Genomic DNA, 57671 nt, shown 5'->3' with positions numbered 1-57671 from the left:
AGTGCCGCAATGGCGGCAATGTTAACCATTATGGAAGGTAATGGCGTTACATTTATTGTTGTTATGTCGGTGTGTTTAACTGCATCCTTTGTGGCTGCAATGGTTGCTGCATTTATTGCATCACGCCAAGGTTGTGAATTGGAAGATGATGAAGTTTATTTAGACCGCTTACAAAAAGGGTTAGTCCATAAATACGAAGAGAAAAAAGGCGAAAGTACTACCCGTGAGAAATTTTCAGTTGTCGTTTTTCTTATTGCAACCGTTGCGATTGTGATATTGGCAGCTTTCCCTCAATTACGCCCAGGTTTTGATATCGGCAAACCGATGGGTACCCGTGATATCATCATCATCTGTATGCTTAGTGCAGCCTGCTTGATGGTTATTTTCTGTAAAACATCACCAAACTCTATCGTTTTAGCACCAACGTTCCGTTCAGGGATGAGCTCCCTTGCTGTCATACTGGGAATTGTGACATTAGGCACCACTTTTGTTGATGCCCACATGGATCAAATCAAAGCTATCGCAGGGGATGTATTATCTGCCTACCCTATATTGTTAGCTGTCGTGCTGTTTTTTACCTGTGCATTGCTCTACTCTCAAGGGGCAACAACACCACTAATCATTCCACTGGCGATTGCTTTGGATGTACCAACATGGGCTATTTTAGCGTCGTTCGTTGCTGTCACTGGCGTGTTTGTTTTACCCACTTACCCAACGTCATTAGCGGCAATCGAATTTGACTCCACAGGTTCAACTCGTGTCGGAAAATATATTCTTAACCATCCCTTCATGTTACCAGGGTTAGGTGGAATTATTGCAGGGGTTGCCTTTGGGTTTATTATCGCACCGATGATTGTTTAACTTAAGGAGTGAGGGGCTAATCCCTCACTCCTTACTATAAATAAAAACACCTATTTCCTTACAAAATGAAGTTATTAATTGGTACTTTTTGGCTTTATTCTTAGTTGAATTTATTAAATACAATACAGAATAGAGCCTTTTTTCTTTCAAATCTTATTTATTCATACTCAATCTTGATAAAAATTTAATTTTCAGCACTTATTGCTTTCAGGTCTAATCATAAAATATTTTTTAACAAATAAAATATCGATTGACCTTCACCTTCAAATCACTTTATTTAATGAAAATTAAATTAACTTTCATATAAAAATGTGAGCTGAAATGTTTTTGCATGAATTATCCACTTCTGAAAACAGTTAAAATAATTATACTCGGCTTCATATTCATTTCTTAATAAGCCTAGCACGAGGAATGAATTTTATTTTATTAGTTATTTTTCATCGTGTTAGATACCTATGAATGACGTTTTCCACCCCTTTGACGGTGCTCTGAAAGCAATAAAAAATTAAGAGTTAAATCACAAATCTTAGTTTTTCTTCCCTGCACCTTCAAAAATGACGACGTCGTCATATTAAAAATAAATTATTTTATCTATAACATTAAAGAACCATTTTTCTTACATTCGTATCCAAATTTATCGTTAAGCGTAAAAATTAAAGCAATTTAGAGATAAAAAAACGCTTAATGTTGACGTCAACATTAGGGCTAACAACTAGAAAGAGGTTTTAGAACATGAGTAACCTACCTGAGAAAATGAAAGCCGTTGTTTGTCATGGTCCCCATGACTATCGCTTTGAAAATATTAGAAGACCTACAGCTGGCTTTCGAGAAGTTGTCATTAAAGTCGATGGCTGTGGGATCTGTGCGGGTGACTGCAAAGCCAATGATGGTGCACAAATGTTCTGGGGTGATGACCCATGGATCAAAGCCCCTGTCATACCTGGTCACGAATTCTATGGCAGAGTCGCAGAATTGGGTGAAGGATCTGCTGAAAAATACAAATTAAAAGTGGGTGATCGTATCCTCGCAGAACAAATCGTCCCCTGCTGGGAATGCCGTTTCTGTAAATCAGGTAAATATTGGATGTGTGAAACCCATGATATCTACGGTTTCCAAAAAGAAGTTGCCGATGGTGGGATGGCTGAATATATGCGTTTTTCTGAGCGCGCTATCATTCACAAAATTCCAGATGAACTTTCAGATAAAGACGCCGCATTAATTGAACCTATGGCCTGTGCCATCCACACCGTTCGCCGTGGTGATATCGATTTAAATGACGTCGTCGTCATTGCAGGTGCTGGCCCGCTTGGTCTGTGTATGATCCAAGTTGCAAAACTCAAAACACCAAAAAAATTAGTCGTGATCGATGCTATCGACGAACGCCTTGAATTAGCGAAAAAATTTGGTGCTGACGTGGTGATCAACCCACTAAAAGAAGATGCCATCAAGTTAGTCAAAGAGATGACTGAAGGTTACGGCTGCGACGTTTATATCGAAGCGACGGGTGCCCCTGTTGGCGTAACTCAAGGTTTAGAAATGATCCGTAAACTTGGCCGTTTCGTTGAATTTAGCGTGTTTGGTAAAGAAACCACGGTTGACTGGTCAATTATTGGTGACCGTAAAGAACTTGATATCCGCGGTGCGCACTTAGGCCCATATAGCTATGAGGTTGCTATCGATCTCTTTAGCCGTGGCTTAGTTAATGCTGATGATATCGTTACCCACTTCTACTCCATCGATGATTGGGAAGAAGCCTTTGTCATGGCGAAATCTGCCGACTCAATTAAAGTCGTCATCAAGCCATAGACATGCACTAACTGTTTGTAATAATTAATAATTTAAATAAACACTAGACGAGTAAGACCCTACATATAATTAAACGCTCTTTAGGAGAACATCTTATGTTGAGTAAATTCAAAAAGTTAGCTGTAGCAGCAAGTGTCCTGACATTAGGTATGGCGTTCAACGCTACGGCAAAACCTGTTTCAGTTGGCATGTCGTTTCAAGAATTAAACAACGAATATTTCGTCACAATGAAAGAAGCTCTGGAGAGCGCAACTGGCGATATGGGTGCTCAGCTGTATATTTCCGATGCGGCGCATGATGTATCGAAACAAACCAGTGATATCGAAGATATGTTACAGAAAAAAATCGATATCCTGTTAATCAACCCAGCGGATAGTGTTGGTGCAGAAACGGCAGTACTGGCAGCGAAAAAAGCAGGTGTTGTGGTTATCGCTATCGACGCACAAGCTAATGGCCCAATTGACTCTTTCGTCGGTTCTAAAAACTACGATGCCGGATTAATGGCAGGTAAACGCTTAGGTGAAGCGCTGGGTGGAAAAGGTGAAGTCGCCATTTTAGATGGTATTCCAGTTGTGCCAATCCTCGAGCGTGTTCGTGGCTTTGAAGCTGCAATGAAAGAATATCCAAATATTAAAATTGTTACCAAGCTGAATGGTAAGCAAGAGCGTGATACTGCGATGAATGTCACAGAAAACATGCTGCAAGCTAACCCAACTTTGAATGGTATTTTCAGCGTTAACGATGTGGGCTCACTTGGTGCATTAGCGGCTATCGAATCTTCAGGCCGTGATGTAAAACTTGTCAGTGTTGATGGTTCGCCTGAAGCCGTTGCTGAAATTGCGAAAGGCAACTCACCGTTTATCGCAACTTCTGCACAGTTCCCACGTGACCAAGTTCGTATCGGCTTAGCAATGGGTTTGGCAAAATATTGGGGTGCTAACGTACCAAAAGAAGTCCCGATTGATGTTAAATTAATCGACAAAACAAATGCAAAAGATTTCCACTGGTAATCGAATATTGACTCATTAATTGTATTGCACCTGTACCTTATGTATTAGGTGCAATACCTTCTCATAACAATTAATAATTAAATGCATATTGGAATCACTTTATTCCAGATGACTTTGTTACCCATTTTTAAGCGGTTAAGAAATATAGGGAAGCAATATGATGCAATTATTAGCATTACAAGATGTCAGCAAAACTTTCCCTGGAGTTAAGGCGTTGGATAATATTAATCTCTCCCTTGAAAAGGGTGAGGTTCACGCGTTATTAGGTGAAAATGGCGCAGGTAAATCTACGCTAATGAAAGTTTTATGTGGAATACATAAGCCTGATAGTGGAAAAATTTTGATAGAAGGCAAAGAACATATTTTTCATAACTACAGAGATGCTATCAAAGCTGGTGTAGGTATTATTTTCCAAGAATTCTCTCTAATTCCTTATTTAAATGCGTTTGAAAATATCTTTTTAAATCGTGAACTAAAAAATAAATTTGGTTTATTAGATAGAAAACTTATGCGCCAAAAATCTCAAGCTTTACTCACAGAGCTTGGTGTTAATATTGATATTGATGAACCCATTAGCCATTTAAGTATTGCAGAGCAACAATTTGTTGAAATTGCCAAAGCACTTTCTTTAGATGCTAAAATTTTGGTATTAGATGAGCCGACCGCAACATTAACACCTAATGAAGCGAATCATTTGTTCGATGTTATGCGCGATCTAAAAGCTAAAGGTGTTGGCATGTTTTTTATTTCTCATCACTTAGAAGAGATTTATGAAATATGCGATACCATCAGCGTGTTACGTGACGGGCAATATATTGGGTCACGTAAAGTCGATGAAACAGACTTAGATGTCATTATTGAAATGATGGTTGGCCGGGAAGTGGAAAATATTTATCCACATAAGCGCGAATTCTCCCAACAGGAAATTATTCTTGATGCTGAAATTCAACGTTTCCCAAATAGCCCTGTTAACCATCTTCAATTGAAAAAAGGTGAAATCTTAGGGTTAGCGGGCCTTGTTGGTTCAGGAAGAACCGAAACAATCCTAGCCATGATTGGCGCAGATAAAGCCTATAAGAAAAAAGTCATTTTAGAAGGTCAAGAAGTCAAAATTAAATCTGCGGCGGCGGCACTGCAATTAGGTATCGGCTTATTACCTGAAAGTCGTAAAACCCAAGGTTTAGTTTTACCTTTCTCAGTCAATGAAAATATTTGGTTAAATAACCATGCGCAAAAATTGTTTTTAATCCAAAATAAAAAAGAACTCACTTTATCTATTGATTTAATTTCTCAAGTAAAAGTTAAAACACCAGAGCCTCACACTGCGGTTTCCACATTAAGTGGTGGTAATCAGCAAAAAGTTGTTATTGCTCGCTGGCTAAATAAACAAGCCAAAATTCTTATTTTCGATGAGCCTACTCGAGGTATTGATGTTGGGGCAAAATCAGAAATTTATCAGCTAATGCGCTCACTCACTGAAAAAGGGATCTCCATTATTATGATCTCCTCTGAATTACCCGAAGTTATTGGTGTAAGTGATAGAGTTTTGGTCTTTCGTGATGGTGAAATTGCCGCTGAGTTAAGTGGAGAAGAAATTAACTCGACTCAGATTATGGTACATGCAGCTGGCAATATTATATAGGATAATGACTATGTCTAATCAAAGTGCAATTCCACTAACTAAAACTAAATTTAGTTTTTCTAAATTAACAAAAATACCTGCATTCTTACCACTTGTTGGTTTAATTCTTTTATTTACCTGCATGTCCATTTTTAATGAGCATTTTTTAACGGTAAATAACCTTTCTACCATTGCACGACAAGTTTCAATTAATGCCATTATTGCTATTGGTATGACGTTTGCCATTTTAACTGGCGGAATTGATTTATCTGTTGGTGCTGTTATGGCTTTATCGGGCACCTTGATGGCTGGCCTAATGAAATATTATGGTATGGACCCATATGCAGCCATTGCTCTGGGCTTATTATCAGGGATTGCATTTGGTTTTATTAATGGAATTTTAGCCGCTTATGGTAAAATGCCGCCAATTATCGTCACATTAGGCGCGATGATTATTGCGAAAGGCTTAGCGTTAATTTATACCGGTGGCTATCCAATATCAGGATTACCCAAAGAATTTGCCTTCTGGGGCCGTGAAGAGTTAATGGGCATTCAAGTGCCAATTTTATTAATGCTTGGCCTTTATCTTATTTTTTACGTCGTCTTAAACCACGTCTCATTTGGTCGTTATATTTATGCTATTGGCGGTAATGAAGAAGCCGCTCGCTTAAGTGGTATTCGCGTTGAACGCTACAAAATGTTGGTATATGTGATAAGTGGTTTTACTGCTGCATTTGCGGGGCTAATTTTTACATCTCGCGTCATGAGTGGGCAACCTAATGCAGGTGTCGGTTTTGAACTAGATGCGATTGCCGCAGTGGTCTTAGGTGGCGCTTCTATTGCGGGTGGACGTGGCATGATCATCGGTACATTAATTGGAGCCATGATCCTCGGCGTATTAAATAATGGATTGAATTTATTAGGTATTTCCCCTTATGTTCAATACATTGTGAAAGGCTTAATTATCTGGGGTGCAACATTTATTAGCTCAATGAAGCGCTAAATTTTTCATAATTCAACCTTATCGGTTAATTGCCTGTAGATTGTGACTGTCAATTAACCGATTTTTTTAATTACAAATCAAAGTGAAATATAAAATAGTCAAAGTATTATGAAGGGGAGATAATCGGATAAAATAGCCCCTTAACGAGGCATTTTTTATTATTAATAAATAACAAGCTTACCATCAACAAAAATTTGTTTCGTCTCATGGCCTTTATTTGTATCACGTTCTATTTCTGTAAATAATAACTCTGTGGTTAATTCCCCAAGGTAAACGGAATCATGATGAACGCCAGAAATAGATAAATGATAGGTATCTGCATAAGGCGGTAAATCGACGGAAAAATAACGGCAAGATAACCCTAATTCTGCAATGATTTTATACATTCCCGCAGTAATAATTCCATTTAGCCCAACAATATACATGCCTGGAGTATAAAGTTCTTGAACTTTTTGTCTTAAATACGCTTCATCTTTTTTATTAAACATATAACTACTATATAAGACATTAAGGTTTTTTCTATTTGGAAAGCTTGCATATATTCCAGACAAACGGGACAAACTGATTTCTGAATTTTTAGGGCCAGAAATAATTAATGTATTTTCGCTATTTTGTTCATTAAGGAATTTTCCCGTCAATGCACCAATTTCAAAGTTCTTCAAAAATAACCCAGAATATTTTTTCTCATAGCCATAAATCGCACGGTCGACAAATACTAACGGAACATTATGTTGGTCGATTAATGAAAGATAACTAGGCTGGTAGTCTTTATCATCACGCACTGGCGATAGTAAAATGCCACTCGCTTTATAGCTAACGAGTGTTTCAATTGCCGTTTTCTCTGCTTTTTCATCACTATCTGAATCAAAAATCATCACTTGATACCCTTTCTCTTTTGCTAAACGAGAAACGGTTTGAATGAGAACAACATAGAAAGGGTTAAATGTACTGTCAGTAACCACACCAATTATGCGGCTATTTTTATTTTTCAGATTTCGTGCAAAAAGATTGGGAACATAGTTGAGTTCTTGAGCAATTGCTAATATTTTATCCCTTGTTTCTTTCTTTACCATTTCGGGATGATTAAATGCACGTGAAACGGTAATATCAGTAACATTTGCACGTTTAGCTATATCAATTATTGTTGTTGAGCTATCTTGTTTTGTCATAATTATATTAGTCAACCTTTAGTGCCCCCCTGATTGATATAATCAAAATCCTTTTAAGCTATTATCAGAGAGGATGAAATGCGATTGTTCATTATACCGTATTGAAGATGAAGATAAATCGTTTTATTCACTAATAATACAATAATCCGTCAATATGAAAATCGTGTTATACACGATAGAATATAAAAACAGTCTAATTGCTAGTTGAATAATCTAATTTATTAACATTTACCTTTAAAGCACAAGTTCATAAAATATTTAACTCATCTAAGACTGAATAGATTAAGCTAAAAGAAACAATAATAATTAGGCTTGCAAATATATTTTTAACTAATTTTATTGGAATATAATTTATGATGACTCTCCCTATTAGTAAACCAATGACACAGGATGTGACAAATATCAAACTAATTTCCCTAGGGTATTGAAATCCATTTAAAATATTGATTAAAATACTCACGCTACCGATACAAAAAATCACCATTAATGATGTTGCAATAATACTTTTTATATTTAAATTTGATACTTTTCGTAACGCAGGAACAATCACAAAACCACCACCAACACCTAGTAATCCTGTTAAAAGCCCTGCAATAATTCCGATACCACCTAATATCGACGCTGTTTTTATATTCCAAATAAACTTCCCCGTCTCTTGGCTAATTTGGCACGGCGCATCATTTAATTCAGTCAGCTGAGTAAAAAAAGTACGATATGCAACATAAAGCATCACTAAACTAAAGGCTAACGTCAGCCAAACAGGCGTAATTATTTGAGCAAAAAAAATACCATATTTAGCAAAAGGAATACTGACTATCGCTATCCATATGGCGGCTTTATATCGTATTGTTTTATTAATAAGCCCTTGAATAACACCAATAAAAGCAGCTAATGTTATTGCTAGAAGTCCAACAGGTGCAGCAAGCGCTACCGTCCAATTTTGGCTTGCCATCAACGCAGGAACCGCTAAAATACCACCGCCTGCCCCTGTTAACCCAAGCAAACATCCAATCAGTAAACCTTCAAGAATCAATAGCAGCATAACGATGAGCTTATTATTGTTATAAAGAGGGAAAAGATACTTTAAACCGAACGCCTAATTAACACAAAATATTTGGTTTAACGTTGCTATGGCTTGAGTTAGAGAAATCTCCCCCGCAATCACTTTTATCAATCGAGACTCTTTAAAAATAGCGATTGTTGGGACAGATTTAATTCCATATTTAGGTGCTAATATGGGGGACTGAGCGATGTCAACCATACCGAATTTAACTGCACTTTTTTCAAAATGATTCGCCAATTGTTCAAAAACAGGCTTCATCTTTTTGCAAGGAATACACCATGACGCTGAAAAATAGACAATAACAACGGGTGAGTCTTGCTCTTGCGGGTTATACAAGGTGCGTGAGAAATTTTCGCTATCTAACAATAAAATATTAGACATCTAAACCGCCTAGGTTAGTATTGGAATCCCATTAATTGCTTAAACTGTATCATAGGTAGCAGCATGATTAACCACTTAAAAGGCCATTCAATGCAATCTTATTATGTTGTTCATTATTCTATTTTTTACAGATAAACTGCACATAATACGTTCTATTAAAGTGAGGAAGGCGATGCTACACCAACATTCCAACTCTGAGTTTGAACTCAATCTGGATTCAAGCTGTCGAGAAGAGATTGATACGCTTATTCTAGCGCCTTTTGATTACCGCTTGGTAAGCGCCTATAACAATAATCTCAGTGCATTTCCCTATAGAATAACTCACTGTGAAAACCTAAAAGTACTTAATCTTTCTTGTAATCAAATTCAATCGATCCCCGCAGAAATAACAAAGTTAACGCGGCTCAAAATGTTAGATTTAGGGCATAACCATATTGTTGAAGTGTCCGATGAAATAGGTAACCTGCATCAATTACAATTCCTTTATTTAAGCGATAATGGCATTCGTTCTTTGCCAAATTCATTATCTCAATTAAACAATCTCGTGTATTTCAATGCAACGGATAACTTGTTAACGCAGGTACCCTCTTGGTTTTCTCAGTTAAAAAATCTTAAGGAACTGCGGCTGTATAATAACCAAATAGAGAGTTTTTCCAACTCACTTTCTCAATTATCCAATGTGCATGAAATACACTTGATGAATAACTGTATTTCAGAACTTACGGATAATATTTCGGGCCTATCTTCTCTTCGTATTCTGGATCTGAATCAAAATAAAATTCACGCTATTTCCCCTGCAATATCTACGCTTAAGAAATTGCATACTTTAAATTTAAGATTTAATCAGTTAACTCACCTTCCTGAGTCGATAGGTGAAATGGCATCCATCCAATACTTGGATTTACGTGCCAATAAACTTAAAACATTACCCGACAGTTTAATAAATTTAACTAACCTCATTAAACTCGATTTACGGTGGAATAGCTTTACTGAGGAACCAAAAGTGATTAAAGCGCTAAGAAATAAAGGCTGTACTATTTTTATTTAATTGTGCCTTTAAGCGTGCCGTAGTCAAAACGCTACGGCACCACTGAGACTTATTTTTTGAGTTGATTCACAAGCTCACTCACATTACCACCCGCTTGCTCTAATTGCTTAATCACTTCTTTAATTAACCACACATTCATGGTTGCAGTATCACTTGTATCGCCTTGGTAGCCTAGCTCCACAGCAAGATTTTTCCGTGCAGTTAAGCTATTATCCAAACCTAATAATGTTAATAAATCAACAATCGACACTTTCCAATTAAGTTTTTGCGGATAGTTTTTTGCTAAGCCTTCTAGTACAGCCATAGCATCAATTTTATTATCTGAAATAGCATCATTACTGATATTAATATTGGCTCTAATCGCTTCGGTCATCGCAGCAACAGGGTCTGCACTATTTTCTATTTTGGCATCGGCAGGTTTAAAAACCTTAGTTAAAATCTCTTGGAAAAAGCTCATGAGTGCCCCTCTCGTATTGTGCTAAAGGATAATATTCTTCACATAAACTATAGCAGCCTACGCTGAGAAATCTATTTTCTGGTTATATGCTAGCGGTGAATTTTTTAGATAATCATAATTCTATATCATTATTAATGGCAGACCAGGCAGGTCAAAATAAATGATGTTTATAGTAACTTATCGTAACGCTGCTTAATTCTTAGCATTGATTTTTCAACTGATATTTTACCCGTTTTCTTATCCACCGATTGATAATCACTGTGCATCTCGGTTTTATTCACATTCACCGATGCCGTGGTATTCAACCCTGTGCCAATGCTGCCCGACAGGCTACCGCCTTTTTGCTTCGAGTCGTATTTGTCGGTAGTTTGTTAGGTGTTTTTAAACAAAAAAGAAAGGAAAATAACACGATAGGCTTGGAATATTTGGATGGGTGATTAAAAAAGAAGTGCTTAAAAACAGACGATATTCAGTGGGTTACTTACCGAACCGAGGGGAACCCAACCCCAGCCCACAACTGACATTTATAAGTAATTGCTTGAATGATTTGAGATTTGCTATTATCAGCCAGCTTATACTCGCACACCGAACAGGGTAGTTGAGGGAAATAACAAAAGTATAAGCTTTTTGCTAAAACAAACTAATTATTATCCCTCTGACATTATTCAATTTTCAGGAGTATAATTTTTAATTGCAATACTCCCATACTCTGTATCATCAAAATAACTAATAAACCCATCAAAATTTAATAAACTAGACTTTATCCCATTAAAATTATTCTTATCCACCCATCTTTTTTTTGTTTCTACAAACAAATCAAGTGCATTGTTAAATATATTCACACTTACAGGATCAATAAAATATTTATAGTTAATTGATTCAATTAATATGTCTGTTTCATCAAATTCAATTGTTACTGTACCATTAAAAATCAGCATTATATTGACCATCGAATTTACATAATCAGAACTATAACCAACAAGCCATATACATTTATCACCTATAGAAAACTCATTATCCTCTGAATGATAATAGTCTCTTGCTCCTGATTTAACCTGAATATATGTACTTTTTATACCACTTATATTTAGTGTTGCTTTTTTCAACATTAAAGTAAGTATATCTAATTCTTCATTTTCTATACTTTTTAAAGCTTTTGCTACAATACCATCACTATTTTTAGTGATTACAGGGTTATACCATTCTTTGTCATCAATATTAACTATTATGTTACTCATTGATATTGATGACGAAATTGAATTACCAATAAGATCTGAAATCGAAAAATATGATTTCAGATCTATATTGTTATCTAAGCAAATCATTTTCGGATAACTACGAGTTATGTCTATATTATATTTCATATTTCACCCGGTTACTCTCTTTCAAATTTATATTCTTTAACTGTTGGGTTATTTATAGGCTTACCATTTGAATTTTTGAAACCTTCTCTTGAAATTACTTTCACTTCTACTAATTTAAATCCATTTTTCTTGGCTTCTTTTTCAATATTTTTTATTGCAGGATTGTTCCAAGAGCCGGTAATTACCATGGTTCCATTTTTATCCAATACTCTCAATACCTCATTATTGAACGACTTAAATCCATATGGGTTTTCCATGACAATTACTTTTTGGGAACCAGTCGCAACATTTGATAAATCATTAGCATTACCAGCATGAACACCTAATCCTCGAGGATAATCTGGGTGTGAAATGTTATATGCATTTTCAATCGGCTTTTTACCTGCACCAACATTTAATGTTCCACCTTGCTGAGGTTTATTGTAGTAACCTTTTTCCCATGGTATTAACGTATTATTTGCCGCTTTAGCTCCATAAACCATTGCAACGGCTTTCTCAATTTCCATCCAGCCTTTCGCCCAGCCTGGCATCTCATCCATTGCTTTCTGATATGTTGCAGCCATCCGACTATCAGTCTGAATTTTATCCATCGCTTGTTCAAGAGTATATCCTTTGTACATCAAGGCGCTAACTTCGCGAGAATATTCGTCTACAAGAGCATCAAATTGTCTTTTTTCATCTGGATGGTCTTTTAATGCATCATAAAATGCTTGATACTCACCTTCTAATTGATAGGTTTTTTCTGCACTCATCGCCTGTTTTTTATCACTTATACAGGCTTCTGACATACCACCTTGGCAAGCGGTAATTAATGATTCATTGCGCTCATCACTTTTTTCTTTAAGCGCATTTAGCTCTGATTGCTCAGCAGGCGTAATATTGCCTTGCTTTAATTTATTTTCGAGGGTTTTCTCTCTTTGCTTTTCATCAAAGCTCAAATAGTTATTCTCAACCGTAGTCTTCCCTGCTTCGCCTGCATTTGCCGCACTCGACGTATCCCCGCCAACTAGCCCTCCCGCTATACCCGCGGCCAGACTCGCAAACGCACTCACCGTCGATTTTTCATCTTCCGTTAGCTGACTGACATCTTTCTTATACAGCTCTTGCGACAGCATTCCCACCGCTTCTGCCGTCATCGCACCTAACGATTGCGCACCTGCATTTTCACCTTTTGCCAGTGCTAATGCAACATTCGCAATACCGTGTGCCGCTATGCGACCCTCTTTATTTTCGGATGGAATGTGTTGCGCTATTTGATTCGCGATATATGGCGCACTCGCATTCGCCACCGCTTTATTTACATCCCCATTCACTAAGCCTTGGATTAACGCTGTGCCCGACTCCACTATGCGACGTTTATCGCCTCCCACGCCCCAACCTGACTCATTCACTTTCGCCTGAATAACTTGCTCGTGAATATAGTTATCAATTGCCTCATCGCTGACCACTTTCCCTTGTACTTCAAGCGCTTTTTTCGCTGCATCACGCTCTTGCTGTGTCGGGATGTTCTTGCTCTCGTTCGCCTCCTTCGTCGCTTTTATGGTCGCATCCGTTACCGCGATATCCGTAATCTGCTTGCCTAACTCGCCGACTAGCTGCGTTTTCTCTATCCGTTTTTGCTCTTTCTCTTTGTCAAAAATCGTATTGAGCTTCTCGTGGGCATTCTCCACATCACGGCTTAATTCGTTAACATCCTGTTTCTGATTATCCTTATCGCGGATAACAATTTCACCCCCCGACACCGCTGCATGCGTAGTATTGCTCTCTTTCCCTTTGTTATTCACATTGGTCAATAACGAGCCTGCCGCATTACCCGCTAACTGGTCTTCAAATGGCGAGCCTCCCGTGCTAAACCCGCCACTTTGGCTATCCACTTTGTACTCAGCTTTGTTTTTGATATCCCCAAAGCCCAATGTGCCCGTGTCGAGTTTGTTTTTATCGGCCTCTGCCGTGCTGCCAATCACCGCACCATCAAGTTGCGTATGATTGCCCACCGTGATATCAAAACCGCCTTTGCCTGCATGGATACCCGTTTGTTTATCCACCGATTGATAATCACTGTGCATCTCGGTTTTATTCACATTCACCGATGCCGTGGTATTCAACCCTGTGCCAATACTGCCCGACAGGCTACCGCCTTTTTGCTTCGAGTCGTATTTGTCGGTGGTTTGTTAGGTGTTTTTGAACAAAAAAAGAAAGGAAAATAACACGATAGGCTTGGAATATTTGGATGGGTGATTAAAAAAGAAATGGTCAAAAACAGACGATATTCAGTGGGTTACTTACCGAACAACGGTAAACCTAACCCCAGCCCACAACTGACCATTAGCGGTAAATGGCTGAAGGAGTTAGGGTTTGAGGTGGGTACGCACTACACCCCTCACTCGCCAAGCCGGACAGTTGATTATCCGGTTGGCTGAGGAGTGAGGTATAAATAGATCCCAGTACGGGCTGGGATCTATTTTAAATTAGATCTTCACCATTATGTAAAACAATTACGTTATTTTTACCTAATTCACCTTTAACTAAACTAGCAATCTCATTAGTGCATATTTCAAGTAGCTTATTCGATACACTAATATAAAAATAAGATTCGGGATCTAAACCAAATTCATTTGAAATTTCTTTATCAAATGGACCTAATTCTTTTGCTCTATATAAAATATAATGTTTAGGAAATATCTCTGGGTGTTTAGCTACAAACACATCCAGTTTTTGCTGTAATTCAGTAACAGACAATGTTGTATAACATCTTAAATCTATAGACATATTCCCCTCACTTAACTCGAATAGCATTTCCAGTTTTATCAATGATAATAACTTTGTCCAATCCCATTATTGGCCACTTAGTAAGTTGTTGCTGTAATTCAGGAACCGAGACTTTTGTATCCGACATATTAATAACAACATTATTAGTTTGTCCCTTATCGATTTTTCCTTTTACCTCTGACCATATATTTCGAACACTACCCGACTTAGGAGCATAATTATCAAATATTTCACCATTTATACGATAGTCTGGATCTTTATTTCCTGAAACGATCGGATTTTGTTCTACATGAAAACCTGATTTAGATAATATTTGTGCGCTCTCATTTTCACGATTAAGCGATCGAATATTTTCCTTTGTCATTTGTGGAGTGACTTTTGTGACATGTCCAGTCAATGAACCATCAGATTTAGTTATGACATTGCCGATTGCATCTGTTTGCCATACATTACTTTCAGGAGATACAATTCCACCGTTCGGCTTACCTGTAGTAACTTTATTTCCTAGATAACCACCTGATACCGCCAATCCACCAAGACCAACATTGATTAAGCCGTCAGCTATTTTCCCGTCTGTAATTTGACCAATCCCTGTTCCAGCCTGGTATGAGCCCCCCGAAATCAAAGCCAGTCTCATTAATTGACTCGCTCGCCCCGGCCCTGCCAATAATGCATCTGTGCCAATCATCGCTTGCCATGCATGTCTTTCTTCCGTGCTGAGTTGCCCTAATGCTTTATTGTATTCCGCTGATAAATCAGGTGTCGCACTGCTCGGATATTTCAATATCTGCTCTACAGCCTTGAGTGCATCCGCTTCACTCACACCTCTTAACTGCAACTGTGTAGCATATGCATTAAGGTATTCAGTCAATGCGGCTTCACCTGCTTTATCTAAAGTACCTTGACCATATTGATAGAGTAACTTGTCAGTATAATTATCTTTATCTGTCAGATAGATAATATTTTGAGAGGCTTCTTTGAGGTTTTTACCTACCTTTTGATCTTCGAGTGCCTTGTCTCTTTTGGATAGATCCTCTGGACTTAAGAAGTTATTCTCAACCGTGGTCTTCCCTGCTTCGGCTGCATTTGCTGCACTCGACGTATCCCCGCCAACTAGCCCTCCCGCTATACCCGCGGCCAGACTCGCAAACGCACTCACCGTCGATTTTTCATCTTCCGTTAGCTGACTGACATCTTTCTTATACAGCTCTTGCGACAGCATTCCCACCGCTTCTGCCGTCATCGCACCTAACGATTGCGCCCCTGCATTTTCTCCTTTTGCCAGTGCTAATGCAACATTCGCAATACCGTGTGCAGCGACTTTCGCTTTATCATCTTCGATGTGTTGACCTATATAGTTCGCGATATACGGTGCACTCGCATTCGCCACCGCTTTATTTACATCCCCATTCACCAAGCCTTGGATTAACGCTGTGCCCGACTCCACTATGCGACGTTTATCGCCCCCCACGCCCCATTCAGATTTGTTAACTTGAGCTTGAATAGCCTCTTCTCTTTCCTTGCCACTCAACTCTGGGTGCTCTCTATCTACATCCTTCGTCGCTTTTATGGTCGCATCCGTTACCGCGATATCCGTAATCTGCTTGCCTAACTCGCCGACTAGCTGCGTTTTCTCTATCCGTTTTTGCTCTTTCTCTTTGTCAAAAATCGTATTGAGCTTCTCGTGGGCATTCTCCACATCACGGCTTAATTCGTTAACATCCTGTTTCTGATTATCCTTATCGCGGATAACAATTTCACCCTCCGACACCGCTGCATGCGTGGTATTGCTGTCTTTCCCTTTGTTATTCACATTGGTCAATAACGAGCCTGCCGCATTACCCGCTAACTGGTCTTCAAATGGCGAGCCACCCGTGCTAAACCCACCACTTTGGCTATCCACTTTGTACTCGGCTTTGTTTTTGATATCCCCAAAGCCCAATGTGCCCGTGTCGAGTTTGTTTTTATCGGCCTCTGCCGTGCTGCCAATCACCGCACCATCAAGTTGCGTATGATTGCCCACCGTGATATCAAAACCGCCTTTGCCTGCATGGATACCCGTTTGTTTATCCACCGATTGATAATCACTGTGCATTTCGGTTTTATTCACATTCACCGATGCCGTGGTATTCAACCCTGTGCCAATGCTGCCCGACAGGCTACCGCCTTTTTGCTTCGAGTCGTATTTGTCGGTGGTTTGCTGGCTTGATAAGGTTAGATCGCCGCCAACATTGGCTTTCACCGTTTCGCCACTAACCTGCGCACCCGTTAATGTGGTATCTTTGCCGCTGTTCAAGGCCAGTTGTTTACCTGCATCCACTTGTGTATCAGTGTAAAACTCACTATTGCCTTTTTCGAAACCGCTGCCTTTATTGACGCTGGCATTGACGTTCCAACCGCCTGAGCTGATACCCGCACCAATGGAACTACCTGAGCTTGAGTTCTTGCCATCCACCGTTTGCGTATTGCTAGCGCTGGTGAGATCAATATCATTTTTTGCCGTTAAAGTGATATTTTTATCTGCGGTTAACTGGCTGCCTTGTACTGCCAAGTTGCCTTGACTACCCTCTTTTTTGCCCGTGGCTGTAAGGTTAATATTATCCCCAGCGCTCAAGCTACTACCAGATGCCGTATTTTGCTGCGTTTTCGTCGTGGATTTTGATGAACTACTGCCATAAGACACATTCACACCAAAGGCATCTGTTACACTACCGCCTTTTTTCAGCCCAGCCAACTCACCGGCTTGTTCTGCTTGAACACCTTGCAGGCCAGCTTTCATACCTTTGAGGGCGGCTAACTGGCCATCGTCTTCGTGTTTCGCCGATTTTGCTGTTTGCGCCATACCATCTAACATGCTACCAGCAGTACCACCTAATGATACCGTGAGACCACTGGATTTGGTTTCGACGGTGGTGATATCTGTACGGCTATTTTCAGCGGCCGTAATATTCACATCACTGCCTGTGATATTAATATCTTTCGCAGCGATCACATCACTGCCATGGATGTTCGCTGAACCACCAGCCTCCAGTGTCACATCACCTGCGGAGCTACCGATTACGCTGCCTTTTTTCAAGTTACTGTCACTATCAGTCGTGACTTTTTGAGACGTTGACCCGACAGTTAAGCCCAAGCCACCTGTACTCATCAGCCCTGATTTCTTCGTCTTCGACATGTGCGTTTCATGTAACGCCTCATCAGACGTGGTGACATTCAGCTGATTACCAGCATTGACGGTAACATCGTTAGTTCCCAGAACATTGCTGCCCTGAATATTCACGTCATTACCTGCGGTCACTTTGATGCTATCGCCACTTAATGTACTGCTGATCGCTGTACGCTCGTTGACTTCATCATGGGTTTCTTTTGTTGTGCTCGATAGAAAACCTTTGTCCGTGTGTTTGGTGTGCTTAGCATAGTCACTGCTTTCCACGCCAGAGGTCAGGTTAATATCACGCCCCACATTCACGGCTAATTCGCCACCGCTGGTGACATTCGCTGCACGAGCAGACAAATCTTGCCCTGCAGATAAGGTTAAATCCCCTTTAGTTTGGATTTGCGTGCCCACTTCTGTGCTATTAGCGCCACGATAGTAATTGCTTGAATTATGTGTGTAATCAAACGCTGAGCTAACATCGCGCGTTTCTAAACTAATATCCCGACCCGCAATAATGGAGGTTTTACCATCAACGCCTAAATTGCCAACATCTGTAGCGATCAGGTTGATATCTTGCACGGCTTTTAAGGTAAGCTGACCGTTATCTCCCGTGACATAAATGCTTGCAGGGCGGTCGAGCCATTGTGATTGTCCATCTCCACGCTGCGCGGTTTCGCTGAGAATATCGCGCCCCGCTGAGAGTGACACGCTATCTAAACCACGGATTTCACCGCCCACATTTTTTATATCTTTCAATGCATTGAGCTGAACATCCTTCCCTTGAATACGCCCGCTATTTTCAATATTTTCTGCACGTAAATCTGTTAATTCGCGGCTGTTAATTTCACCACTATTTAGCAAATCACCCGTAATATTGGCAGACACATTGCGCCCTGCAAGTAGTGCACCATTACCGTTTAGATCGCCTTGGCGTGCACGAACATACACCTGCGGCACACTTACCATCTCAACACGCCCATCTGGCAAGGTGACTTCTTTATTTACCATCCATACAATATCGGTTGTTAAGTTCGCCATTTGTTCTGGTGATAATGCAATACCCGGAGTCAGGTTAAATTGATTACCAAACGCAACACCATTCGTCAGCAGCGCACGGTATTGTTCTTCATCACTATTGTAGTTGCCTAATAAGCGCTGCCCTGTAGTTTCAATCAATTGTTCGCGAACTAAGCGTTGCTCATAATAGCCATCACCTAAGCGCTTATGTAGCTGCTCATTAGTGACAATATCAATGCTGGATAACCACTTTTTGTAATTAGTGAAGCGAGAGTCCGTTTCAATTAAGAACTGGCTATCTGTGCCTGGTATTACGTTAAACAAGCTGTTATCTGGCAATTGGGTGTTTGGCCCAACGGTTCTGATCACGGTATCGAGGTTGTCTTTACCTTGGGGCGCTTTTTCTGCCGTGATATTTTGCCCTTTTCCTGCATCGGTTTGGCCTTGAATATCAGCACCATTCCCCACATTGGCATCACCAGTCTGCGCTGTCGCGCCAACAGTTTTATCATCGTTCACATCAGCTTTCGCCGAAACCGAAGGTAATTGCGTTACTTCAGCCTGTTGGCCTGCTGTAAGCTCAAGAGGCGTATTTTGACTGTCTTTTAATGCGGCTTCCGCCAGCAAAGCCCCTTGGTTATCCGTTATCGTCGACTCAGACACGGTATCCGCAGCACCATCGAGCAGGTTGACTTTCACGCCATCCAAGTGAGTTTTATTAATTCCCCCCGCTTGCTCTTTTACTTCCAATAAATGCAGCGGTAAATCTTCTTCACTATTAATACCTTGGTATTTTGATGTACTGGTGCGCGTTTTCCATTTCTTACCGCCTTTATAACGATAAATAGTGTCGCCATCTTCAACAATACGACGGATACCTTGCGCCTCTTCGTTATTTAAGCCATAACCCGTTAAAATCAGGTTTTGGCCGGCCACGATACGTGAATTTTCATTATTCAGTTGTTGCCCATCAATCGTTAAGTGTTTACCACTAGTGATTAATGCCGTATCGCGTTTAATCACCTGCGTTTCATACACAACACGGTCATAATCGTATTCATAAAAATATTTAGTCCAATTATCATACTCAAACATCCGCCAGCGATTGGATTTTTCATAGTGAATACCCACTTCCTTATTGAGCGTGCCATCGTCATTAATCGCATAACGGGTTTGGTTACCATTACGTGGCTGAATTTTATAGCGCTTACCATTACCGTTATCATACCAATCAAAGTGCTCGCGGCTAACTTCAACTGGTTTTTCAGTCAGCTCTAAGTGAATATCTTTGTTTTCAAGTAGAGAAGTTTTGAGAGTAAGATTGCCATCCGCTTCAATATTTGCACTGTGGTTTTTCACACTTTTAGCATGGCCTGTGGCTTGTAGCTTGTCATTGAGCACATTGCCGATGGATAAATCGCCGTCACTGTAAATTAAAGCGTGGTCGCGGTTTACCAGCTCAGAAACTGCGAGATTAACCTCTTTACGCCCTGCAATAACTGCCGATTTATCCCCTTGTTTATCATTCAATAAGGCATTGGCTGCTATTGATAAGAAATCGCCATAAATACGCCCAGTGCCTACGTTATCTAGATTTTTTGCAACTATGTGGGTCAAGGTACCATCAATTAGCCCAGTATTGAGGATGTTGCCACTGGCCTTGATTCGCGTATTTTGCCCACTAATTTCCCCAGATAGCTGATTAATGACAGCTGTCGTGCTTAAAGCAAGCTCACCAAGGCTAGATATTAGCCCATAATTTGTGAAACCTTGGGCAAAATTAGCGGTTAAGCGTTCGCCCGCCTGAATACGCCCATGATTTTCAAATGCTTGATTAATAACGAATGTCAGTGCTTTTTGGGCAATAAGTTTCCCTTCGCCTGTTAATGTGTTCGCTGATACACTCGCAGAACCATTGCTAACGATGACCCCTTGCTGGTTTGTCAGCGTTAAGGCTTTTCCTTTCACATTATCCGTAATGGTCAAATCTGACCCTGCGGATACCATGCCTTGGTTATTATTTAAGGATTGAGCGATATTTGCCTGAATAGCTTGCCCTGCACGTACTGCGCCACGTTGGTTATTCAATTCTGTCGCTTTTAGCGTGACATTTTGCCCTTCAATACCTTGGCCTGCTTGGGCTGTATTTTGGTTATCAATATCCTTTGCGGTGATATTCAGGTTACTATTAGCTTTAATCCAGCCTTGTTGGTTATCAAGCTGTTGTGCTAAAACCAATTCAACGTTATTTAACCCTTGAAGAGTGCCTTTGGTGTTATTCAGGTATTGGCTAGCAACCTGTAAATCTGCCCCTGATAAAATTTGCCCTTGTTGGTTATCAAGACCTTGCATAATCGTCAGGTGGCTATTTCCCTGTGATTGCAATGTTCCTTCACGGTTATTCAGGGAAGAGGCCGTAATTTTCGCTGAAGATTGGCTTAAGAGTGTGCCTTTTTGGTTATCGATATGATTAACATCAACATTTAAGCCTTCTTTACCTTGCACGAACCCTTGTTGATTCTTCAGATCATTGGCTGTTAGGGTGAGTTTTCCTTCACTCGCCAACACACCGCCTTGATTCAATACATCGTTTTTCTGAGTATTGATACCCAATAAGTCACCTGAATAAATTCGTCCTTGCTGATTATCCAAGGCCTGAGTGGTTAATACACTTTTCCCAGCACTTTGGATTTGCCCTTGCTGGTTCGTTAATTTGCCACTGTTGAGAGTGAGGCCTCCACCGCTTAGCAACCCACCACTTTTTTGAGTGTTATTATTGTTAAGAAGCTGCCCATGAGTATCTAAGGCTAGCAGCAAGCCGGCTTGAACCCGCCCTTGCTGGTTATCAAACTCCCCACTGTTCAGGCTTAACACATGGCTAGCTAAAATTTCCCCTTGGGAGTTATCGACACGGTTTTTCTGTGTGTCTATCTTGATATCACCCGCTTGAATATGACCTTGTTGGTTAATCAGCTCGCCAACCGTTAATGCGAGTTTTTGACTAGCAAAAATCCCTTGCTCATCTGTTTTTGCGGTGTTGGTTAAACGTTGGCCTTGGGTATCAAGGTCGATAGATTGCCCCTTAATCGTACCTTCAGAGTTATCCAACTGTTGAGTTTTCATCGAGATAGCAGATTGACTGCCAATCAAACCTTGCTGGTTAATTAACGCTTGGCTATTAAGCGCTAACTCGCCTTTTGCCACAATACGGCCTTTTTCGTTATCGAGCTCCCCTGTGGTTAACGCTAGCCCGCCCTGGGCATAAATACCTTTATTATCATCACTTTGTGTATTGTGTAATTGCTCACCATGGGTATCAATCAGCATGTCACTGCCTGACTGAATGGTGCCTTGCTGGTTTTCAATTTTACCGCTGTTTAATGTGAGTTTTTGTTGCGCTAACAATACCCCTTGTGTGTTATCAAATAACTGGTTTTGGGTATTGATATTGATGCTATTGGCCTGAATGTACCCTTGCTGGTTTTGCAGTGCTTGGTTACGCATCTGCAATACTTGCTCTGCCGCAATGAGTCCCGCTTGGTTATTGATATGACCCACAATATCTAAGGTGCTATTCCCATGGCGGGCGACAACCTTACCCTGCTGGTTATTCAATTCACTCGCTGTGATTTTCAGGCCATTTTCACCGACCAAAGCACCATTTTGGTTAACTAACTCATTTTTTACATCAATAGATAAGTGACCATTATTTGCTGTTAAAATCTGGCCATCTTGGTTATCAAGGGAATCCGCTGCGATCGCAAAATTGCCATTACTGCCAATTTCACCTGCTTGGTTGTTTAACCGCCCTTGCAGCGTGATTTTCCCTGCTTTATCACCTGTTTGTAATAATTTGCCATTTTGGTGCTCAAGGGTATTTGCCGTGAGAAAAACCTGATCTGCCTGAGTAATCCCTTGGTTTAATGACAGCTTTTCACCTTGAATATTCAAGGTATTTGCAGCTAGTAGCTCGCCTTTATCACCATCAAGAGATTGGCTGTTTAAGGTAATATCCCCCATGCTAGCAATCACTTTACCTGTGCGGTTAATCAGCGCTTGAGCATCAACAAATATCCCTTGGCGTCCTGTTAAGGTGCCGCTTGTATTATCCAGTACCTGTTGAATTTGTAGGTTTAACGCCCCCATTCTTGCGCTGAATATTTTGCCTTGTTGGTTTCCTAACGTATTTGCCGTTATCTGCCAAGAGCCATTACCACTGATGTTACCCGCTTGGTTATTTAGGTGTTGAGAAACGAGAAGTGAACCTTGTTGCTCTCCAAGTTGAGTCATTGTCCCTTGCTGATGGTTTAGGTTTTTCGCTGTCAGTTGGATATGATTGGCTTGTGTATTTCCTGCACTAAGGTCAATATCTTGCCCATGTAGGACAAGTTCCCCGTCCGTAACGATTTCCCCGCGCTGGCCTTGTACATTTTCAGCAACAATGAACATGTCTCCTTGCTTGCTAATCACCTTGCCATCCGCATTAGTGAGTTGCAGGGCGTTCAATGTGAAATCATGTTCAGCAAACAGCGTTCCTGTTGTGTTATCTACGCTGTCTTTTGCATGAATAAACAATGCCCCCACTTTCGCGGCAACGACAGTACCTTGTTGATTATTCAGCCTATTAATATCCAGATGTAATGAACCTTGGCTGCTGATATTACCCGCTTGGTTATCAAGGGTTTGAGTCAGCTTGATTTGGCCTTTTTCACTGCCTGTTTGCAGCATTTTCCCGCGTTGATGAGAAAGGTTTTTTCCGTCTATCTGAATATTATCCGCTTGAGTAATCGCGTCATTAAGGTTGAGATTATCTCCCGTTAAAGTCAGTTTGCCTTTCGAAAGTATTTCGCCTTTCTCGCCCTCTAACTGCTTAAGTGTTAGCTGGTTATCTCCAAAGCTCGCAATGAGTTGACCTGATTGGTTAATCAAACGATTTGCTGCAAGTTTAATACCTTGATTACCTAATAATGTGCCTTGAGTATTATTCAATGCTTGTTGAATATTTAGGGATAATTGCCCTAATTTCGCTGCAATAATTTTACCGTCTTGGTTATTCAACGCATTGGCTGAAATCTCAATTTGCCCATTGCTGGAAATTTCCCCACGCTGATTATCCAAATGATTTTGAATACGTAGTTCCGTTTTCCCTTCCCCTACTTGCAGTAACGTTGCCCCTTGATGAGAAAAATTATTAGCTAAAATGGCAATGTGATTGGCTTGTGTAAACCCTTGATTTAAATTGATATCCTTACTTTCAACGCGTAAGGCTTTTTGCGCAAAAATCGTTCCTTTATTTCCATCCAACTGGTTTGCGGTCAGTAATGCAGCCCCCGATAAACTGCTGATTTTCCCTTGTGTATTCACCAGCTGATTGGCTTTAATAGCCAAATATTTGTCAGTTTGAATCACACCCTGCGTATTATTCAATTTTGTGGTTGCTGTGATCTCTAACTGCTTGTTAGTACTGGTGAATAATTTACCATCACTATTATCAAGGTTATCCGTCTGTATACGTAGGTCACCTTTAGATGACACACTTCCCCCATGGTTATCCAAGGTCGTCGCAACGTCCACAGTCATGGCTTTATCGCCTGTTTGTAGTAGATTTCCTTGGCGATGAGAGAGCGCATTGGCTTTTAAGGTGATTTGCTCAGCTTGAGTTGTCCCATTATCCAAATTCATGGATTTTCCAGCTAAGCTTAGGGCGCCACTGGTCAGTATTTCCCCTTTTTGTCCATCTAACTTGTCTGTTTTGATGGATAGCCCTTGTTTGCCAGAGGCTAAAATTGTGCCTTGCTGGTTGTTCACATTTTGGCTTTGAATATCCACTTTGCCATCACGGCTTAATAGCTGCCCAGACTGGTTATTCAACTGCTGTGTGGTGATTGCGGTATCACCCGCAAGGTTAATTTCCCCACTTTGGTTATCAAGCAGTTGGGTCTGTAATGCGTTTTTCGAATTGCCTGTTTGGACCAATTTACCTTGTTGGTTATGGATAAATTCAGGGGCAACTAACAACAAGTCTTTGGCAACAATCTCCCCTTTTTGGTTATCAATCCCTGTTTTTGCCGTTAATGTGGCTTTATCCGTTGCCTGTAAATGCGCTTCTTTGGTGCGAATATCTTTTATTGTCGATGTCAGTGTGATGTTTTGGGCTTGGGTATTTGAGAACGAAAGGTCGAGTTCACTCCCTGTCGCTGTTAACGATTCTTTAGCGACAATATCACCTTGAAGTGTAACGTTTTTATCACCTTTAACCGTTAAAGAGCCCGCCGTGGTTAATTTTCCTTTGCTGTCGACCCCGGCAGCGAGCAAGGCTGTTTTATCACTGTTGATTTGTGCGGCATTTAAGGCCGCATCACGTCCAGCAACCATTTGGCCTTTATCGGTATTGGTAATTGCCTGTTTTGCATTGAGCTTCACATTTTGCTGAGCTAAAACAGTACCTTGGTTATGAATTGATTGTTGGCTGTCAATGGCAATGTTTTGACTTGCCGTGATCACCCCCGAGTTCCCCACTTTACCATTCGCTGACAAAGTGATATCCCCAGCTTCTGCCCCAATATGCCCTGCATTTCGTACACCCACGCCATTTTCTGTTCCACGCATTTTGATGGTATTGGCGTACATCCCCCCCAATGCAGCAACATCTAAAGCAAATTCAGGTTTATCATCTGTTGTGGAATTATCCGTTTTGAGAATGGTTTTCCCATCCGCTGCAACCGTATTTTTCCCTGTGGTAATAGCTAAGTCTTTAGCGTGCAATTTGGCATTAATATTGACTGAACGGGCGATTAACGCCGTATAGTTGGTGCCATTACCGTTATACCCCTTACCGACAATATTGATACTGCCTTTATCGACTTCAAACCCTTTGATTTTGCCATTTTCAATCAAAGTTTTGCCTGCCGATAGCAAAGCTTTGTCTGCATTGATAAACCCACAACCATTACAGGTGATCCCTGCTGGATTAGCGATGATCACATCGGCCTTTTTCCCTGCAACTTCGATAAAACCGTTTAATTGACTCGGATCGCGGCTATTGACCTCATTTAAGATGATTTTCGCCTCACCCTTTGCCAACCACTCATTACCTTGGATCATTCCCCCCAGTTGAGTGTTGACGTCGTGGCGGCTGTTATTCAGGATTGCCCCTTTGTTATCAACATCAAATTGGCTGTATTGGTTACGTGAAACGCCATCACGATTAGGCGCTTGAATATTCACTTGAGGTAACCCATTTTGGGTATTCACAATCGTCGGTTGCTGATTGCCAGGCGCACTACCATCCGCTTTAATGTTCGATGCAAAGGCGCTAATGCTCACCATACCTAACGTCAACCAAAGACTGGTAACAATGGGTCTAATTGACCAACGAATTCGGCTATTTGCTGTTTTTTCAACGCGATTTTCTGTTTGGCACGCAGGCCCTGCTTGATGACTGCGAGTAATGTCCGCAACGACCATCACCATTTGGCGCGCTGCATTAAAAATTAAGCGGTAAAATAACTTATTCATCCTAAAATACCTTAATAATTCCAATTAACAGAAAATGCAAACGTCGCTGGATCCGTTTTAAATCCGTCAGGTTTAGAGAATGGCGTACCAATAGAGAGGTCGTAGCTGAGGTTAGCCGCACTAATTGCGCCCCTCAGACCAATCGCGCCCCCCGCTAGGTGATTGCCAAGATTACGGTATGTACCGTGCCCGCCAATTTCCCCATAGTCAGCCCCAAGATAGAGCTCTTGGTTCGGGATCGGTGTTACCCATGAAAGGGTATTTCTTAGCGTCCACCCTTGGTCTGCACTGAGAGTTCGTTCCCCATCAAAGCCGCGAACCGTCCAGCGGTTACCGATACTGAATTGATCTTGAGGAGTTAGCTGTCTGTCACTAATTTGGCGTAAATATTGAGTTTCAAAACGCAGTTGCTGGTCTGAAACACGAAAAGGAATACTTGCGGAGGCTGAAAATTGCATCACTTTTGCCAGTGCGGTGGCATATTCCCTTGAATTGGGATCGTTAGTTTCTTCAAAAGCAGGCATCGCACCAAACCAACGCGTTCCATGTTGATAGCTTGCGCCAGCAGTAATCGTTGACTGCCCGATATATTGGCGATGGTTGAGCCCCAGTTTCCAAGAGGTAGTACGTCGCTTTTGGTTTTCAATTTCAGTATCACGAACAAAGTTACGTGTTTCACGTAAATTAACATCGTACGTTGCCGTCGTTTTTGCCATTGCATCACGATATAACACATTACTGAGCTGCAAGTTTAAGCTCTTACTTTTTCCACGATATTGAATATCGTCATTCATACCAGCAATTGTTTGTGTATATTCATAATCACTCGCCGTGGTCGCAAATTGCCAATAACCAAAAGGAACAGAATAGTGAGCACTGTAGTTGGTCGTATCCTTGCTACTTGAAAAGCTCAAGTCACGGGTTGCAGTAATGTAGAAAAGATCGCTCAGAGAGGTAGGATTATCCAAGGCAAGCATGATACCTGCTTGGTTTTTACCCGTACTTTTTGACCCTGTGTTATCGGCCCATGCGCTCGCATGCCAATAGCGTGATTGTTGCCGATTAATCACAATTTGCGTTTCACCAGGCCCATCCCCAGGGATCATTTCCATTGAGGCTTGTACTGTTGGTAAGCGTTGTAAATTTTCGAGGCCTTGCTCAATATCACGCAAATCTAATAAATTTCCTGAATGCGCAGGCATCGCGGTATATAACGTGCTGTATTTGGATGAGTTATCAGTAAAGAGAACTTTTTGTACCTTACCAGGTAGCACAACCAATTTAAGTGTGCCCGTAGATAAATCTTGTTCAGGTACCAACACTCGTGAAGTGATCCAGCCATGACTGATCAAACGATTCTGTACATCGGTAATTAAAAGATTGATGCCATCAATACCAATACAATGCCCAACCGCCTGATTGGCTAAACGTTGTACAGGAACCCAATGAGGTAACCCTTCTTGCCCTGTGATTTCAACTTGTCCAATCACAAAACAGGGGGTTTCTTCAGGGAATTGCAATTGTGTTTTTGCAATAGGTGTAAGCAAGCTGACATCAGGTGCCTTCGCTTCAAACTGTTGCTGTTGCGCTTGCTGCTGCTGTGTCTGCCGATTAAATAAGTTATCTGTATTATCAGGCTTCAATAATGAGGCTTTTGCGACGGTAGGGAAACAAAAGGTAAATAAAATTGATCCATAGATAAAATTACGCTTTAAAAACATTATTTTTATTAATCACTATGATTTGAGTTAAGTCAATATACGCAACTTTACACAACTTAACTTAAATTACAATCGGACTAGCCACTGCATTTTTATTACACCATGCAGTGTTTTATTTAATGAATTGATTTAAATGAATTATTAAAATGTAAAAAAGTTTTTCATTAAAAAAACAATAGAAAAACTCGCTTTTTAAAATGACGTTAAGTTCACTACTAAACCTTATTAGCTTGGCATAAAAATTATTTTCACTATGCTATTACGCTAAAAAAACAAAAGATAACTAATATTCACCCAAAAAATGAGTAAAATTATCTTATTAATTTAGATTTTATTGTGAACTAAAGCTTAACAAGTGAAAATAACTAAGAAAGGCCAATAAGGGCAATAATTCACCCTTATTTAAAGATAAATGATGTGATTTTTAGCTATTGCTAATATTGATTTTCAACGCTGCTGCAATCGCTAAAGGGGAGAAAGTAATACTTGCAGCAAATAATGCAGCGAGAATGGCAAAATAGCCATCTAATGGCATTTTGAAACTGTGCGCTTCCATGGTACCTGTCGCATAAATCAACACGGGAATATATAAAGGCAATACCAGCAAACTAACTAACACGCCGCCTTTTTTTAATGACACCGTCAATGCTGCACCTATCGCGCCAATAAAGCTTAAAACAGGCGTTCCCAGTAGTAATGTTCCCGCTAATACCATTAGGGTATCGCTATTAAATGACAACATCAATGCAGCGATGGGTGACAATAAAATCAGCGGTAACCCCGTCACTAACCAGTGTGCAATCACTTTTGCAAAAACAGTGATAAACAAGGGATGAGGCGCCAACAATAACTGCTCAAGGGAGCCATCAAGGTAATCATCTTTAAATAAACGCTCTAAAGAAAGTAAAGACGATAAAATTGCAGCAACCCAAAAAACCCCTACAGAAATACGTGATAATAGCTGTGGCTCTGGCCCGATACTCAGCGGAAAAAGCGTAATGACAATCAAGAAAAACCACAGTGGGTTAACTAATTCAGAAAAACTGCGAAAGGCAATTTTCAATTCTCGTTTAATTAATAACCAAAACATTATTCAGCCCCGCCTGTCAGTTTTAATGAGCCAAATTGCCCTGACATCGCCTGATGAGAGGTAAACAAAATAATCCCCCCAAGATTCGCATGTTGATGAAAACGCTTCGTTAACCGTTCAACCCCTGCCACATCAATTGCGGTAAAAGGCTCGTCTAGGATCCACAATGGTGCTTCACTTAACCACAAGCGTGCTAAGTTCACACGGCGCTGCTGCCCCGCAGAAAGCTGATTCACAGGAATATCTTCAAAGCCAATCAACGAAACTTCCTCTAAAGCCTGCCATATGCTATCCCCTTCAGGCCCTTTATGGTGCATTTGATGATAAAATTTGAGGTTTTCATACGGCGTGAGTAACGATTTAACAGCAGGTTTGTGGCCTAAATACAGCAAATGGCGAGTAAATTCTTCTTTTAGTTTGTCAATCGGTTGATTTTGCCAACATACCTCGCCCTCATCAGGCTTAAGTAGCCCAGCCATCATTCGTAAAAGCGTGGTTTTTCCCGCGCCATTAGGCCCTTCAACCTGCAAAATTTCACTCGGTTGAACGGTAAAATCGAGCTGTTGAAATAAAATGCGATTTTGACGGTGGCAACTGACTTGTTGTGCACTTAGCATGCCGTTGATTTCCTGTTTTTTATTCTAAGATTTGGCAATTTTGTTCAACAGCATATCACTGATGGAGTCACTCGATATTGCTTCACCGCAAAGCACTTGCATCAAAACTTCAGAGCCTAAAGTGGATAGAGAAAATAACATGTCGGGTTTAAGCAAACGGATTTTATCCATATTGCTTTCTTGATTGATCAATACAACAGTTTTTACTGTGCTATCGCTGCCCGCTAACTCCCTTACACCTAACAAAGCAAATGTACTAAGTGAGTCACTGTCAGTCATGATCAACACACACTTTGCATGTTTGACATTGGCAGCAGCAAGTAACTCAGAACTGGTTGGATCACCTGTGACAATATTATCTTTTTCAGGGTAATGGCTGCGGTGATTCTCTTGACAAATAACGGCTACAGGTAGCTCGCGTTTTTTTAATCCTTGGTACACATTGACCGCCATTGGCGTACTACCAATCACCACATAATGATTTTTCATATATGAAAACCTCTTACGCACAATTTCTTTTGTGCCTTTTGCCAATACGCCAACAACATACACGACTGAAGTGGTGAAAATGGTAATACCTAGAATAATGACAGTCACGGTAAATACCCGCGCATCTAACGTTACGGGCACAATGTCGCCAAACCCAACTGTCGTCATGCACACCAGCGCGAAATAGAAGGCCGTTGTACCATCTTTCACGACAGGTAGGAACTCATTACCAATATAGAGAGTACCGAAAATGGAGTATAACAATAATGAAATAATACAGGTAATTGCCACAAACCCCGCACTGGTTAAGCTGTGATGATGGTAAAGCTTCCAAAATAACCCCAATGCAACAAATAAAGCCAAAGAAAAATAACCTTGGTGAATATTTTCTTGTGCTAATCGTAAATCAACAAATGAAATGATCCCTAATAAAAATAGAGAAAAAATCCACGCGATACGTGCGCCATTTAACATAAAGAAGGAAAGGAAAATGAGTGAAATGCCAAGTAAAAAACGAGGAATATCCAATAATTTCATAAACCCTAATGATTTCAACCACTCGGTAAAACCATTTTCACGCCAGTCAATGTAGTCCGTATAAGCACTTAAAACAGGTTTTAAAATCATCGAGCCATCAATAATAATCAAAATAGAAAGTACTATCCTGATCGTTAAGGATGATTTCAAAAAAGCCACAAACGCGTTATCTAACATGACTGACTTTCATCCTTTTTCAGCAAAGCATTAAAACTTTTTATATACCATAAATATAACAAAAGATAATATCAATTCCGTTTGCCCAATAACAAATCGTCATTCGTTATCGGGGCATTTAGATTATGAATGATAAAACATCGTCTATAATTGAAAGTCACCTCATTCGGTGATGGGCTAAAATGGGTTAATCTCACTTCCATTTTGCTGTAAAAACAAAACATTAAAGAATACTTAAACATTGATGATCAAGGCCAAACTATTTTGAACTTAAGTTTGACCTGTAAATCTAAACACCGATTTCTCAATTATTTTTCAATATTACTTAGCGATTAAAGAAAATAAGAGTTTAAAAACACTATGCTTAACACTACACGCACAGAGAGATTTAGCTGGTTATCACTGTTCTGGCTATTAATCTACTTTTGGTATTTCTCATCGTTATTACAGCTTTATGTGGTCGTCACAGGCCAAAGTAACAGTATCGGGTTAAGGGATTCACTGCTGTATAGCTCTTTATGGCTAATCCCCGCGCTACTTTTCCCTCGGAAAATTAAGCTTATTGCAGGCGTAATTGGGGTTATCTTGTGGCTATCTTCTGTGGTTGCCCTGGCTTACTTTGTGGTTTATGGCCACCAAATCTCACAGAGCGTTATGTTTGTGATGTTTGAAACCAATACCAATGAAGCTGGGGAATTCCTCAAACAATACTTTAGTTTTAAAGTTGTCGGCGTCATTCTTGCCTACACCTTAGTGGCTATTTTCTTATGGTCACGCCTAAAACCCGTTTATATCCCCAAAAAGGGTAACGTTGTTATTTCCTTGCTAATATTGATCATTTTGTTTGGTGTGCCGTATTACAACAAAGGCATCAAACAAGATAGACCCCTAGCGAATGTCGCTTCTTATGTAAATAGTAAACTGGCTTACGCAGCACCATGGCAGTTTGTTAGTGGTTACTTCCTCTATAAAAATCAGTTAGCCAATATGGAGGAACTGATCCGCGATAACAGCAAAATTCCACCACTTGCGAACTTTGTGGATGCTAATGGCAACACACCACGAACTTTCGTCTTAGTGATTGGTGAGTCCACCAGCCGCGATAGAATGAGTTTGTATGGTTATCAGCGCCCAACGACGCCAGAATTAGCAGAACTTGCAAAAGACTACCCTGCTAACTTATCGGTATTTAATGATGTGGTAACGCCACGTCCATATACCATTGAAGCGCTACAACAAATTCTGACGTTTGCCACCCAGACAGAGCCTGAACTGTTTAACTCTCGCCCTTCTATCATGAATATGATGAAGCAAGCGGGCTTTAAGACGTTCTGGATCACCAATCAGCAAACCATGACTGAGCGAAATACCTTACTGACGGCCTTCTCTCGCCAAACGGATAAGCAGTATTACCTCAATAATGATATGGCTCAGAGTTCACGTATCTATGATGACGTGGTATTCTCCCCTTTTAAAGAAGCACTTGCTGACCCTGCGGAAAAGAAATTTATCGTTGTACACCTGCTAGGCACACATATGCGTTATGAATTCCGCTACCCAGAAGATAAAGCGGTGTTTACACAAAGAGATAGCCTTGTGCCTGCGAACCTAAAAGATGACCAAGTCAACGACTACAATGCCTATGATAATGCACAGCATTATAATGATTATGTGGTATCGACCTTAATTAAAGATTTTGATTCTTCTAAAGAAAATGGCTTCTTAGTCTTTTTCTCTGACCACGGAGAAGACGTCTATGATACGCCACCACATGAAATGTTAGGCCGTAGTGAAGGTAAACCAAGTAAGGTTATCTACAATGTGCCATTCCTTGTTTGGCAATCACCTGAATGGTTAAGTACCCATCAATTTGATTTAAATGATAAAACAACCCGCCCATTCAGCACGATGGATTTCATCTATGCATGGTCTGACTTAGCCGGCTTTAACTACACAGGTTATGAACCAGAAAAGAGCCTGTTTAGCACAGAGTTTAAGCCTCAGCCTCGTTACATCGGCGACCCTGATAATAAATCCTCAATCATGCTTTATGATGATTTGAAGAAATAATGTCATCACAAGTAGGTGAAGTGCATTGCATTTCATCTACTTGCCTATCTTAAGCAATGCTTTTTAGTTCATGTGTACCTTCGCGGTTTATTTTGCCATCTTGCAAAATAAAACTGACTTCACCACGCCAGAACTCCGCTAAAAAAATATCATCGAGCGATTCAATACCTTGAGATTCAATCTGTTGTTTTAACCAAGCTTCATCCCTTTCTATCGATTCCAACTCACTGGCTCTTATCACACCATCTTTCATTAAAATCACCGAAGGCATATTTTTTTCATCACAAATGATGGTTAGCTGCCCGTCAGGCTCAATTTGTGCATAGTAAATTTCCTGAAATGAATGAATACCTTGGGCATGAATGCGCGATGAGATATTGATGATATCTATTTTATTTTTTTTCTTTAATATATTTTCCATAATGAATTGCCCCTTTTTAATAATTGGTATTGGGTTGCCAATCGCGACATTACGGAAAAAATTCACTTTCTTCGTTAATAAATTCAAAGAGCTAATAAATAAAACACCGATTATTAAGATCGTTATATATTGATACAGTGGTATTGTATCACTGTAGATCACCCCTCCGATAATTCCCCCTAAGACAAAATTACCAATAAAATCAATTGGTGTCATTTGAGAGAGCTGTGTTTTTCCAGACAAATTCATATGGGTAATAACGATAGCGAAACCAATAATGAACTTTAAAATGATAAACGAATAATAGTACGTCATATTGCTACCTTTATATTTATCTAATTCAAAACATTTTTACTTCTTGTGCTTGTGCAATCAGTTTAGCCTGTTTACGCACCTTTAGATGTAATGACTTCACGAGTCATTAAAAACCACGTACATTCCGCACAAGGTTGTCATTAATGATATCAAACAACCAATTATCCTTTTAATATTTCAAAAATTCACCTATTGATTTTATAAAAATCTCAAAACCAGCTATATTAAAACATAAGCATAAATATCAATGCTGAAAAATGGTTTTAAACTCATTTGATTCTAAGGACATATTTATGAATAAGAAAATCATCGCTTCATTATTTTTTGTCGGTCTATTTACTGTCATAACAGGCTGTGATGATTCATCTAAACCCAGCGATACTGTTAAGCAGGCTGAAGAAAAAGCTCAGCAACTCAAAGCTGATGGTGAACAAAAAGCCAATGAACTTGCTGAAGAGACAAAAAATAAAGCTGAGGAGCTGAAACAAAATGCTTCTGATCTTAGCCAAGAAGTTAAAACTGATGCTATTAATAAAGCGGATGAAATTGCAACTGATGTGAAAGAGAAAACAGAATCCATCAAAGCTGAAAATGATGCCAAAACAGAGAACAAGTAATGTTTAAAAAAATGCGAGTGTAAAACGCTGTAATCGCACTGAATCACGCCTCCAAATGCAGGTTTTTTCGCCTGCATTTGCCTGTTTTATCTATTCCCATACTAAAGAGCACCAAAACCTACCTGTTCCGACGGCTATCTCGTTATATAGTAAACCTTCTTTCATTTTATGACGTCAACACTAGGACTCACCATGGAAATCAAACACAGCCTTGGCCATGCAAACCCTGCATTAGTCGCAGATGCCTTTGACCTACGCCAGCAAGTCTTTACCCAAGAACAGGGATTCCCTGCTGAAATCGATATTGATGAGTATGATGATGCAGCACTGCATGTGGTTTTATATTTAAATCAGCAGCCTGCAGCAGTTTTGCGTTGTGTATTGTTAGATAATGGGTTGATCAAAGTAGGTCGTGTTGCGGTGCAAAAAGTGCACCGTGGTAAAGGCTTAGGTCGTGAAATGATGAAGTTTGTCCAGCAATATGGCACTGCAAACCAGTATCAAAAAATCGGCCTCTCTGCCCAACACACTGCTATCTCATTCTACCAAAGCTTAGGTTATCAAACCGAAGGGGAAATGTACGATGAAGAGGGCATGGATCATATTTTTATGGGCTTATCTTTAAACCGTTAACTCTGCCCTTGAAATTGATTTTCTCGCCTCTATATTAATATTGGGTCAATTATTAACCAACTAGAGGTGTGCTATGGCTAACGGCTGGGCAAATGAAGATGCAGTACAGGAACAGATTGATGCCACGCTCGATGACGCGATTGCGAAAGCACGTGGCCAGTTGCCTTCAGGTGAAAGTGCCGAATTTTGTGAGGAATGTGGAGAACCCATTCCTGAAGCGCGCCGTTTAGCTGTATTAGGCGTGAAACTCTGTCTAAAATGCCAATCTGAACTAGACAAAAAACAAGCCACATTTAGTGGTTACAATCGGCGTGGGAGTAAGGATAGCCAATTGAGATAATACGCTTTTCTCATCAACTAATCCGAACTTTACAGCAAGTTCATAGTGACTTTCACCTATCTTCCTTAACTTATTGGTAAAACATGTAAATTTATCATTCTTAATAATTAATAATTTGATAATTAACATGATATCCCATCCCCTTAACCAATCTTATTTCCCCCTATTGTTGATCATTCACCCATATCATGGCAGTATAACCGCCTATTTTTTAACTTACCAAGGTGGCAAAGACTCGACACTTATGATTTTTTTCGGCAGTTTTCACTGCTAACAACACCACGTATAACGCGTTTTTATTGTTCTTTCTATTACGTTCCCTTAGGGAATATTTTCGCAATTATCCATTGTTTCATTAAGAAGGACAGGTCGTTGCATACCGTTCTCACTCTTGGTATGCCAAAAATAAAATAAAACAAAAGAAGGTTGTTATGAGTCAAATTGATACTGATTCTAAAAAAGTTCGTTCTAAAATTAGTCCCCCTGTGTTTTATAGCTCTGCCATTATTATTTTGGTTATTGTTGGTTTTGCCGCGTTGATGCCAAAAGTCGCAGAATCTCATCTAAGTCATCTTCAACAAAACTTGTTTAACAACGCCAGTTGGTTCTACATCCTTGCTGTAGCCATCATTCTACTGAGTGTGACTTATCTGGGACTCTCCCGTTATGGGCAAATAAAACTGGGGCCAGACCACGCGCAGCCAAATTTTAGTTACGTATCGTGGTTTGCCATGCTGTTCTCCGCAGGCATGGGGATTGGTTTGATGTTCTTCGGAGTCGCTGAACCCGTGATGCATTACCTCAACCCGCCAGTCGGTGAGCCACAAACTATTGAAGCCGCAAAAGAAGCTATGCGTTTGACCTTCTTCCACTGGGGGTTACACGCTTGGGCAATTTACGCCATTGTGGCCTTAATTTTAGCGTTTTTTAGCTATCGCCACGGGTTACCATTGACCTTACGCTCTGCTCTGTACCCTATTATCGGTGAACGTATCTATGGCCCTATTGGTCATGCCGTTGATATCTTTGCCGTTGTTGGTACGGTGTTTGGTGTCGCCACTTCATTAGGCTTTGGTGTATTACAGGTCAATGCAGGCTTAAATCACTTATTTGGCTTGCCAGTAAATGAGATGGTACAAGTTGGGTTAATTGTCACCTTTACCGCACTGGCAACGCTTTCTGTGGTATCTGGGTTGGATAAAGGCATTCGCATTTTATCAGAACTCAATCTAGGCCTTGCGTTCTTGCTGCTACTGCTGATTGTGATACTGGGGCCGACTGTTCTGTTATTAAAATCGTTTGTAGAAAATACGGGCGGTTATCTTTCTGAGATTGTGACCAAAACCTTTAATTTGTACGCTTATGAACCTAAATCAAGCGATTGGTTAGGTGGCTGGACGTTACTGTATTGGGGTTGGTGGTTATCATGGTCACCGTTTGTGGGGATGTTTATCGCCCGAATTTCCCGTGGCCGTACTATCCGTGAGTTTGTTATGGGCGTGCTATTCGTGCCTGCTGGATTCACATTGATGTGGATGACGTTCTTCGGTAATACCGCCATTGATCTTATCAAAAATCAAGGGGCAGTAAAGCTTGCCGAAACCGTGCAATCGGATGTCTCCCTTGCTCTGTTTGAGTTCCTAAATTATTTCCCATTCTCTTCAGTACTGTCATTTTTTGCCATGTTGATGGTGGTGGTGTTCTTTGTCACCTCGGCGGACTCAGGGGCGATGGTGGTCGATACATTGGCTTCTGGCGGTGACTCTAATACCCCAATTTGGCAACGTATTTTCTGGGCTGGATTAATGGGCGTCGTGGCTATTACCATGTTACTGGCGGGTGGCTTACAAGCGCTGCAAACGTTAACCATTGCCAGTGCCTTGCCGTTTGCAATGGTCTTGCTTGCCTCTATTTATGGGTTATTTAAAGCGCTGCGAGTGGATGCCTATAAACGGGATAGCCAACAATTAGCCACCATTGCACCTACGGCAAGCCGTAACCCAATCCCATGGCAACGCCGCTTACGTAATATTGTCTACTTCCCTAAGCGTGCCCATGTGAAGCGCTTTATGGAGGAGTCCGTTAAGCCGTCAATGGAGATGGTTTCTGAGGAATTAGCGAAGCAAGGCACAGTTTGCCATATTCATACAGACAAAGATGACCGAATCGGTTTTGAAGTGGATTTAGGCGACGATATGAACTTTTTCTACGAAGTTCGCCTCCGTTATTATATTCAGCCATCTTTTGCCTTAGCAGGTATGGGCACAGAAAGTGATGACGAAAAGAGTGAAGAACAACGTTATTACCGCGCCGAAATTCACTTAAAAGAAGGTGGGCAAGACTACGATGTGATGGGCTGGGCAAAAGAGCAGATCATCCACGATATTCTCGACCAATATGAAAAACATATTCACTTCTTACACTTGCTGGGTAAGTAGTTCATCATCGAATTATTATCTCGAAATATGTAGATGAAAATACACTGGCGGCTAAATCATAGCCGCCCATATTCATTCAATTATCTATTAATTGATACGACAGAATTCTATTTTATTACATTTGCATTTTTGATAGTAAATTACTTACGCTAGCTAAATCTTCAGGATGAACTTTTAAATATTCTTCACAAGCTAATTTGACATAGTGGAAGCAAGTTTCTTCGCTAACGACTATTTCATCTTCTTTTTCGGGAGGATAGCCTATTGCAAAAAACACACCCTCATTAAAAATCATATTATCTAAAAATCCATCATACTCACAAGCAAAATGACAATATGCACCATCAGTACTATAGCCTATCTTTTGAACCATGTAGTCTATAACAGCTAAGAAACAGTGATCATTATACATTCGATCAAAATAAGTTTTGATGACCCAATCTTGATGATCACAATTGTTTTTATCCTCATAATTATAAGGCAACCCAAACAATAAATTATTTAATTCATCAAAAGACTCATTCATATAAATTATTCCTATTGAGGATGAAAGTTACTAACACCTTTAGTTTTTGGGTCCAAATAAACTCTAAAGGTAACCCCACCTGCTTCAGCGTTATAAGATTGCAATCCCTTTACTATAAGCATCCTTATATCCATTTGCTGCAGCCTGTTGCCCTAAATCTAATATTTTTTGGTCTGTATAAACTTTCGGATCATAGACTGTTTTTTTAAATGGTATCGCACCATTACCTTTATAATTACCAGTTAATTTTCCTGCTGCATCTTTTGTTGGTATCTTATATTCAATTTGAGTAATACCTTTCACACCTGTTGCCGTTTCACTGGCAATCTGTAAACCTTTTTCTCTAACCTCACCATAAAAGGCATCTGCATTATGGGCACCGGAAACTCCCGCTCTTTGAGTAAACTTATCCATCGTCGCTAAATGTATTGGTAGATCAACATTGATACTTATACCTTCGGGGGTTTTAATCGGTATTTTAGAAAAGAAAACATTATTAACTTTCGTGACTTTGGCTAATTTTCCCAAAACGACAAATGCACGTTCTGCTGGTAATGATGTCAATAATGCAGCTGCATAATCTTTGGTATCTTTAGCTTGCATTAGTGCCATCATGGTATCAGATACTGGCAAAATTTCTAAAATAGCCTTTACAGGATCTTCTTTACCATTCCCTTTTAAATATTGGGATCTTATTTTTTGCTTTTCCTGATCAGTCAAACTGCTATCACTTGCAAGTGCTTTTTCCAACGAAAATGCACCACCAAAGTACTTATCACCAGCTGCACCATTGAAATTATGCAAATAATGGTTATAAAGAAAGACATTCTCAGCAGCACCTGCAGCGCTGTGCGCGCCATTCGATTCTCCAGTTACAATAGCCCCTGTAATAGCCCCTAGAACTTTAATTTTCTGTGTATTAGCCTCTAAATTATTTGTGTTTTTGTTATCAAGAGATACCGCTGCCAATTCAGCGGCTAATGCGCCAACTGCGGCACCTTTTACATTACCACCACTAATTTCTGCACTTAGCGCAGCCAACCCCGCATGACTTAGCGCTTTCCCTGTATGTCCTAGAATATTTCCCTGCTTATCCACATATAAATACTGAAACTTATCCCCTATCAAATTAGCGCCTTCAGCTTGAATTTGCCCTGCTACATTACTGAGTAAGGCTGTTTTAAAGTTTTCACTGAAACTCCCGCCTTGAATAGCGGTTCCGATGGTTGAGCTGATAGCACTTTGCCCTGCTACTCGTTGCGCGACTTGAGTCCAATTCCCGTCACTGAGTTTTGGTAAGGTCACTTTGGCTGGGTCAGTGACTTTGCCATATAACGCAATATCAAACCCTTCAAGTGAACCCGCAATAATTATACTGGCCACAATAGATAATAGGGAACTGTTACAAAATTTTAATAATGAATTATGCAACAGTTCCCATTTAAGTTTAAATTGTTCTAGGATTCTAGCGTAGAACCATATTTTAAATTAAATTAACTGGCAGAGATATATTTCCACCTTCGATGTAATCCCAAGTTATTTCACTTAAAATTTTAGATATTTTAGGTTGATATGGCATTATGGACATTATTAACTTATCGAGTTCATCGGTATAACTTATACCTTTTATTCCTTTAGTCTCAAGTATACTTGCCATGAAAAATTTAGCTTCATTATTGAAACTAAAACCATAGTTAATAATTTTCGTTTTATCATCATAATCTATTGATAATAAAAATATATTATGGTTTGTAGACACTATGTCCATTCCATGCATCCTTAAATTCGTTAACTTTCATTGTGTACCAGGTTCCTTTAAATGGATCATTGACTATTACGTTACCTACATTGTCTACGCCTTTAACAACAACCCAATGACCAACTTTATTACCTGAGTCCCACATCATTGCACTCCAAGTGCCAGTACTATTTAATGACTGAAAACTTGAGGAAGAAACATTATTAGCAACCCAACCGCTATCAACTTTATTCAGTTTATTAGCAATCAATAGATTGATTTTAATTGAGGTCATTTTCATTAAAGGATCTGTAGCAGATAGATCTATATACAATCTCACAATTGCAAACAAGGTATGAAGCAGGCAGGGATTTCGAATTTACTTAGCAGCGGTGAACAAAATCCCAGGGTCAATGATTTCACAGGGAAATATGCATATTATTAGATTGGAATCAATTCGATATGATTTAGTAAGAAATGACTTAGCGATAGCTTGAGCTCTGCGGGTCATCATTGAAAATCCGAGTCATTTTCTAGCTTACTGTTATTTTCTAAACCATTCATGTTGCCGCTAGGCGGCAATTGAGGATAGTTTGGGGAGCATACACCAGTATGTGACCCAAATAGCCGAAAGAGGTCAACACAGCTAGAGCTCGAAATATGACGACGACAAATTAATTCTCTAGATACAAACTCATTTTCTAAATAGTTCGAACTCTAGCAAGGCGGCAATTGAGGATAGTTTGGGGAGCATACATTAGTATGTGACCCAAATAGCCGAAAGAGGCCAACACAGCTAGAGCTCGAAATATGACGACGACAAATTAATTTTCTAAATAGTTCGAACTCTAGCAAGGCGGCAATTGAGGATAGTTTGGGGAGCATACATCAGTATGTGACCCAAATAGCCGAAAGAGGCCAACACAGCTAGAGCTCGAAATATGACGACGACAAATTAATTTTCTAAATAGTTCGAACTCTAGCAAGGCGGCAATTGAGGATAGTTTGGGGAGCATACATCAGTATGTGACCCAAATAGCCGAAAGAGGCCAACACAGCTAGAGCTCGAAATATGACGAAAATTAGGCGCTCTTTCTCTTATCAGTAGCGATATTACTATAATCTGGGCTCTCTAAAGCGATGAGCTCATCCAACAATGCGGTCAGTTGTTGCATTTTTTCTGGAGAAAATGCCAGTTCGATTTTTTGATAACCTTCTTCGACTTCCTGACGAGCTTTATCGTACAGCTCTTGCCCTGTTGGCGTTAGCGAAACGTAGAGTTTGCGTTGGTCATTCAGTGGCTTTAAACGGAAAATTAAACCTTCGCGCTCCATGCGGGTTAAGATCCCCGTCAGGCTTGGACGGAGAATACAGGTTTGAACCGATAACTCATGAAAATCAATTGAACGGTTATCAGCTAAAACGCGAATGATACGCCATTGCTGTTCAGTCAAATTATACGACTTTAAAATGGGTCGAAAGAACCCCATTGCGGTTTCTCTCGCTTGCAGTAATGCAATTGTCAATGATTCATGCATAAGCTTAAAACTCATCACTAAATTAATGTTATTTAATCCCTATTTAGGTGCTTTGAAGTTACGCTTTTGGGCTTGTTGTTAATAAAAACACACTATTTTCACCCTGATTTCAATACACCTCACTCACCTCTGTTAAAGAGTAGCACGCTCAAATAACAATCTCAAAGAAAAACCCTAAAATATTAATGAGTAAATAATTTTTTAATTATCATTCAAGTTAAATAATTGTAATTAAAAAAAATTTGAAAAAATAATAAAATATTTAATAACAATCACTTACATAGTGGTCACTGCATTTTGTTAATGCGATCACAATTAAAATTAACATTTTTATAAAGGTATTGCTAATTTCAAAATTATACTTTATTAATATGTTAATAATTACTCGAAAGTTGAATTCTTTTCATTAAGGAGTTGTCAATGAAAGGCACAGTATTTGCCGTTGCCCTCAATCATCAAAGCCAACTTAGCCATTGGCTCGAGGCATTCCAGCAAGCCCCTTATAAAACCCCACCCAAAACCCCAGTGTGGTTTATTAAGCCGCGCAATACGCGCATCAATTCTGGCGAGCAAATTTTGCACCCTGCGGGCGAAGAAGTGCAAAGTGGAGCAACCCTTGCACTGGTGATTGGCCAAGATGCACGCAAAGTCAGCAAAGCGGATGCAATGAAGTTTATTGCTGGATTTGCTCTCGCGAATGAAGTGAGCCTGCCGGAAGACACCTTCTACCGCCCTGCTATCAAAGCAAAATGCCGTGATACTTTCTGCCCAATTGGTGAGATGGTGAAAACGTCGCTAAATGCCCCTGTTGATATCATCACTCAAGTGAATGGCAAAGAAGTCGACCGTTGGTCAACAAAAGATTTAATCCGTGATGCCAGTGAGCTAGTTGCTGCTCTCAGTGATTTCGCCACCTTAAAACAAGGCGATGTGATCCTGATGGGAACCCCACAACAACGCATCACTATCAAACCAGGTGATGAAGTGGTTGTTCAAGCAGAAGGCTTCCCGAGTCTGAAAAATACGGTTGTCGCGGCAGGAGGAAAATAATGTCGACTATCACTAAACGCGCAAAAATCCTTTTTAAAGGGACAGAATATGCCGTCACTGTTGGCGATAACGAAGCCATCACATTACCAAACGGGGACGTTGTCGCAGGTGATTCTGCAGATGTAACTTGGTTACCCCCTGCGCAAGGTACCCTGTTCGCCCTTGGTTTGAACTATGCTGACCACGCCGCAGAGTTAGAATTTAAGCCGCCTGAAGAGCCATTAATTTTCTTAAAAGCAGAAAGTAGCTTAACAGGCCACCGCCAAGTTTCTGTACGCCCAGACAATGTTGAATATATGCATTATGAGTCAGAGTTAGTGGTAGTGATTGGCAAAACGGCTCACAAAGTTTCAAGAGAAGATGCAATGGATTATGTCGCAGGTTATACCGTGTGTAATGACTATGCGATCCGCGACTATTTGGAAAATTACTATCGCCCCAATCTGCGTGTTAAGAGCCGCGATACATTGACTCCTATCGGCCCTTGGATTGTCGATAAAGACGCAGTGAAAGACCCACATAACCTTGCGCTTTATACCTATGTGAATGGGGAATTACGCCAAAAAGGCACCACGGCTGATTTAATTTTCGATATTCCATTTTTAATTGCTTACCTCAGTGACTTTATGACACTGCAACCAGGCGACATGATCGCCACGGGCACGCCGAAAGGGCTGTCAGATGTGGTTCCAGGTGACGAAGTCATTGTTGAAGTTGAAGGCGTTGGCCGACTGGTTAACACCATTATCAGCGAAAAAGACTATGAGGAACGAGTGTAATGACTAAGATTAATCATTGGATCAACGGTAAGAACGTTGCCAGCAAAGAGTATTTCCAAACGACGAACCCAGCTACGGGTGAAGTACTCGCTGAAGTCGCCTCTGGCGGTCAAGACGAAATCAACCAAGCCGTTGCCGCCGCGAAAGACGCGTTTCCAAAATGGGCTAACACGCCAATGAAAGAGCGTGCTCGCTTAATGCGCCGCTTGGGTGAGTTGATCGACGAAAACGTACCGCAAATTGCAGAAATGGAAACCAAAGATACGGGTTTACCAATTCACCAAACCAAAAATGTGTTGATCCCACGCGCTTCACACAACTTTGAATTCTTTGCTGAAATTTGTCAACAAATGAACGGCCGCACCTATCCCGTTGATGACAAAATGATGAACTACACCCTGATACAACCCGTCGGTGTGTGTGGATTAATCTCTCCGTGGAACGTGCCGTTTATGACAGCAACATGGAAAACGGCACCCTGTTTAGCACTGGGTAACACTGCCGTGCTGAAAATGTCTGAACTGTCTCCGCTATCTGCAAACCGTTTAGGCGAGTTAGCGCTTGAAGCAGGAATTCCTGCAGGCGTTCTGAACGTAGTACAAGGTTATGGTGCAACGGCAGGTGATGCACTGGTGAAACATCACGATGTGCGTGCAGTCTCATTCACTGGTGGTACAGCAACAGGCCGTGCCATTATGCAAAACGCAGGGCTGAAAAAATATTCAATGGAATTAGGGGGTAAATCTCCAGTTCTGATTTTTGAAGATGCGGATATTGAGCGCGCAATGGATGCGGCACTGTTTACTATTTTCTCTATTAATGGTGAACGTTGCACCGCAGGCTCACGTATTTTCATTCAAGAAAGCATTTACCCTGAGTTTGTAAAACGTTTTGCTGAACGCGCAAACCGCCTGATCGTCGGTGACCCGAACGATCCGAAAACACAAGTCGGTGCATTGATCAGCCAACAGCACTGGAACAAAGTGTCTGGCTATATCCGCATCGGCATGGAAGAAGGTGCAACTCTGTTAGCGGGTGGCCCTGATAAACCAACCGATCTACCAGATCACCTGAAAAATGGTCATTTCTTGCGCCCAACCGTGCTAGCTGATGTGGATAACCGTATGCGCGTTGCGCAAGAAGAGATCTTCGGGCCTGTCGCTTGTTTGATCCCATTCAAGACTGAAGAAGATGGCCTACGTATGGCGAACGATGTGGAATATGGCCTGGCTTCGTATATTTGGACACAAGATGTCAGCAAAATTCTGCGTTTATCTCGCAGCATCGAGGCAGGTATGGTGTTTGTTAACACCCAAAACGTCCGTGACCTGCGCCAACCATTCGGCGGTGTAAAAGCCTCTGGTGTTGGCCGTGAAGGTGGCGAATACAGCTTCGAAGTCTTTGCTGAAATGAAGAACGTGTGTATCTCCTACGGAGACCACAATATCCCACGTTGGGGTGTATAACTTATTAAGTCATTTTTATTATCAATTAGATACCTATAAAAATTTGAACTGTAAATGATTCACAACAAATAATAGCTACAACAAATTATGGGTAAACTCGTTCCTTACCCTAAATAGTTTGAGTTGTAGCTAGGCGGCAAGCGAAATCATCCCTATGAGCATACATAAGTATGTGATTAGGGTGGTTTTGTGCAGCCAACACCGCTACAGCTCAAAATATAACGGGTAAGAGAGGATAAAATGGGTAAACTGGCACTAGCTGCGAAGATCACACACGTCCCATCCATGTACCTATCTGAACTACCAGGTAAAAACCATGGGTGCCGCCAAGCCGCTATCGATGGCCATAAAGAAATTAGCCGTCGCTGCCGTGAATTAGGCGTGGATACCATTATTGTTTTTGACACTCACTGGTTAGTCAACAGCGCGTATCACATCAACTGTGCCGATCATTTCAAAGGTATTTATACCAGTAATGAACTTCCACATTTCATTCGCGATATGGAATATGAATATGATGGTAACTCTGCCTTAGGTCAGATGATTGGTGAAGAGGCGCGTAAGCTCGGTGTTCGTGCTCAAGCGCATGAAATTCCAAGCTTAACTCTCGAATATGCAACCTTAGTTCCAATGCGCTATATGAATAGCGATCGCCACTTCAAAGTCATTTCAATCTCTGCATTTTGTACGTCACATAGCTTTGAAGATAGCCGCAAGTTAGGCGAAGCCGTCCTCACTGCCATTGAAAAATACGATGGTACGGTGGCTGTATTAGCCAGTGGCTCGTTATCACACCGCTTTATCGATGACCAAAAAGCGGAAGATGGCATGAATAGCTACACTCGTGAATTTGATGAGCAAATGGACAAGCGTGTCGTCAAATTATGGCGTGAAGGCCGTTTTCAAGAGTTCTGCAAAATGCTGCCTGAATATGCGGACTACTGCTACGGCGAAGGTCATATGCATGACACAGTTATGTTACTTGGCATGTTAGGTTGGGACAAATATTCAGAGAACGTAGAAATCTTAACCGATTTATTCGCCAGCTCAGGTACAGGGCAGCTCAATGCGGTGTTCCCACTACCAAGCTATATCACTGACAAGCAAACTGAAACTGCGTAAGGAATTGTTATGCCACATTTTTATGCAGAATGTACCGAAAATATCCGTGAAGAGGCCAAGCTTCCCGAATTATTTGCCAAAGTGAATGAAGCCCTTGCGGGTACAGGCATTTTTCCATTAGGCGGCATTCGTAGCCGTGCAATTTGGTTAGATACATGGCAAATGGCGGATGGTAAACATGACTATGCTTTCGTGCATATGACGCTAAAAATTGGTGCAGGTCGTTCCCTCGAAGACAGGCAAAAAACAGGGGAAATGCTTTTCGACCTAATCAAGGCGCATTTTGCAGACTTAACGGCAAACCGCCTATTAGCGCTGTCATTTACCATGGAAGAGCTTGACCCAGTATTGAACTACAAACAAAACAACGTTCACGCCTTATTCAAAGCGTAATCGTTGAGCGAAAAAAAGCGAGGGCACGATGGTCAAAAGTTTCGATAAACACATCCCACACTGGCTGATCCCATTATTAGGATCATTGGTGGCATTTGGGCCATTGTCTATCGATATGTACCTTCCTGCCCTGCCTCAAATGGGGACTGCTCTACAGGCAACACAAGGGCAAATGCAGTATACCCTTGGTGCATTCTTTGCGGGTTTCTGTGTGGGTATGCTGTTTTACGGCCCACTCAGTGATCTACTGGGTCGCCGAAAAATGTTGTTAAGCGGGCTGGCTATTTTTACCGTGGCAAGCTTGTTATGCGCTCAAGCGACTAATGCCAATACCTTGATTATTTTCAGAGCATTACAAGCATTTGGTAGCGGTGCTGCAATTGTCATGGCAAGGGCAATCGCGCGGGATGTTTACCCTGCAAATGAATTACCCAAAGTGCTGTCATTGATGACCTTAGTCACCATGATTGCGCCTTTGCTAGCGCCCCTACTGGGCGGTTTTTTATTGATTCATTTTCAGTGGCAGGCAATTTTTTATCTGTTGGCGTTAGTAGGTCTAGTTTCGGTGAGTACGATTTTCCTTCTGTTGCCCGAAACGTTAGTCCACCAGCGCACGTCAGAGAATTTACTTTGTGTAGCGTTTAAAAACTACATGCAGGTGCTCACAGACCGAGAAGCACTGAGTATTATCGGCACCATGGCCTTCTCTTTTGCAGGAATGTTTGCCTTTATCAGTGGTTCACCGTTTGTGTACATCAACTATTTTGGGGTATCTGAACAGCATTATGGCTTGTTGTTCGGCTGCAATATTTTGGGGATGATTGTGATGTTATTGCTAAACGTGAAACTGCTAAAAATTTACAGTTTAACGCGCATACTCACCATGCAAAGTGGCTTTCAATTAGCATTTGGTCTGCTTCTGCTACTTTTTTACCAACAAAATCTCCTCATAATTGTTATTCTTGTGGTGCTGTTCCTATCGATGGTCAACGCTATCGGCACCAACAGTTTGTCACTGTTACTGCAACATCGCGGCAAAATTGCTGGCAGTGCAAGCGCACTTGCGATTTCAATTCAATTTGCATTAGCAGCGCTCGCCAGTGTTGCAGTTTCTGTCTTACAAGATGAATCCCCTTTTGCTATGGCACTTGTAATGGCGATTTGTGCCGGATTAAGTTTTGCAAGCCAGCGTTTATCGGCTAAAAACATCCGCCCACAAATCCAATCTGTGTCTTCGGAGAAAAACGAAAAATGAGCATAAACACCAATTCTACATTATTCCGCCAACAGGCTTATATCAACGGTCAATGGGTTGATGCCCAAGACAAAAGCGTGTTTGAAGTGACTAATCCTGCGGATAACACAGTGATTGCAAACGTTAGCAATGTGGGCGCAGTAGAAACCCAACGCGCTATCGAAGCGGCCGAAAAAGCCTTGCCAGCTTGGCGAGCAAAAACGGCCAAAGAGCGTAGCCAAATCTTAAATAAATGGTTCCGTTTAATGATGGATAACCAAAAAGAGTTAGCGCAACTGCTAAGCGCAGAGCAAGGCAAATCGATGACAGAATCGATGGGTGAAATTGCTTATGGTGCTAGCTTTATTGAGTGGTTTGCTGAAGAAGGTAAGCGTGTTTACGGTGAAAGTATTCCGTCACCTTTACCGGGTCGCCGCCTTGTAACTATCAAACAACCCGTGGGCGTTGTCGCGGCTATCACACCGTGGAACTTCCCGAATGCGATGATCACGCGCAAAGTGGGCCCAGCCCTTGCGGCAGGCTGTACTATGGTGCTGAAACCTGCGGCTGAAACACCACTGTCTGCCCTTGCATTAGCGGTTCTTGGTGAAGAAGCTGGCATCCCTGCTGGGGTGTTTAATATTGTTCCGGGCACTGACGCACAAGCCATTGGTGGCGTGATGACATCAAGCCCAATCGTACGCAAGCTGACATTCACTGGCTCAACCCGTGTTGGTAAATTATTGATGGAACAGTGTGCCAACACCGTGAAAAAAATGTCATTAGAACTTGGCGGTAACGCACCGTTTATCGTGTTTGATGATGCGGACTTAGATTCAGCGGTTCAAGGGGCTTTAGCCGCGAAATTCCGTAATAGCGGTCAAACTTGCGTATGTGCAAATCGCATTTTAGTGCAAGAGGGTGTCTATGATGAGTTTGCGGCTCGCTTAGCCAAAGCCGTTAATGCCTTAAAAATTGGCCCTGCAACACAAGCCGACTCCCAACAAGGCCCATTAATTAACCAAGCGGCTATCGACAAAGTTACCGAGCACATTGCTGATGCCGTTTCACACGGTGCAACAGTGATTGCTGGCGGTAAAGCAGCAAGTTTAGGCGGTTTATTCTTTGAACCAACTGTTATCACTGGCGTGACAAAATCCATGAAAGTGGCCAAAGAAGAAACCTTTGGCCCATTAGCACCTTTATTTAAATTCCGTGATGAAGAAGAGGCTATCGCCCTTGCCAATGACACTGAATTTGGCTTGGCATCTTATTTCTATTCACGGGATATCGGCCGTATCTACCGCGTTGCTGAAGCATTAGAAAGCGGCATGGTGGGTATCAACGAAGGCATTATTTCGAATGAAGTGGCCCCATTTGGTGGCATTAAGCAGTCTGGACTGGGGCGTGAAGGTTCGCGCTACGGCATTGAAGATTATCTGGAAGTGAAATACCTCTGCTTTGGTGGGCTTTCTAACTAGTTAATTAGCAGACTATTTTTCAAAAAATCGCAGATAAAACCTAAGCTCGAAGTATAACTTGAACGGATAATTTTAAATCCAAATTGTTAGCTCTAAATAATTCGAGTGAGAACAAGGCAGTTAACGCAGTTCTCACTCGAAGTATGACGAGCTGAGGTACAAAAGGAAAATAAGATGTTACAGAAAGATATAATCTTACAAATAGCGCAGCGTCTAAATCAAGCAGAGAAAAGCCGTGAGCAGATCCGCCAGATTTCTTTAGATCACCCTGAAATGACGATCGACGATGCTTATGCCGTTCAAAAAGAATGGGTTGGCTTAAAAATCGCTGAAGGGCGTGTGCTTAAAGGCCATAAAATTGGGCTGACATCAAAAGCGATGCAGGCGAGCTCGCAAATTGATGAGCCAGATTACGGTGCGCTACTTGATGATATGTTTTTTGATGACGGCTGTGACATCCCAACTGACCGCTTTATCGTACCGCGCATTGAAGTTGAACTCGCGTTCGTTTTAGCAAAACCACTGCGTGGGCCAAACTGTACTATTTTTGATGTTTATAACGCCACTGACTATGTGATCCCCGCACTTGAGCTGATTGATGCACGCTGTCATAACATCGATCCACAGACCAATCGCCCACGTAAAGTGTTCGATACTATTTCAGATAACGCCGCAAACGCAGCAGTCATTTTAGGTGGCCGCCCAATTAAACCTCGCGATTTAGATATGCGTTGGATCAGCGCCCTGCTTTATCGTAATGGGGTCATTGAAGAGTCTGGCGTTGCTGCCGCAGTTCTTAACCACCCTGCTAATGGTGTTGCATGGTTAGCCAATAAATTAGCCCCCCATAATGTCCAACTCGAACCGGGTCAAATCATTCTTGGCGGTTCATTTACCCGCCCGGTTCCCGCACGTAAAGGCGATGTGTTCCACGTCGATTACGGCAATATGGGCTCTATAAGCTGCCGTTTTGTATAAGGAAATTATGATGGACATCTTAGAAAATAAATTCAAAAAAGCGCTAAAAAGTGGCCAACCTCAAATTGGTCTATGGTTGGGTTTATGCAGCCCGTATAGTGCCGAGTTGTTAGCTGGTGCTGGCTTTGACTGGCTACTGATCGATGGTGAGCATGCACCGAATAATGTGCAGACAACATTATCGCAATTGCAAGCGATCGCCCCTTATCCATCGCAACCCGTTGTGCGCCCACCGTGGAATGATCCGGTAATCATCAAACAACTGTTAGATATTGGCGCACAAACTTTGTTGCTGCCAATGGTACAAAACGCCGAACAAGCGAAGCAAGCGGTACGCTCAACACGCTACCCACCAGCCGGGATCCGCGGTGTTGGCAGTGCATTAGCGCGAGCCTCTCGCTGGAATCGAGTCCCTGATTACCTCACTCGTGCCAACGATGAAATGTGCGTGATCGTGCAGGTCGAAACCCGCGAAGCAATGAATAACCTGCCAGAGATCTTAAAAGTAGAAGGCGTCGATGGTGTGTTTATCGGCCCAGCTGATCTTAGTGCAGATATGGGCTTTTCGGGAAATCCTAACCACCCTGAAGTCAAAGCCGTGATAGAAAAAGCGATTGTACAAATTCGTGCTGCGGGTCTCGCCCCGGGGATTTTAATGGCAGCACCAGATGTTGCTGAACATTATCTGAAACTCGGTGCACTGTTTGTCGCTGTCGGCGTTGATACTACGCTGCTAGCACGTACCGCCGAAGCCCTTGCTGCAAAATTTGGCAAAACAGTCTCGGAAGTGACATCCAGTACGCCGAGTGTTTACTAACTAAACCTGCTTATTTAGATAACTTTTTACCCTACAGACAAACGGCTTATCTAAACGAGTGAACTATTAAAATCGCAATAAAGGGCAGACACCACCATGACTGCCTCATCGTCCCTTGTACCTATAATAATTTTCAGAAGAAAGAATTGAGGGCCCTACAATGAGTAATCAACAACTTGCAAGCACTAACCCTGCTGAACAACATAAAAATTTAACTGAGCCGCAGCAGCGGGTCATTAATAAATTATTTAAGCGCCTTATCGTATTTTTATTTGTTTTATTCGTTTTCTCATTCTTAGACCGTATTAATATCGGCTTTGCGGGCCTAACCATGGGGAAAGACATCGGCCTGACCTCAACTATGTTCGGTTTAGCCGCTACCTTGTTCTATGCCACTTACGTGATTTTTGGTATTCCAAGTAACATCATGCTAGGGATTGTTGGGGCGCGTCGCTGGATAGCCACCATCATGGTACTTTGGGGGATTGCTTCAACAGCAACCATGTTTGCCACAGGGCCAACAAGTTTGTATGTTCTGCGAATGTTAGTGGGTATCGCTGAAGCGGGCTTCTTACCAGGGATTCTGGTATACCTAACTTACTGGTTTCCAGCCTATTTCCGCGCTCGTGCCAATGCCTTATTTATGATTGCGATGCCTGTCACCATGGCGTTCGGCTCCTTAGCTTCTGGTTATATTTTAGGGATGGATGGCATTTTAGACTTAAAAGGCTGGCAATGGTTATTCCTGCTTGAAGGCTTCCCTTCCGTGATTTTAGGCGTGTTAGTTTGGTTCTACCTTGATGATTCACCGAAAAAAGCCAAATGGCTGACGCAAGAAGACAAAGACACACTGCAAGAAATGATGGATAAAGACCAGCTGGAACTCGTGCAGCCACATGGTTCGAAAAGCCATAGCGCCCTGCAAAATACCAGTTTGTGGAAAGAAATTTTTACCCCAGTAATCTTGATGTACACCGTTGCTTATTTTTGTTTAACCAATACGTTAAGTGCCATCAATATCTGGACGCCGCAGATTATGCAAAGCTTCAACCAAGGCAGTAGTAATGCCATGATTGGGCTGTTAACTGCCATTCCACAGTTCTGTACAATCTTAGGGATGATCTATTGGAGCCGTCGCTCTGACCGACTACAAGAGCGGAAAATGCATACTGCCTTACCGTATTTATTTGCGGCAGCCGGATGGGTTCTCGCGGCTATGACTAGCCATCCAATCATCCAATTGATTGGTATTATCATGGCATCAACCGGGTCATTTACTGCCATGGCCGTATTCTGGACAACCCCAGACCAATCCATCAGTTTACGTGCTCGTGCAATCGGCATTGCTGTTATCAACGCAACAGGTAATATAGGCTCTGCGGTCAGCCCACTCCTTATCGGTTGGCTGAAAGACCAAACAGGTAGCTTTAACTCGGGTCTCTATTTTGTGGCAGGTTTGCTGGTGGTTGGTGCATTGCTAGTCATTGCTATTCCAATGAAAAACTCACGCCCAAGAGCAACGCCTTAATATTTTAACGATTCGAATGTTTTGAATGTTTTGAATGTTTTGATAATTTATGCTGCAAATAATTATTAAAGGGTGTTACCCAAAATAATTTGGTTTGCAGCTAAGCGGCAAGCAAGTTAATCCCTAGGAGCATACATAAGTATGTGACTAGGGTTGGCTTGTGAAGCCAACAACGCTGCGAGCCGAAGAATGAAGGGTAACTCAACTTTAATTACGAATATAGATATTAGTACTGATTATGACGAAACCCAAGGTACCGATGACGTCCACTACCAAACCTTCGGCAATATGGCTGCCTTTTTTGGTCGTGATATGCAGGCGCATCGCCATGATGGTTTCTTTCAGTTGCATTATTTGGTCACTGGCCACATTACCTTGCAGCTTGACGAATTACGCTATTCTGTCCAAGCACCGTTGTTTATATTAACCCCCCCTTCTGTCGCTCATGCTTTTTTTACCCAAGAAGACACTGATGGGCATGTACTGACTGTACGACAAGACCTTATCACGCCACTGCTTGAGTCTCTTTATCCTGCACATCCCGATTTAGTGGATATTCCTGCTATTTGCTTATCGGTTGCCGATAAACTCGATGATATTGATACCTTCAATCATTACTGGGCATTGATGGCGCGCGAATCAGCAAATAACAATGTAGGGAAACATCAGGCTTTATCTTCATTGGCGCAAGCACTTTTTACTTTTCTATTAAGGTCTATCCCATTAGATGACCACCCGACTAGTGGCGTTCGAGGAGAGCATCGTCTGTTCCAACGGTTTAACCAATTAATTGACTTACATTATCATGAACACCTTGCCGTACCTGAATATGCCAAAAAGCTTGGCGTAACAGAATCACGCCTCAAAGACATGTGCCGCCGATTTGCGAATAGGCCACCAAAACGACTCATTTTCGACCGTATTCTACGTGAAGCGAAGCGTTTACTTGTTTTTTCGGACAGCCCGGTCTCTGAAATTGCCTACCAACTCGGGTTTAAAGACCCCGCCTACTTCGCTCGCTTTTTTAACCGGCTCGTCGGCTCCTCACCGAGCACTTGGCGCGAACAAAATATCCATTAAGCGATCAAACATTTCCCTTTCATTTGAAAAATTTTATTGCCATTGAACAATTCAGCGGCAATAAAATTTCTTTTACATTTTAAAAACATTTTTATCTCTTATCAATTTTGTTTTAACTTACTTAAATAAGGTTATCCAGAATAACAAAAAGTGAAATTAAAGGATAAAAAATAGGCATAAAAATAAAATTAAATTATTCATTGTTAATACATGAACAAACTTTAATATTATGATATTTAAATTATTTTAATTAAAAACAATGATTACATTAACATCAAAATATCGATAGGATCACATTTCTTTTATAAACTTTCCATATCAACGAAAAGTACCAGTAAACCTTTCTAAAGTCTCTTTTAAATCATCTCAGAAAGCGATTCAATTAAGAAACACAAAACAAACATAAAATTAACATAATTTCGCTTGCACCTTTGTACTCCTATCAATGCAAGCCCTCATTGTGAGATAACGAGGTAGACATGAAACCAGAAGATTTTCGTTCAGATGCTAAACGCCCTTTTAATAGCCAAGAATACCTAAAAAGCCTACAAGATGGCCGTGAAATTTATATTTATGGCGAACGCGTAAAAGATGTCACCACTCACCCAGCTTTTCGTAATTCAGCGGCTTCTATAGGACAGTTATATGATGCGCTCCATGATAAAACGACTCATGACCAGCTTTGCTGGAACACCGACACAGGTAACGGTGGATACACGCACAAGTTCTTCCGTTTCGCGAAAAGTGCAGACGAATTGCGCCAACAACGTGATGCAATCGCAGATTGGTCACGCCAGAGCTACGGATGGATGGGACGCACTCCAGACTATAAGGCGGCATTCGCCAGCTGTTTAGGCGCAAACCCTGAATATTACGGCCAATTTGCAGATAACGCGCGCAACTGGTACAAACGCATTCAAGAAAGTGGCCTGTATTTCAACCATGCGATTGTTAACCCACCAATTGATCGCCATAAGCCTGCTGATGAAGTGAAAGATGTTTATATCAAACTTGAAAAAGAAACAGATGCAGGGATTATCGTCAGCGGCGCAAAAGTGGTTGCGACCAACTCAGCCTTAACCCACTATAACTTTATCGGTTTTGGTTCCGCACAAGTGATGGGTGATAACCCTGACTTTGCACTGATGTTTGTTGCACCAATGGATGCCGACGGTGTGAAATTAATCTCTCGCGCCTCTTATGAATTAGTGGCAGGCGCAACTGGCGCACCATTTGATTACCCATTATCAAGCCGTTTCGATGAAAATGATGCCATCTTGGTGATGGATCATGTGTTAATTCCATGGGAAAACGTCTTGATTTACCGTGACTTTGACCGCGCTCGTAATTGGGCTGTACAAGGTGGATTCGCACGTTTATTCCCATTACAAGCTTGTGTCCGCTTAGCCGTTAAATTAGACTTCATTACCGGATTGTTACAAAAAAGTTTAGAATGTACAGGTGTTATTGATTTCCGTGGTGTACAGGCTGATTTAGGTGAAGTGGTCGCGTGGCGTAACCTGTTCTGGTCATTGACTGATGCAATGACATCAGAAGCGAAAGCATGGGAAGGCGGGGCATTCCTACCAGATACCCAAGCTATCCAGACATACCGTGTTATGGCACCAATGGCTTACACCAAAATTAAGAATATCATTGAAAGTAACGTGACAAGTGGCCTGATTTACTTACCATCAAGCGTTCGTGATATGAATAATCCAGAAATTGATAAGTATTTAGCTAAATATGTTCGCGGTTCAAACGGAATGGATCACGTAGAACGTATTAAGATCCTCAAACTCATGTGGGATGCAATTGGTAGTGAGTTTGGTGGGCGCCATGAACTGTATGAAATTAACTACGCTGGAAGCCAAGACGAGATTCGCCTGCAATGTCTGCGTCATGCTCAAGGTTCCGGCAACATGAAAGCCATGACAGATATGGTTGATCGCTGCTTATCAGATTACGATCAACACGGATGGAAACGTCCACACCTGTATAACAACAATGATATTAATCAGTTAGATTCGCTGCTGAAGTAATCAGTAGCAGGAGGTCAATATGTCTTTAGAAAATGAACATCGCCTGCGTTTCAGAGATGCGATGGCAAGTCTCGGTGCTGCAGTGAACATAGTCACCACGGATGGTACTGAAGGTCGTTGTGGGATCACAGCAACCGCAGTCTGTTCAGTTACAGATACGCCACCAACTTTGATGGTATGTGTCAACCGCAACAGTGCAATGAATGCGGTATTTCAAAAGAATGGCCGCCTGTGCGTAAACGTGCTGAGCCATGACCAAGAAGAGCTAGCGTGCCATTTTGCTGGAATGAAAGGTTCCACAATGGAAGAGCGTTTTAGCTGGAATGTGTGGGATAACGGCATTTTACAGCAACCTTTACTGAAAAATGCCCTCGCCAATCTTGAAGGCGAAATCACGCAAGTTCAGGACATTGGTACACACTCTGTCTACATGGTTGAAATGAAGCAAATCATTGTGAATGATACAGGGCATGGGTTAGTTTACTTTAAACGGAAATTCCACCCTGTTATGCATCAAATCCTTGAGCCAACAGCTTAATGAATAATCAAATACATGAAAGCCCCTAATGGGGCTTTTTTATTTTTAAAAACATAATAAAATTGCCATTACCTCAATTAAACTTCACTTAACCTTCTTGGATATTTATTTCGAATTTTCCACTTTAAATAATATAATAAATTACTCCAATGCAGTTTAATTGACATATCCCGAATTACGGGTATAAACTGACACCATACAGTTGTATTCCACTATAAATAAAAACCCATCCTAAAATGAAATATTTAATTAATCAGCATGTTACCTATGACAGCTATCAGGGGCTGTTGTATACGAGTCACGTTGACGACGCAATTAAGCTAACGACAACGTTAAATCGTTTACTTTTAGTATTAACACAAAATAATGGCGAAGTTTTAGATAGAGAAACTTTATTACGCCGTGTATGGGAAGAACATAACCAAGTTGTTTCTGACAATAATTTAAATAGCAGTATTTCTGTTTTACGCCGCCATTTATCATCTTTTTTTGATGAAGAGATTATTTCAACTATTCCAAAAGTAGGAATAAAATTTTCAGCTGATTTAACCATTGAAATAAGCGAGGAGCAACCTGAAGAAACTATTGCAGAAATCCCCTCCCTTTTATCTCCATCGACTGAGTCTTCTTTAGAAATAGATGAAGAAAACGAAATAAATGCCAAAACACCCGTTAAAAAAGCGTATATTTTAAATAATCGCTACCTAGAAATAACATTGATTGCCGTTATTATCTTTTGTTTGCTTTATTTGTTTAAAAGCTACTTTTTTGCTAGCCGTACTGAATACCCAGAAGTCGGTCAAATTGATCAGTGCTCAATTCGTTATATAAATAGTTACCATAAAGCAGATACTCGCTCAATGAGCTTTTCTGTACTAAAAGATAGGCTAAAAAGTTTGAGTATTGATTGTAAAAAACCAGCTACCGTTTTTTACTATAATGTGGGAATTATCACTCAAAATAAAAATTTCGATGATGACTATCTATTTTTATCATACTGCCCTAAAACTGCAAAAGATGGTGCTACGATAAGTTGTGAGAATTTCTATGTCAAATAACAAACCTGTACGATTTGTTTTTTTATTTTTTACTGCCATCATTTTGATTCTAATTAGCTTATATACATATATTCACGTTAATACACCTATTGTACCTGACTGCCGTGCAACCTTAAAAATTGATATTTCAGACGATCGTTCTAGTTTAAATGGCTATTACTTACTAAGTGTTATTCCAAGTGCGGATAATGATCATCAACACTCTTTTATCATGACGGGCGAAATCAGCTTTAATCATAAAAAGTACATTATCTCCCGTAAACTGCTTATTGAGTACAAACAACAAGGCAGTCATTTTTTTTCTCGGATAAAAAATATTTACATTGACCCGAGTGACCAAGCTGGCAATGACATTTATATCCGAGGCCTCCCGCAGCTTAACCAAATTTACTTCACTAGAGTAAAACGTTTGAACGATAAAAATTATATTTTTGAAGAAAATTACTCGCCAATGTTTATTTGTACAATCTAATCACTGCTAGTAATCATCAAAAAACAACAAAATGCATCAGATATTCTAAATCTGATGCATTTTTTTTGCATTTTAAAAAATGCATACATTGAAACACCTTAAACTGTCTCTTATACACATCT

46 protein-coding genes (1 of these 46 running past the window's edge) are annotated in these 57671 nt (G+C 41.0%); 27 read left to right on the top strand and 19 right to left on the bottom strand.

Features of this window, described 5'->3' with window-relative positions:
* From KDJ85_RS17870 to KDJ85_RS17850, 5 genes are all read left to right on the top strand, one after another.
* Nucleotides 1-861 carry the 3' portion of an anaerobic C4-dicarboxylate transporter gene (locus KDJ85_RS17870; protein ID WP_225820802.1) on the top strand. It extends 441 nt beyond the left edge of the window, so the window shows 861 of its 1302 coding nt (coding positions 442-1302); the start codon falls outside the window, past its left edge; its stop codon occupies nt 859-861.
* 732 nt (nt 862-1593) lie between these two features.
* Nucleotides 1594-2667 (top strand): zinc-binding dehydrogenase, encoded by a 1074-nt coding sequence (locus tag KDJ85_RS17865; RefSeq protein WP_225820801.1) that lies wholly within the window; start codon nt 1594-1596, stop codon nt 2665-2667.
* Between the two features lie 149 nt (nt 2668-2816).
* Entirely contained in the window at nt 2817-3677 is an 861-nt protein-coding gene (locus tag KDJ85_RS17860) for an ABC transporter substrate-binding protein (protein WP_370661211.1), read from the top strand.
* A 157-nt stretch (nt 3678-3834) separates the two neighbouring features.
* The gene (locus tag KDJ85_RS17855) at nt 3835-5319 is read left to right on the top strand and encodes a sugar ABC transporter ATP-binding protein (protein ID WP_225820800.1); all 1485 of its coding nucleotides are present in this window, start codon (nt 3835-3837) and stop codon (nt 5317-5319) included.
* A 4-nt stretch (nt 5320-5323) separates the two neighbouring features.
* Nucleotides 5324-6301, top strand: coding sequence for an ABC transporter permease (locus tag KDJ85_RS17850; protein WP_375084037.1), 978 nt, complete (start codon nt 5324-5326; stop codon nt 6299-6301).
* A 161-nt stretch (nt 6302-6462) separates the two neighbouring features.
* Here the strand turns inward: KDJ85_RS17850 and KDJ85_RS17845 are convergent, their stop codons facing one another.
* The 3 genes from KDJ85_RS17845 to KDJ85_RS17835 form a co-directional block, all read right to left on the bottom strand.
* A complete protein-coding gene (locus KDJ85_RS17845) occupies nt 6463-7470 on the bottom strand; it encodes a LacI family DNA-binding transcriptional regulator (RefSeq protein ID WP_225820799.1) in 1008 nt (335 codons plus the stop codon).
* 247 nt (nt 7471-7717) lie between these two features.
* A complete protein-coding gene (locus KDJ85_RS17840) occupies nt 7718-8512 on the bottom strand; it encodes a sulfite exporter TauE/SafE family protein (protein ID WP_225820798.1) in 795 nt (264 codons plus the stop codon).
* Nucleotides 8513-8566: 54 nt separating this feature from the next.
* Nucleotides 8567-8914: a thioredoxin family protein gene (locus KDJ85_RS17835; protein WP_225820797.1), complete on the bottom strand. Its 348-nt coding sequence runs from the start codon at nt 8912-8914 to the stop codon at nt 8567-8569.
* 172 nt (nt 8915-9086) lie between these two features.
* Between KDJ85_RS17835 and KDJ85_RS17830 the strand changes: the two genes are divergently transcribed.
* Nucleotides 9087-9962, top strand: coding sequence for a leucine-rich repeat domain-containing protein (locus tag KDJ85_RS17830; RefSeq protein WP_225820796.1), 876 nt, complete (start codon nt 9087-9089; stop codon nt 9960-9962).
* Nucleotides 9963-10011: 49 nt separating this feature from the next.
* On the opposite strand, the gene KDJ85_RS17825 is transcribed toward KDJ85_RS17830, so the two are convergent.
* The 4 genes from KDJ85_RS17825 to KDJ85_RS17810 all read right to left on the bottom strand — a co-directional run bounded on the left by KDJ85_RS17825 (nt 10012) and on the right by KDJ85_RS17810 (nt 13888).
* Nucleotides 10012-10419 (bottom strand): DUF3597 domain-containing protein, encoded by a 408-nt coding sequence (locus KDJ85_RS17825; protein WP_225820795.1) that lies wholly within the window; start codon nt 10417-10419, stop codon nt 10012-10014.
* Nucleotides 10420-10586: 167 nt separating this feature from the next.
* On the bottom strand, nt 10587-10724 hold the full coding sequence (locus tag KDJ85_RS17820; protein WP_225820794.1) for a hypothetical protein: 138 nt from the start codon (nt 10722-10724) through the stop codon (nt 10587-10589).
* Between the two features lie 360 nt (nt 10725-11084).
* The gene (locus KDJ85_RS17815) at nt 11085-11783 is read right to left on the bottom strand and encodes a hypothetical protein (RefSeq protein WP_225820793.1); all 699 of its coding nucleotides are present in this window, start codon (nt 11781-11783) and stop codon (nt 11085-11087) included.
* A gap of 11 nt (nt 11784-11794) precedes the next feature.
* On the bottom strand, nt 11795-13888 hold the full coding sequence (locus tag KDJ85_RS17810) for a VENN motif pre-toxin domain-containing protein (RefSeq protein ID WP_225820792.1): 2094 nt from the start codon (nt 13886-13888) through the stop codon (nt 11795-11797).
* Between the two features lie 144 nt (nt 13889-14032).
* On the opposite strand from KDJ85_RS17810, the gene KDJ85_RS17805 reads away from it, so the two are divergent.
* Nucleotides 14033-14203 (top strand): SymE family type I addiction module toxin, encoded by a 171-nt coding sequence (locus tag KDJ85_RS17805; RefSeq protein ID WP_225820861.1) that lies wholly within the window; start codon nt 14033-14035, stop codon nt 14201-14203.
* A gap of 43 nt (nt 14204-14246) precedes the next feature.
* Here KDJ85_RS17805 and KDJ85_RS17800 read toward each other — a convergent pair whose 3' ends face one another.
* The 6 genes from KDJ85_RS17800 to KDJ85_RS17775 all read right to left on the bottom strand — a co-directional run bounded on the left by KDJ85_RS17800 (nt 14247) and on the right by KDJ85_RS17775 (nt 30875).
* Nucleotides 14247-14552 carry a hypothetical protein gene (locus KDJ85_RS17800; RefSeq protein WP_225820791.1) on the bottom strand — a complete coding sequence of 102 codons (306 nt, stop codon included), beginning with the start codon at nt 14550-14552 and terminating at the stop codon, nt 14247-14249.
* Between the two features lie 7 nt (nt 14553-14559).
* Entirely contained in the window at nt 14560-26244 is an 11685-nt protein-coding gene (locus KDJ85_RS17795; RefSeq protein WP_225820790.1) for a hemagglutinin repeat-containing protein, read from the bottom strand.
* Between the two features lie 11 nt (nt 26245-26255).
* Nucleotides 26256-27965, bottom strand: a complete 1710-nt coding sequence (locus KDJ85_RS17790) for a ShlB/FhaC/HecB family hemolysin secretion/activation protein (RefSeq protein WP_225820789.1) — start codon at nt 27963-27965, stop codon at nt 26256-26258.
* A 424-nt stretch (nt 27966-28389) separates the two neighbouring features.
* Complete coding sequence (gene ccmB / locus KDJ85_RS17785; protein ID WP_225820788.1) at nt 28390-29055, bottom strand: heme exporter protein CcmB; 666 nt, start codon at nt 29053-29055, stop codon at nt 28390-28392.
* Entirely contained in the window at nt 29055-29672 is a 618-nt protein-coding gene (gene ccmA, locus KDJ85_RS17780; protein ID WP_225820787.1) for a cytochrome c biogenesis heme-transporting ATPase CcmA, read from the bottom strand. Before ccmA ends, ccmB begins: the two co-directional genes overlap by 1 nt.
* A gap of 24 nt (nt 29673-29696) precedes the next feature.
* Nucleotides 29697-30875 carry an NAD-binding protein gene (locus KDJ85_RS17775; RefSeq protein WP_225820786.1) on the bottom strand — a complete coding sequence of 393 codons (1179 nt, stop codon included), beginning with the start codon at nt 30873-30875 and terminating at the stop codon, nt 29697-29699.
* A gap of 360 nt (nt 30876-31235) precedes the next feature.
* Here KDJ85_RS17775 and cptA point away from each other — a divergent pair, with 360 nt between their 5' ends.
* A complete protein-coding gene (cptA, locus tag KDJ85_RS17770) occupies nt 31236-32945 on the top strand; it encodes a phosphoethanolamine transferase CptA (protein ID WP_225820785.1) in 1710 nt (569 codons plus the stop codon).
* 49 nt (nt 32946-32994) lie between these two features.
* On the opposite strand, the gene KDJ85_RS17765 is transcribed toward cptA, so the two are convergent.
* Nucleotides 32995-33681 (bottom strand): DUF421 domain-containing protein, encoded by a 687-nt coding sequence (locus KDJ85_RS17765; RefSeq protein ID WP_225820784.1) that lies wholly within the window; start codon nt 33679-33681, stop codon nt 32995-32997.
* Between the two features lie 293 nt (nt 33682-33974).
* On the opposite strand from KDJ85_RS17765, the gene KDJ85_RS17760 reads away from it, so the two are divergent.
* The 4 genes from KDJ85_RS17760 to KDJ85_RS17745 all read left to right on the top strand — a co-directional run bounded on the left by KDJ85_RS17760 (nt 33975) and on the right by KDJ85_RS17745 (nt 37709).
* On the top strand, nt 33975-34298 hold the full coding sequence (locus KDJ85_RS17760; RefSeq protein WP_206084694.1) for a hypothetical protein: 324 nt from the start codon (nt 33975-33977) through the stop codon (nt 34296-34298).
* A gap of 192 nt (nt 34299-34490) precedes the next feature.
* Nucleotides 34491-34931 (top strand): GNAT family N-acetyltransferase, encoded by a 441-nt coding sequence (locus KDJ85_RS17755; RefSeq protein ID WP_225820783.1) that lies wholly within the window; start codon nt 34491-34493, stop codon nt 34929-34931.
* A 73-nt stretch (nt 34932-35004) separates the two neighbouring features.
* Nucleotides 35005-35271 carry a DksA/TraR family C4-type zinc finger protein gene (locus tag KDJ85_RS17750; RefSeq protein ID WP_225820782.1) on the top strand — a complete coding sequence of 89 codons (267 nt, stop codon included), beginning with the start codon at nt 35005-35007 and terminating at the stop codon, nt 35269-35271.
* A 431-nt stretch (nt 35272-35702) separates the two neighbouring features.
* The gene (locus KDJ85_RS17745; RefSeq protein WP_225820781.1) at nt 35703-37709 is read left to right on the top strand and encodes a BCCT family transporter; all 2007 of its coding nucleotides are present in this window, start codon (nt 35703-35705) and stop codon (nt 37707-37709) included.
* Nucleotides 37710-37824: 115 nt separating this feature from the next.
* Here the strand turns inward: KDJ85_RS17745 and cdiI are convergent, their stop codons facing one another.
* From cdiI to hpaR, 5 genes are all read right to left on the bottom strand, one after another.
* Complete coding sequence (gene cdiI, locus KDJ85_RS17740; RefSeq protein ID WP_225820780.1) at nt 37825-38235, bottom strand: ribonuclease toxin immunity protein CdiI; 411 nt, start codon at nt 38233-38235, stop codon at nt 37825-37827.
* A 90-nt stretch (nt 38236-38325) separates the two neighbouring features.
* Nucleotides 38326-39666 (bottom strand): DUF637 domain-containing protein, encoded by a 1341-nt coding sequence (locus KDJ85_RS17735; protein ID WP_225820779.1) that lies wholly within the window; start codon nt 39664-39666, stop codon nt 38326-38328.
* Nucleotides 39667-39718: 52 nt separating this feature from the next.
* Complete coding sequence (locus KDJ85_RS17730; RefSeq protein ID WP_225820778.1) at nt 39719-40003, bottom strand: hypothetical protein; 285 nt, start codon at nt 40001-40003, stop codon at nt 39719-39721.
* Nucleotides 39978-40274 (bottom strand): cysteine peptidase family C39 domain-containing protein, encoded by a 297-nt coding sequence (locus KDJ85_RS17725; protein WP_225820777.1) that lies wholly within the window; start codon nt 40272-40274, stop codon nt 39978-39980. Before KDJ85_RS17725 ends, KDJ85_RS17730 begins: the two co-directional genes overlap by 26 nt.
* A gap of 781 nt (nt 40275-41055) precedes the next feature.
* Nucleotides 41056-41511, bottom strand: coding sequence for a homoprotocatechuate degradation operon regulator HpaR (gene hpaR / locus KDJ85_RS17720; protein WP_225820776.1), 456 nt, complete (start codon nt 41509-41511; stop codon nt 41056-41058).
* A gap of 420 nt (nt 41512-41931) precedes the next feature.
* On the opposite strand from hpaR, the gene KDJ85_RS17715 reads away from it, so the two are divergent.
* The 15 genes from KDJ85_RS17715 to KDJ85_RS17645 all read left to right on the top strand — a co-directional run bounded on the left by KDJ85_RS17715 (nt 41932) and on the right by KDJ85_RS17645 (nt 57549).
* Entirely contained in the window at nt 41932-42561 is a 630-nt protein-coding gene (locus KDJ85_RS17715; protein ID WP_225820775.1) for a fumarylacetoacetate hydrolase family protein, read from the top strand.
* A complete protein-coding gene (locus KDJ85_RS17710) occupies nt 42561-43340 on the top strand; it encodes a fumarylacetoacetate hydrolase family protein (RefSeq protein ID WP_225820774.1) in 780 nt (259 codons plus the stop codon). The genes KDJ85_RS17715 and KDJ85_RS17710 overlap by 1 nt, the downstream gene beginning before the upstream one ends.
* Nucleotides 43340-44806: a 5-carboxymethyl-2-hydroxymuconate semialdehyde dehydrogenase gene (hpaE, locus tag KDJ85_RS17705; RefSeq protein ID WP_206084684.1), complete on the top strand. Its 1467-nt coding sequence runs from the start codon at nt 43340-43342 to the stop codon at nt 44804-44806. Before KDJ85_RS17710 ends, hpaE begins: the two co-directional genes overlap by 1 nt.
* A gap of 240 nt (nt 44807-45046) precedes the next feature.
* A complete protein-coding gene (gene hpaD / locus KDJ85_RS17700; protein ID WP_206084683.1) occupies nt 45047-45928 on the top strand; it encodes a 3,4-dihydroxyphenylacetate 2,3-dioxygenase in 882 nt (293 codons plus the stop codon).
* A gap of 9 nt (nt 45929-45937) precedes the next feature.
* The gene (locus tag KDJ85_RS17695) at nt 45938-46321 is read left to right on the top strand and encodes a 5-carboxymethyl-2-hydroxymuconate Delta-isomerase (RefSeq protein WP_225820773.1); all 384 of its coding nucleotides are present in this window, start codon (nt 45938-45940) and stop codon (nt 46319-46321) included.
* A 28-nt stretch (nt 46322-46349) separates the two neighbouring features.
* Nucleotides 46350-47576, top strand: coding sequence for a Bcr/CflA family multidrug efflux MFS transporter (locus tag KDJ85_RS17690; protein ID WP_225820772.1), 1227 nt, complete (start codon nt 46350-46352; stop codon nt 47574-47576).
* Nucleotides 47573-49036, top strand: a complete 1464-nt coding sequence (locus KDJ85_RS17685; protein ID WP_225820771.1) for an NAD-dependent succinate-semialdehyde dehydrogenase — start codon at nt 47573-47575, stop codon at nt 49034-49036. The genes KDJ85_RS17690 and KDJ85_RS17685 overlap by 4 nt, the downstream gene beginning before the upstream one ends.
* A 174-nt stretch (nt 49037-49210) precedes the next feature.
* The gene (hpaH, locus tag KDJ85_RS17680) at nt 49211-50014 is read left to right on the top strand and encodes a 2-oxo-hept-4-ene-1,7-dioate hydratase (RefSeq protein WP_225820770.1); all 804 of its coding nucleotides are present in this window, start codon (nt 49211-49213) and stop codon (nt 50012-50014) included.
* A gap of 10 nt (nt 50015-50024) precedes the next feature.
* Nucleotides 50025-50831: a 4-hydroxy-2-oxoheptanedioate aldolase gene (gene hpaI / locus KDJ85_RS17675; protein WP_225820860.1), complete on the top strand. Its 807-nt coding sequence runs from the start codon at nt 50025-50027 to the stop codon at nt 50829-50831.
* A 160-nt stretch (nt 50832-50991) separates the two neighbouring features.
* Nucleotides 50992-52359 carry a 4-hydroxyphenylacetate permease gene (gene hpaX, locus KDJ85_RS17670; RefSeq protein WP_225820769.1) on the top strand — a complete coding sequence of 456 codons (1368 nt, stop codon included), beginning with the start codon at nt 50992-50994 and terminating at the stop codon, nt 52357-52359.
* A gap of 189 nt (nt 52360-52548) precedes the next feature.
* A complete protein-coding gene (gene hpaA / locus KDJ85_RS17665) occupies nt 52549-53439 on the top strand; it encodes a 4-hydroxyphenylacetate catabolism regulatory protein HpaA (RefSeq protein WP_225820768.1) in 891 nt (296 codons plus the stop codon).
* A 479-nt stretch (nt 53440-53918) separates the two neighbouring features.
* Nucleotides 53919-55481: a 4-hydroxyphenylacetate 3-monooxygenase, oxygenase component gene (hpaB, locus tag KDJ85_RS17660; protein WP_219245811.1), complete on the top strand. Its 1563-nt coding sequence runs from the start codon at nt 53919-53921 to the stop codon at nt 55479-55481.
* Between the two features lie 19 nt (nt 55482-55500).
* Nucleotides 55501-56019, top strand: coding sequence for a 4-hydroxyphenylacetate 3-monooxygenase, reductase component (hpaC, locus tag KDJ85_RS17655; protein WP_042846858.1), 519 nt, complete (start codon nt 55501-55503; stop codon nt 56017-56019).
* A gap of 236 nt (nt 56020-56255) precedes the next feature.
* Nucleotides 56256-57077, top strand: a complete 822-nt coding sequence (locus KDJ85_RS17650) for a winged helix-turn-helix domain-containing protein (RefSeq protein ID WP_225820767.1) — start codon at nt 56256-56258, stop codon at nt 57075-57077.
* Nucleotides 57067-57549, top strand: coding sequence for a FidL-like protein (locus tag KDJ85_RS17645; RefSeq protein ID WP_225820766.1), 483 nt, complete (start codon nt 57067-57069; stop codon nt 57547-57549). Before KDJ85_RS17650 ends, KDJ85_RS17645 begins: the two co-directional genes overlap by 11 nt.
* Nucleotides 57550-57671 lie beyond the last annotated feature (122 nt).

This window comes from Providencia vermicola (assembly GCF_020381325.1).
GTDB lineage: Bacteria > Pseudomonadota > Gammaproteobacteria > Enterobacterales > Enterobacteriaceae > Providencia > Providencia vermicola.
The sequence above is the reverse complement of the archived record's forward strand: the minus strand, read 5'-3'. Positions and strand labels throughout refer to the sequence as shown.

Coding starts and splice junctions, on each gene's coding strand:
- KDJ85_RS17725 (WP_225820777.1), bottom strand. CDS start 40,274: ATGAAAATGACCTCAATTAAAATCAATCTATTGATTGCTAATAAACTG.
- KDJ85_RS17710 (WP_225820774.1), top strand. CDS start 42,561: ATGTCGACTATCACTAAACGCGCAAAAATCCTTTTTAAAGGGACAGAA.
- KDJ85_RS17825 (WP_225820795.1), bottom strand. CDS start 10,419: ATGAGCTTTTTCCAAGAGATTTTAACTAAGGTTTTTAAACCTGCCGAT.
- KDJ85_RS17775 (WP_225820786.1), bottom strand. CDS start 30,875: ATGTTAGATAACGCGTTTGTGGCTTTTTTGAAATCATCCTTAACGATC.
- KDJ85_RS17835 (WP_225820797.1), bottom strand. CDS start 8,914: ATGTCTAATATTTTATTGTTAGATAGCGAAAATTTCTCACGCACCTTG.
- KDJ85_RS17765 (WP_225820784.1), bottom strand. CDS start 33,681: ATGACGTACTATTATTCGTTTATCATTTTAAAGTTCATTATTGGTTTC.
- KDJ85_RS17865 (WP_225820801.1), top strand. CDS start 1,594: ATGAGTAACCTACCTGAGAAAATGAAAGCCGTTGTTTGTCATGGTCCC.
- KDJ85_RS17845 (WP_225820799.1), bottom strand. CDS start 7,470: ATGACAAAACAAGATAGCTCAACAACAATAATTGATATAGCTAAACGT.
- KDJ85_RS17745 (WP_225820781.1), top strand. CDS start 35,703: ATGAGTCAAATTGATACTGATTCTAAAAAAGTTCGTTCTAAAATTAGT.
- KDJ85_RS17760 (WP_206084694.1), top strand. CDS start 33,975: ATGAATAAGAAAATCATCGCTTCATTATTTTTTGTCGGTCTATTTACT.
- KDJ85_RS17850 (WP_375084037.1), top strand. CDS start 5,324: ATGACTATGTCTAATCAAAGTGCAATTCCACTAACTAAAACTAAATTT.
- KDJ85_RS17855 (WP_225820800.1), top strand. CDS start 3,835: ATGATGCAATTATTAGCATTACAAGATGTCAGCAAAACTTTCCCTGGA.
- hpaE (WP_206084684.1), top strand. CDS start 43,340: ATGACTAAGATTAATCATTGGATCAACGGTAAGAACGTTGCCAGCAAA.
- KDJ85_RS17815 (WP_225820793.1), bottom strand. CDS start 11,783: ATGAAATATAATATAGACATAACTCGTAGTTATCCGAAAATGATTTGC.
- hpaX (WP_225820769.1), top strand. CDS start 50,992: ATGAGTAATCAACAACTTGCAAGCACTAACCCTGCTGAACAACATAAA.
- ccmB (WP_225820788.1), bottom strand. CDS start 29,055: ATGTTTTGGTTATTAATTAAACGAGAATTGAAAATTGCCTTTCGCAGT.
- KDJ85_RS17830 (WP_225820796.1), top strand. CDS start 9,087: ATGCTACACCAACATTCCAACTCTGAGTTTGAACTCAATCTGGATTCA.
- hpaR (WP_225820776.1), bottom strand. CDS start 41,511: ATGCATGAATCATTGACAATTGCATTACTGCAAGCGAGAGAAACCGCA.
- cptA (WP_225820785.1), top strand. CDS start 31,236: ATGCTTAACACTACACGCACAGAGAGATTTAGCTGGTTATCACTGTTC.
- KDJ85_RS17715 (WP_225820775.1), top strand. CDS start 41,932: ATGAAAGGCACAGTATTTGCCGTTGCCCTCAATCATCAAAGCCAACTT.
- KDJ85_RS17685 (WP_225820771.1), top strand. CDS start 47,573: ATGAGCATAAACACCAATTCTACATTATTCCGCCAACAGGCTTATATC.
- KDJ85_RS17805 (WP_225820861.1), top strand. CDS start 14,033: ATGGTCAAAAACAGACGATATTCAGTGGGTTACTTACCGAACAACGGT.
- KDJ85_RS17755 (WP_225820783.1), top strand. CDS start 34,491: ATGGAAATCAAACACAGCCTTGGCCATGCAAACCCTGCATTAGTCGCA.
- KDJ85_RS17750 (WP_225820782.1), top strand. CDS start 35,005: ATGGCTAACGGCTGGGCAAATGAAGATGCAGTACAGGAACAGATTGAT.
- KDJ85_RS17800 (WP_225820791.1), bottom strand. CDS start 14,552: ATGTCTATAGATTTAAGATGTTATACAACATTGTCTGTTACTGAATTA.
- KDJ85_RS17650 (WP_225820767.1), top strand. CDS start 56,256: ATGAAATATTTAATTAATCAGCATGTTACCTATGACAGCTATCAGGGG.
- KDJ85_RS17730 (WP_225820778.1), bottom strand. CDS start 40,003: ATGGACATAGTGTCTACAAACCATAATATATTTTTATTATCAATAGAT.
- KDJ85_RS17695 (WP_225820773.1), top strand. CDS start 45,938: ATGCCACATTTTTATGCAGAATGTACCGAAAATATCCGTGAAGAGGCC.
- KDJ85_RS17795 (WP_225820790.1), bottom strand. CDS start 26,244: ATGAATAAGTTATTTTACCGCTTAATTTTTAATGCAGCGCGCCAAATG.
- hpaI (WP_225820860.1), top strand. CDS start 50,025: ATGGACATCTTAGAAAATAAATTCAAAAAAGCGCTAAAAAGTGGCCAA.
- KDJ85_RS17840 (WP_225820798.1), bottom strand. CDS start 8,512: ATGCTGCTATTGATTCTTGAAGGTTTACTGATTGGATGTTTGCTTGGG.
- KDJ85_RS17645 (WP_225820766.1), top strand. CDS start 57,067: ATGTCAAATAACAAACCTGTACGATTTGTTTTTTTATTTTTTACTGCC.
- ccmA (WP_225820787.1), bottom strand. CDS start 29,672: ATGCTAAGTGCACAACAAGTCAGTTGCCACCGTCAAAATCGCATTTTA.
- hpaD (WP_206084683.1), top strand. CDS start 45,047: ATGGGTAAACTGGCACTAGCTGCGAAGATCACACACGTCCCATCCATG.
- hpaB (WP_219245811.1), top strand. CDS start 53,919: ATGAAACCAGAAGATTTTCGTTCAGATGCTAAACGCCCTTTTAATAGC.
- hpaA (WP_225820768.1), top strand. CDS start 52,549: ATGAAGGGTAACTCAACTTTAATTACGAATATAGATATTAGTACTGAT.
- cdiI (WP_225820780.1), bottom strand. CDS start 38,235: ATGAATGAGTCTTTTGATGAATTAAATAATTTATTGTTTGGGTTGCCT.
- KDJ85_RS17690 (WP_225820772.1), top strand. CDS start 46,350: ATGGTCAAAAGTTTCGATAAACACATCCCACACTGGCTGATCCCATTA.
- KDJ85_RS17860 (WP_370661211.1), top strand. CDS start 2,817: ATGGCGTTCAACGCTACGGCAAAACCTGTTTCAGTTGGCATGTCGTTT.
- hpaC (WP_042846858.1), top strand. CDS start 55,501: ATGTCTTTAGAAAATGAACATCGCCTGCGTTTCAGAGATGCGATGGCA.
- hpaH (WP_225820770.1), top strand. CDS start 49,211: ATGTTACAGAAAGATATAATCTTACAAATAGCGCAGCGTCTAAATCAA.
- KDJ85_RS17790 (WP_225820789.1), bottom strand. CDS start 27,965: ATGTTTTTAAAGCGTAATTTTATCTATGGATCAATTTTATTTACCTTT.